General features: G+C 64.9%; 59 protein-coding genes (1 of these 59 only partly in view). 38 read left to right on the plus strand and 21 right to left on the minus strand.

What is annotated here, in order from left to right:
• Positions 1 to 38: 38 nt before the first annotated feature.
• The 6 genes from CIT40_RS04685 to CIT40_RS04710 form a co-directional block, all read right to left on the minus strand.
• Entirely contained in the window at positions 39 to 1127 is a 1089-nt protein-coding gene (locus CIT40_RS04685) for a TRAP transporter substrate-binding protein (protein WP_094895945.1), read from the minus strand.
• Between the two features lie 182 nt (positions 1128 to 1309).
• Positions 1310 to 2623, minus strand: a complete 1314-nt coding sequence (locus CIT40_RS04690) for an NAD(P)H-dependent oxidoreductase (protein ID WP_094895946.1) — start codon at positions 2621 to 2623, stop codon at positions 1310 to 1312.
• A 150-nt stretch (positions 2624 to 2773) separates the two neighbouring features.
• Entirely contained in the window at positions 2774 to 3574 is an 801-nt protein-coding gene (locus CIT40_RS04695; RefSeq protein WP_094895947.1) for a phytanoyl-CoA dioxygenase family protein, read from the minus strand.
• A gap of 150 nt (positions 3575 to 3724) precedes the next feature.
• Complete coding sequence (locus CIT40_RS04700) at positions 3725 to 4402, minus strand: GntR family transcriptional regulator (RefSeq protein ID WP_094895948.1); 678 nt, start codon at positions 4400 to 4402, stop codon at positions 3725 to 3727.
• Between the two features lie 161 nt (positions 4403 to 4563).
• A complete protein-coding gene (locus tag CIT40_RS04705; RefSeq protein ID WP_094895949.1) occupies positions 4564 to 5376 on the minus strand; it encodes an alpha/beta hydrolase in 813 nt (270 codons plus the stop codon).
• 2 nt (positions 5377 to 5378) lie between these two features.
• Complete coding sequence (locus tag CIT40_RS04710) at positions 5379 to 6197, minus strand: alpha/beta fold hydrolase (protein ID WP_094895950.1); 819 nt, start codon at positions 6195 to 6197, stop codon at positions 5379 to 5381.
• Between the two features lie 136 nt (positions 6198 to 6333).
• On the opposite strand from CIT40_RS04710, the gene CIT40_RS04715 reads away from it, so the two are divergent.
• Positions 6334 to 6876: a methylated-DNA--[protein]-cysteine S-methyltransferase gene (locus CIT40_RS04715; RefSeq protein WP_094895951.1), complete on the plus strand. Its 543-nt coding sequence runs from the start codon at positions 6334 to 6336 to the stop codon at positions 6874 to 6876.
• Positions 6877 to 6989: 113 nt separating this feature from the next.
• On the opposite strand, the gene CIT40_RS04720 is transcribed toward CIT40_RS04715, so the two are convergent.
• Positions 6990 to 8534 (minus strand): acyl-CoA synthetase, encoded by a 1545-nt coding sequence (locus CIT40_RS04720; RefSeq protein WP_094895952.1) that lies wholly within the window; start codon positions 8532 to 8534, stop codon positions 6990 to 6992.
• Positions 8535 to 8646: 112 nt separating this feature from the next.
• Positions 8647 to 9819, minus strand: a complete 1173-nt coding sequence (locus CIT40_RS04725) for an acetyl-CoA C-acetyltransferase (RefSeq protein ID WP_094895953.1) — start codon at positions 9817 to 9819, stop codon at positions 8647 to 8649.
• A gap of 208 nt (positions 9820 to 10027) precedes the next feature.
• Here CIT40_RS04725 and CIT40_RS04730 point away from each other — a divergent pair, with 208 nt between their 5' ends.
• The 8 genes from CIT40_RS04730 to CIT40_RS04765 all read left to right on the plus strand — a co-directional run bounded on the left by CIT40_RS04730 (position 10028) and on the right by CIT40_RS04765 (position 19218).
• Positions 10028 to 10630, plus strand: coding sequence for a TetR family transcriptional regulator (locus CIT40_RS04730; protein ID WP_094895954.1), 603 nt, complete (start codon positions 10028 to 10030; stop codon positions 10628 to 10630).
• Between the two features lie 56 nt (positions 10631 to 10686).
• Positions 10687 to 11445 carry an SDR family NAD(P)-dependent oxidoreductase gene (locus CIT40_RS04735; RefSeq protein ID WP_028157772.1) on the plus strand — a complete coding sequence of 253 codons (759 nt, stop codon included), beginning with the start codon at positions 10687 to 10689 and terminating at the stop codon, positions 11443 to 11445.
• Positions 11446 to 11632: 187 nt separating this feature from the next.
• Positions 11633 to 12439 (plus strand): enoyl-CoA hydratase/isomerase family protein, encoded by an 807-nt coding sequence (locus CIT40_RS04740; RefSeq protein ID WP_094895955.1) that lies wholly within the window; start codon positions 11633 to 11635, stop codon positions 12437 to 12439.
• 43 nt (positions 12440 to 12482) lie between these two features.
• Positions 12483 to 14354, plus strand: coding sequence for an AMP-binding protein (locus CIT40_RS04745; RefSeq protein ID WP_094895956.1), 1872 nt, complete (start codon positions 12483 to 12485; stop codon positions 14352 to 14354).
• Positions 14355 to 14513: 159 nt separating this feature from the next.
• Complete coding sequence (locus CIT40_RS04750) at positions 14514 to 15641, plus strand: acyl-CoA dehydrogenase family protein (protein WP_094895957.1); 1128 nt, start codon at positions 14514 to 14516, stop codon at positions 15639 to 15641.
• 142 nt (positions 15642 to 15783) lie between these two features.
• Positions 15784 to 17025 carry an acyl-CoA dehydrogenase gene (locus tag CIT40_RS04755; RefSeq protein ID WP_094895958.1) on the plus strand — a complete coding sequence of 414 codons (1242 nt, stop codon included), beginning with the start codon at positions 15784 to 15786 and terminating at the stop codon, positions 17023 to 17025.
• A 135-nt stretch (positions 17026 to 17160) separates the two neighbouring features.
• On the plus strand, positions 17161 to 18405 hold the full coding sequence (locus CIT40_RS04760) for an acyl-CoA dehydrogenase (protein WP_094895959.1): 1245 nt from the start codon (positions 17161 to 17163) through the stop codon (positions 18403 to 18405).
• 114 nt (positions 18406 to 18519) lie between these two features.
• Entirely contained in the window at positions 18520 to 19218 is a 699-nt protein-coding gene (locus tag CIT40_RS04765) for a nitroreductase (protein WP_094895960.1), read from the plus strand.
• 70 nt (positions 19219 to 19288) lie between these two features.
• Here CIT40_RS04765 and CIT40_RS04770 read toward each other — a convergent pair whose 3' ends face one another.
• Both CIT40_RS04770 and CIT40_RS04775 read right to left on the minus strand, forming a co-directional pair.
• Positions 19289 to 19837, minus strand: coding sequence for a sigma-70 family RNA polymerase sigma factor (locus CIT40_RS04770; RefSeq protein WP_094895961.1), 549 nt, complete (start codon positions 19835 to 19837; stop codon positions 19289 to 19291).
• Entirely contained in the window at positions 19837 to 20070 is a 234-nt protein-coding gene (locus CIT40_RS04775; protein WP_162307351.1) for a NepR family anti-sigma factor, read from the minus strand. The genes CIT40_RS04770 and CIT40_RS04775 overlap by 1 nt, the downstream gene beginning before the upstream one ends.
• Before the next feature lie 218 nt (positions 20071 to 20288).
• Between CIT40_RS04775 and CIT40_RS04780 the strand changes: the two genes are divergently transcribed.
• From CIT40_RS04780 to CIT40_RS04810, 7 genes are all read left to right on the plus strand, one after another.
• Positions 20289 to 21095: a response regulator gene (locus tag CIT40_RS04780; protein ID WP_162307352.1), complete on the plus strand. Its 807-nt coding sequence runs from the start codon at positions 20289 to 20291 to the stop codon at positions 21093 to 21095.
• A 140-nt stretch (positions 21096 to 21235) separates the two neighbouring features.
• The gene (locus CIT40_RS04785) at positions 21236 to 21862 is read left to right on the plus strand and encodes a nuclear transport factor 2 family protein (RefSeq protein WP_094895964.1); all 627 of its coding nucleotides are present in this window, start codon (positions 21236 to 21238) and stop codon (positions 21860 to 21862) included.
• A gap of 233 nt (positions 21863 to 22095) precedes the next feature.
• Positions 22096 to 22497 (plus strand): hypothetical protein, encoded by a 402-nt coding sequence (locus CIT40_RS04790; protein ID WP_094895965.1) that lies wholly within the window; start codon positions 22096 to 22098, stop codon positions 22495 to 22497.
• A 122-nt stretch (positions 22498 to 22619) separates the two neighbouring features.
• Positions 22620 to 24497, plus strand: coding sequence for a molecular chaperone HtpG (htpG, locus tag CIT40_RS04795; protein WP_094895966.1), 1878 nt, complete (start codon positions 22620 to 22622; stop codon positions 24495 to 24497).
• Between the two features lie 123 nt (positions 24498 to 24620).
• Entirely contained in the window at positions 24621 to 24902 is a 282-nt protein-coding gene (locus CIT40_RS04800) for a DUF3551 domain-containing protein (RefSeq protein WP_094896031.1), read from the plus strand.
• A 33-nt stretch (positions 24903 to 24935) separates the two neighbouring features.
• Positions 24936 to 25208 carry a DUF3551 domain-containing protein gene (locus tag CIT40_RS04805; protein WP_094896032.1) on the plus strand — a complete coding sequence of 91 codons (273 nt, stop codon included), beginning with the start codon at positions 24936 to 24938 and terminating at the stop codon, positions 25206 to 25208.
• A 145-nt stretch (positions 25209 to 25353) separates the two neighbouring features.
• Complete coding sequence (locus CIT40_RS04810) at positions 25354 to 25842, plus strand: hypothetical protein (protein WP_094895967.1); 489 nt, start codon at positions 25354 to 25356, stop codon at positions 25840 to 25842.
• 49 nt (positions 25843 to 25891) lie between these two features.
• On the opposite strand, the gene CIT40_RS04815 is transcribed toward CIT40_RS04810, so the two are convergent.
• Complete coding sequence (locus CIT40_RS04815; protein ID WP_094896033.1) at positions 25892 to 26872, minus strand: Bug family tripartite tricarboxylate transporter substrate binding protein; 981 nt, start codon at positions 26870 to 26872, stop codon at positions 25892 to 25894.
• 181 nt (positions 26873 to 27053) lie between these two features.
• Here CIT40_RS04815 and CIT40_RS04820 point away from each other — a divergent pair, with 181 nt between their 5' ends.
• The 5 genes from CIT40_RS04820 (at position 27054) to CIT40_RS04840 (ending at position 31677) form a co-directional block, all read left to right on the plus strand.
• A complete protein-coding gene (locus CIT40_RS04820; protein ID WP_094895968.1) occupies positions 27054 to 28868 on the plus strand; it encodes a long-chain-acyl-CoA synthetase in 1815 nt (604 codons plus the stop codon).
• Positions 28869 to 29011: 143 nt separating this feature from the next.
• Positions 29012 to 29257 (plus strand): acyl carrier protein, encoded by a 246-nt coding sequence (locus CIT40_RS04825; protein WP_008543699.1) that lies wholly within the window; start codon positions 29012 to 29014, stop codon positions 29255 to 29257.
• The gene (locus tag CIT40_RS04830) at positions 29244 to 30626 is read left to right on the plus strand and encodes a class I adenylate-forming enzyme family protein (protein WP_162307353.1); all 1383 of its coding nucleotides are present in this window, start codon (positions 29244 to 29246) and stop codon (positions 30624 to 30626) included. Before CIT40_RS04825 ends, CIT40_RS04830 begins: the two co-directional genes overlap by 14 nt.
• Positions 30619 to 31341, plus strand: coding sequence for an SDR family NAD(P)-dependent oxidoreductase (locus tag CIT40_RS04835; protein WP_094895970.1), 723 nt, complete (start codon positions 30619 to 30621; stop codon positions 31339 to 31341). The genes CIT40_RS04830 and CIT40_RS04835 overlap by 8 nt, the downstream gene beginning before the upstream one ends.
• A gap of 126 nt (positions 31342 to 31467) precedes the next feature.
• Positions 31468 to 31677, plus strand: a complete 210-nt coding sequence (locus CIT40_RS04840; RefSeq protein ID WP_094896034.1) for a hypothetical protein — start codon at positions 31468 to 31470, stop codon at positions 31675 to 31677.
• A gap of 4 nt (positions 31678 to 31681) precedes the next feature.
• On the opposite strand, the gene CIT40_RS04845 is transcribed toward CIT40_RS04840, so the two are convergent.
• Complete coding sequence (locus CIT40_RS04845; RefSeq protein WP_094896035.1) at positions 31682 to 32080, minus strand: hypothetical protein; 399 nt, start codon at positions 32078 to 32080, stop codon at positions 31682 to 31684.
• A gap of 228 nt (positions 32081 to 32308) precedes the next feature.
• On the opposite strand from CIT40_RS04845, the gene CIT40_RS04850 reads away from it, so the two are divergent.
• Positions 32309 to 33454, plus strand: coding sequence for a DUF3095 domain-containing protein (locus CIT40_RS04850; RefSeq protein ID WP_094895971.1), 1146 nt, complete (start codon positions 32309 to 32311; stop codon positions 33452 to 33454).
• Between the two features lie 130 nt (positions 33455 to 33584).
• Here CIT40_RS04850 and CIT40_RS04855 read toward each other — a convergent pair whose 3' ends face one another.
• From CIT40_RS04855 to CIT40_RS04865, 3 genes are all read right to left on the minus strand, one after another.
• Entirely contained in the window at positions 33585 to 34019 is a 435-nt protein-coding gene (locus CIT40_RS04855) for a DUF2147 domain-containing protein (RefSeq protein ID WP_094895972.1), read from the minus strand.
• A gap of 107 nt (positions 34020 to 34126) precedes the next feature.
• On the minus strand, positions 34127 to 35512 hold the full coding sequence (locus tag CIT40_RS04860) for an MATE family efflux transporter (protein ID WP_094895973.1): 1386 nt from the start codon (positions 35510 to 35512) through the stop codon (positions 34127 to 34129).
• An 81-nt stretch (positions 35513 to 35593) separates the two neighbouring features.
• Positions 35594 to 36121, minus strand: a complete 528-nt coding sequence (locus CIT40_RS04865) for a GNAT family N-acetyltransferase (RefSeq protein WP_094895974.1) — start codon at positions 36119 to 36121, stop codon at positions 35594 to 35596.
• A 237-nt stretch (positions 36122 to 36358) separates the two neighbouring features.
• Here CIT40_RS04865 and CIT40_RS04870 point away from each other — a divergent pair, with 237 nt between their 5' ends.
• The 11 genes from CIT40_RS04870 to CIT40_RS04920 all read left to right on the plus strand — a co-directional run bounded on the left by CIT40_RS04870 (position 36359) and on the right by CIT40_RS04920 (position 44443).
• Positions 36359 to 36955, plus strand: coding sequence for a superoxide dismutase (locus tag CIT40_RS04870; RefSeq protein ID WP_094895975.1), 597 nt, complete (start codon positions 36359 to 36361; stop codon positions 36953 to 36955).
• A gap of 194 nt (positions 36956 to 37149) precedes the next feature.
• Positions 37150 to 37761, plus strand: a complete 612-nt coding sequence (locus CIT40_RS04875; RefSeq protein WP_094895976.1) for a permease — start codon at positions 37150 to 37152, stop codon at positions 37759 to 37761.
• Positions 37758 to 38258 (plus strand): hypothetical protein, encoded by a 501-nt coding sequence (locus CIT40_RS04880; protein WP_094895977.1) that lies wholly within the window; start codon positions 37758 to 37760, stop codon positions 38256 to 38258. The genes CIT40_RS04875 and CIT40_RS04880 overlap by 4 nt, the downstream gene beginning before the upstream one ends.
• Positions 38259 to 38302: 44 nt before the next feature.
• Positions 38303 to 38539 (plus strand): hypothetical protein, encoded by a 237-nt coding sequence (locus CIT40_RS04885; RefSeq protein WP_094895978.1) that lies wholly within the window; start codon positions 38303 to 38305, stop codon positions 38537 to 38539.
• A gap of 2 nt (positions 38540 to 38541) precedes the next feature.
• A complete protein-coding gene (locus tag CIT40_RS04890) occupies positions 38542 to 39297 on the plus strand; it encodes a metal ABC transporter ATP-binding protein (RefSeq protein WP_162307354.1) in 756 nt (251 codons plus the stop codon).
• 6 nt (positions 39298 to 39303) lie between these two features.
• Positions 39304 to 40173 carry a metal ABC transporter permease gene (locus CIT40_RS04895; protein WP_094895980.1) on the plus strand — a complete coding sequence of 290 codons (870 nt, stop codon included), beginning with the start codon at positions 39304 to 39306 and terminating at the stop codon, positions 40171 to 40173.
• Between the two features lie 2 nt (positions 40174 to 40175).
• A complete protein-coding gene (locus CIT40_RS04900) occupies positions 40176 to 41039 on the plus strand; it encodes a metal ABC transporter solute-binding protein, Zn/Mn family (RefSeq protein WP_094895981.1) in 864 nt (287 codons plus the stop codon).
• 55 nt (positions 41040 to 41094) lie between these two features.
• The gene (locus CIT40_RS04905; RefSeq protein WP_094895982.1) at positions 41095 to 42135 is read left to right on the plus strand and encodes a CobW family GTP-binding protein; all 1041 of its coding nucleotides are present in this window, start codon (positions 41095 to 41097) and stop codon (positions 42133 to 42135) included.
• A complete protein-coding gene (locus CIT40_RS04910) occupies positions 42135 to 43154 on the plus strand; it encodes a WD40 repeat domain-containing protein (protein ID WP_162307820.1) in 1020 nt (339 codons plus the stop codon). The genes CIT40_RS04905 and CIT40_RS04910 overlap by 1 nt, the downstream gene beginning before the upstream one ends.
• Before the next feature lie 147 nt (positions 43155 to 43301).
• On the plus strand, positions 43302 to 44018 hold the full coding sequence (locus tag CIT40_RS04915) for an MgtC/SapB family protein (protein WP_094895984.1): 717 nt from the start codon (positions 43302 to 43304) through the stop codon (positions 44016 to 44018).
• Positions 44019 to 44119: 101 nt separating this feature from the next.
• The gene (locus CIT40_RS04920) at positions 44120 to 44443 is read left to right on the plus strand and encodes a hypothetical protein (RefSeq protein ID WP_162307821.1); all 324 of its coding nucleotides are present in this window, start codon (positions 44120 to 44122) and stop codon (positions 44441 to 44443) included.
• A gap of 68 nt (positions 44444 to 44511) precedes the next feature.
• Here the strand turns inward: CIT40_RS04920 and CIT40_RS04925 are convergent, their stop codons facing one another.
• The 5 genes from CIT40_RS04925 to CIT40_RS04945 form a co-directional block, all read right to left on the minus strand.
• Complete coding sequence (locus CIT40_RS04925) at positions 44512 to 45954, minus strand: homospermidine synthase (RefSeq protein WP_094895986.1); 1443 nt, start codon at positions 45952 to 45954, stop codon at positions 44512 to 44514.
• 48 nt (positions 45955 to 46002) lie between these two features.
• On the minus strand, positions 46003 to 46389 hold the full coding sequence (locus CIT40_RS04930; RefSeq protein ID WP_094895987.1) for a RidA family protein: 387 nt from the start codon (positions 46387 to 46389) through the stop codon (positions 46003 to 46005).
• A gap of 147 nt (positions 46390 to 46536) precedes the next feature.
• Positions 46537 to 47124, minus strand: a complete 588-nt coding sequence (locus CIT40_RS04935) for a GNAT family N-acetyltransferase (RefSeq protein WP_094895988.1) — start codon at positions 47122 to 47124, stop codon at positions 46537 to 46539.
• 146 nt (positions 47125 to 47270) lie between these two features.
• A complete protein-coding gene (locus tag CIT40_RS04940) occupies positions 47271 to 48413 on the minus strand; it encodes a type III PLP-dependent enzyme (protein ID WP_094895989.1) in 1143 nt (380 codons plus the stop codon).
• Between the two features lie 671 nt (positions 48414 to 49084).
• On the minus strand, positions 49085 to 49339 hold the full coding sequence (locus CIT40_RS04945) for a hypothetical protein (protein WP_094895990.1): 255 nt from the start codon (positions 49337 to 49339) through the stop codon (positions 49085 to 49087).
• A gap of 138 nt (positions 49340 to 49477) precedes the next feature.
• On the opposite strand from CIT40_RS04945, the gene CIT40_RS04950 reads away from it, so the two are divergent.
• From CIT40_RS04950 to CIT40_RS04960, 3 genes are read left to right on the plus strand one after another with little or no spacing between them, the layout of a single operon-like run.
• A complete protein-coding gene (locus CIT40_RS04950) occupies positions 49478 to 51559 on the plus strand; it encodes a M3 family metallopeptidase (protein WP_094895991.1) in 2082 nt (693 codons plus the stop codon).
• Positions 51559 to 52197: a DUF1007 family protein gene (locus tag CIT40_RS04955; RefSeq protein ID WP_094895992.1), complete on the plus strand. Its 639-nt coding sequence runs from the start codon at positions 51559 to 51561 to the stop codon at positions 52195 to 52197. Before CIT40_RS04950 ends, CIT40_RS04955 begins: the two co-directional genes overlap by 1 nt.
• Positions 52194 to 53321, plus strand: coding sequence for a nickel/cobalt transporter (locus CIT40_RS04960; protein WP_193550906.1), 1128 nt, complete (start codon positions 52194 to 52196; stop codon positions 53319 to 53321). The genes CIT40_RS04955 and CIT40_RS04960 overlap by 4 nt, the downstream gene beginning before the upstream one ends.
• 150 nt (positions 53322 to 53471) lie before the next feature.
• Here the strand turns inward: CIT40_RS04960 and CIT40_RS04965 are convergent, their stop codons facing one another.
• A complete protein-coding gene (locus CIT40_RS04965; RefSeq protein WP_094895994.1) occupies positions 53472 to 53870 on the minus strand; it encodes an MAPEG family protein in 399 nt (132 codons plus the stop codon).
• Between the two features lie 82 nt (positions 53871 to 53952).
• Between CIT40_RS04965 and hemH the strand changes: the two genes are divergently transcribed.
• Both hemH and CIT40_RS04975 read left to right on the plus strand, forming a co-directional pair.
• Positions 53953 to 54990 (plus strand): ferrochelatase, encoded by a 1038-nt coding sequence (gene hemH / locus CIT40_RS04970; protein WP_094895995.1) that lies wholly within the window; start codon positions 53953 to 53955, stop codon positions 54988 to 54990.
• Positions 54991 to 55017: 27 nt separating this feature from the next.
• Positions 55018 to 55071, plus strand: the 5' portion of a protein-coding gene (locus CIT40_RS04975) for an ABC transporter substrate-binding protein (protein ID WP_094895996.1). It continues 915 nt past the right edge of the window; 54 of the gene's 969 nt are visible here — the first part of the coding sequence; it begins with the start codon at positions 55018 to 55020; the stop codon falls past the right edge of the window.

Consider the following 55071-nt stretch of genomic DNA (forward strand, 5'->3'; position numbering starts at 1 on the left):
CTCCGGGGCTTTCGTCGTTTTGCGTCAGGTGTCGTCAGCTAGGTCCGCGTCCGCATCCGCATCATGAAGCTGTCGAAGCTGAGTTCTGCCACCTGCATCCAGGCGAGCGAATCGGCGCGGTAAGCCGTCAGGCTCGCGTACATCTTGCCGAAATGCGGATTGGTCTTGGCGAGATCGGCGTAGATCTCGTTGGCCGCGCCGTAGCAGGCTTCCAGCACCTCCTGCGGGAACGGCTTGAGGATCGCGCCGGCCGCGAGCAGCCGCTTGAGTGCGGGCGGATTGACCGAATCGTATTTGCCCGTCACCCAAGTGAAGGTATCGAGCGAGGCCGCCGAAATCGCCGCCTGATAATGTTTCGGCAGCGCATTCCATTTGTCGAGATTCATGATGTTGTGGCCCTGGCCGGTGCCCTCCCACCAGCCTGGATAGTAGTAGTACTTCGCGACCTTCACGAAGCCGAGCTTCTCGTCGTCGTAGGGGCCGACCCATTCGGCCGCATCGATCGTGCCCTTCTCCAGCGCAGGATAGATGTCGCCGGCCGCGATCTGCTGCGGCACGCCGCCGAGCTTCGCGATGATGGTGCCGGCGAATCCGCCGACCCTGAATTTCAGGCCCTTGAGATCGTCGATGGTCTTGATCTCCTTGCGGAACCAGCCGCCCATCTGGGCGCCTGTCGAGCCCGTGGGAATTCCGATCGCATTATTCTCCTTCAGCAGATTGTTGAGCAGATCCTGACCGCCGTTCCACAACAGCCAGGAAATGTGCTGGCGCGTGTTGAGTCCGAACGGCAGCGACGTGCCGAAGGTGAATGCCGGGTTCTTGCCCCAATAGTAATAGAGCGCGGTGTTGCCCATCTCGACGGTGCCGTTCGAGACGGCGTCGAGCACCTGCAGGCCCGGCACGATCTCGCCGGCGGCAAAGGGCTGGATCTGGAAACGATTGTCGGTGATCTCGGCGACGCGTTTGCAGAAATATTCGCAGCCGCCATAGAGCGTATCCAGTGATTTCGGCCAGCTCGCCGTCAGCCGCCATTTCACCTCAGGCATCGACTGCGCGATGGCAGGCGCGGCAACGGCACTCGCGGCCAGGCCCAATCCGCCGGCCGTCAGGAATTTACGACGTTCCATGCATTTCCCTCCCTGTAATGCCGAGTCCTCGACGAGGGATCGCGATCTTGTCGTCGCTTTGTCTTCGCCGGTGGCCGACGTTTTTTGGCGTCCGAAATTCTGTATTCCCGGATAGGGGGGCAGGATGACCAAAGGGGCATCGCAAAGCAAGCGCACTTTGGTTGTGCTTGCGGTGCCGCCGATCAATGCTGCGCTGCGAACGCACTCTCCATGGCCTTGCGGGTTTTCACCGTCTCGTCGCCGGCGTCGAACTCGACATCGCTCCAGCGCACCACCGCGCCGTGCGCGATGTCATGCTTCAGCTTCACGCGGTGTGCGAGGCCGATCGGCAGCGCGCCGGCCCTGAGGCTCGCGGACGCCGGTACCAGCTTGCCCCACACGGTGTAGCCGCCTTCGCCGTCCAGCATCTCGCCTGCGCGCAGATTGCGCTTGGCGACCGCCGCGACATCGCCGCGGAAGCCGTAGGGCTGGCCGGTCGGCTCGCCGCGCAGCGTGGCCGACAGCACCGAGATGTTCAGCTCGAGCCCGATCAGATGATAGGGCTTGTACATCGCGGCATAGCGTCCGCTGCCGTCGGTCTTCAGGCCATATTGCCTGAAGCAGTCGGCGGCGTAGTCGTTCGGCGCTTCCAGCACGACATAGACGCCCCAGCGCAGATCCCGAAACACCGGCCGTCCGTCGCGTTCGAGCGAGGAGACGACCTCGACCACGCCGGGCCGCTCCAGCACGCCGCCATGCGAACGCGGCCGCATGATATGCGGCAGATCGTCGACCCCGCAGGGCGGAAACAGCAGGCCGTCCGCGGGCACGTCGAGCGCGCAGGCATTGGCGATCGCCGCCATCTCGATCGCGGATTTGGTGCCGTCGAGGAAGGAGTTGAACATCTGCGGATTCATGCCGGCCGACTGTGCCTCGCCCGCGGTGAGGCCGTAATGCTGCCAGACGCCATCAGGTGTGACGTCGTGATAGGCCGGCAGATATTTCGTGCCCTTGCCGGCGGCGACGACGCGGAAGCCGGTGGCGCGGGCCCAGTCGACCATTTCGGCGGTCAGGGCCGGCTGGTCGCCATAGGCGAGCGAATAGACCACGCCCGCCTTGCGCGCCTCCTCCGCGAGCAGCGGACCTGCCAGCACGTCGGCTTCGACATTCACCATCACGATATGCTTGCCCGCCGCGATCGCGGCGCGCGCATGCCTGATGCCGACGGCGGGATTTCCGGTCGCCTCCACCACCACGTCCATCGCGCCGCCGGCAATGGCGTGTGCGCCGTCATCGGTGAAGACGGTCGCGGCGATCCGCTCCGCGCTCCAGCCGACGGTGCGGCAGGCCTCGCGGGCGCGGTCGCGGTCGATGTCCACGATGACAGGCACCTCCAGTCCGGGCGTGTGCGGCACCTGCGCCAGAAACATCGAGCCGAACTTGCCGGCGCCGATCAGCGCGACACGGACAGGCTTGCCGGCGGACGCGCGGGCCTGGAGGAGGCGGAAGAGGTTCATGGAATTGTCCTAGGATGATCGTGTCCCGGACGCGCTGCAACGCGTAGCGTTGCTGCGCAGAGCCGGGACCCAGAGAAACTATCCGTGTGGCATGGGCCCCGGCTCTGCAGCGCATCACTTCGTGCTGCGCTGCGTCCGGGGCACCAGACCTTACTCCGCCGCCTGCCGCGGTGCACGGGCAAGCCGCAGCAGCGCATCGTCGTCCACCGTCCTGATCGGCGAGAAATCGCGGTGCGCGATGTACTCCGGCCGCGTGGGGGTGCGGATGTAGTTCGAGACCGCGTTCAGCGTCAGGTACACGATCTTGCGCGGGTAGGGCGTGATGTTTCCGGCCGAGCCGTGCACCAGATTGCCGTGGAACATCAGCATGCCGCCGGGCTTTCCGGTTGGCGCCACGATGCCGCCCTGCGCAACCAGCCGCGTCACGGTGGCCTCGTCCAGCGTCCACAGCGGATAGGAGGTGGTAGCGAGATCGTGTGAGGCCTCGAGATCGCCGGCGTTCTGGCTGCGCGGCACCAGCATCAGGGGGCCGTTGATCGGCATGACTTCGTCGAGGAAGATCGCGATGTTCATCGCGCGCGGCTCCGGCATGCCGTCGTCGCGTTTCCAGGTGCCGTAATCCTGGTGCCACTGCCAGACGTCGCCGGTGAAGGCCGATTTCGCGTTGATCTTGAATTGATGCATGTAGACCGGCTCGCCGAACAGCTGCTCGACCGGGTCGATCATGCGCGGATGGGCGCCCAGCAGGCCGAACGCCTCGTTGTAGAGATGTGCGGCAAACGCCGTGCGCGGCGCGCCGCTCTTCTCGCGCCAGACTTCGGGCCGGTTGGCGTCGTAGATTCCGACCGCCTCGCGCGCGAGGAAATCGACCTCTTCCGGACTGAACAGCTCGGGCAGGAACAGCCAGCCCTCGCGGTGGAAGAACTCCAATTGCTCCTGAGACAGTCTCATGGGTCGTCCTCCTGTTTTGTCTTTGTTGTCGTATTTTCTCTGCGGTCATGGCCGGGCTTGACCCGGCCATCCACGTCTTTCGTTCCACGTCCAGGAAGAACGTGGTTGCCCGGGACAAGCCCGGGCATGACGGCGACGGAGATCGTGGGGTTACGCCGCCGCCTCGTCCGTCGCCCTCAATCTCTCCTCTGTCATCCGTCCCGCCGTCTGCGCATGCGCCAGCGCGGCGGCTTCGGCCGCCTTCACGTCGCCCGCGAGAATGTGTCCGGCAATCGTCGCATGCTCCGCCCAGGCGCTGCCGCGATAGTCGAGCTCCGACAGCACCGTCGCCATCGAGCGCCGCATATGCGGCCATTGCGGCGCGATGGTTTCCTCGATCGCGGGATTTCCGGCGAGCTGATAGATCGCGCGGTGAAAATCGACGTCGAGCACGATCAGCTCTGCGAGTGTGGTGTTGCGGTCGATGCGGCGGCCCGCGGCGAGTGCCGCCTCCAGCCGCGCGCGGCCGGCTGCGTCGTATCCCGCGCGTGCAGCCGCGAGCCGGGCGGCGAGCGCGTCGATCGCGCCGCGGACCTCGTAGAGTTGGCGGATGCGCGCGGGATCGAGCTGGGTGACCTCGAAGCCGCGCTTGCCGCTCTCGGCGACCAGACCCTGGCGGTGAAGCAGATGCAGCGCATGCGAGACAGGCTGGCGCGATACGCCGAGCTTGTCGGCCAGCTCGTTCTGCCGGATGCGCTGGCCGGGCTGAAGCGTGCGATCGGAGATCGCCTCCAGGATCCGGGCATAGACCTGGTCGATCAGGTTCGGGAGCGGGTCGAGGGGGATCACGCTGGCTCCTGCGAGAGAATACGGAATTCCGTATTCACGGTATTGCAGGAGGGAGAAGGGCGTCAAGGCAGTCGGTTTTAGCTCTGATAAGTCGTTGATTTCATTGGCCTGGTCTACTGTGCATGGGGTTGTTTTCGCGAAAAAGGTCTGGGAGGGAGGGCCTACTCCGCCAGAAACACGTTCACTCGCTCGCCGAATTCCAGCGGGGCCTGCTCGAACATCCAGTGCCCGGCGTTCGGAATCACCGCCGTCTTGCTGCCCGTGATGTGCTCGGCCAGCACGCGCCACATCACCGACAGGCTGCCGGTGGTGGCGCCGCCGCCGATCAGCAGCGTCGGGGTACGGATCGCCTGCGCGTCCGCGAGCGTGTAGGGCCGGCGCTGCTCGTTGATCTGGCCGAGCAACGTCAGCGCGTTGTCGCGCAGTTGCTGCTTGGCCGCCGCGGGCACGCGCCGCCACGCGCCGTCGCCCTCGATGCCCTCGTAGAAATTCTGCAGCGCGCCCTCGATGTCGCCGGCGCGGATCATCTCGACCGATCGCGCGGTGCGCGCCGCCAGCGGCGGATGCGAGGGCGTGCCGTCCGGCACCGGCAGGGATGCATCGAGATCGCCGCCCGGCTCGGCCAGCACCAGCTTCCGCACCAGATCCGGCCGGGCCTGCGCCACGCGAAACGCGATGTGCCCGCCGCGCGAATGCCCCATCAGGTCGACCGGTCCGGGTTCGACCTGCTCGCTGAAGGCGATCACGTCGGAGACGTGCTGCGCCATCTTGTAGTCGTCGCCGACGGCGTCCCAATGCTCCGGAAAGAAATGCCGCAGGCTGACCGAGATCACGCGATGGCGCTTCGACAGCGGGCCGAGCACCGAATACCAGGTGCGGAAGTCGCCGAGCGTGCCGTGCACGCAGACCAGCGGATGGCCGTCGCCGACTTCGAGATAGGCCATGTCGTAATCGTTGACGCGAAAGCTCTGCATGATCAGCTCGCCAGAAAATCCAGGACGACTTCGGAGTACTTCTGCGGCGCCTGCTCGAACATCGGATGCGTCGCGTTCGGGATGGTCGCCGTCTTGGAGTAAGGCACATGGGCTGCGAGCGCATGCAGCACCTTCGGCAGCAGGCCCTTGGTCCGCGCCCCCAGGATGAACAGCGTCGGCATCCTGATCGCCTCCGCATCCGCCTTCGAGAACGGCGGGCGGTTGTCGCGGACCTGGCCGATCAGAGTATAGGCATTGTCGCGCAAATTCTGCTTCACCAGCGCCGGCAGCCGCGGCCAGGTGCCGGCGCCTTCCAGCGTGTCGACGAACACGGCGAGGCCGCCGTCGACGTCGCCGGCCGCGATCTTCTCGGCCGAGGCGGTGAAGCGCGCCAGCAAGGGCGAGGGACCGCCGGCATAGTCAGGATCGAGACTCGCGTCGAGCTCACCGCCGGGCTCGGCCAGGATCAGCCGCCGCAGCAGGTCCGGCCGCTGCTGTGCCACGCGGAAGCAGATGTGGCCGCCGCGGGAATGACCCATCAGGTCGACCGGGCCGAGGTCGAGCTTCTCGATGAAGGCGATGACGTCGCTGACATGCTGGGCGATCGAGTAGGTATCGCCCATGCCGTCCCATTGTGCCGGGAAGAAGTGCCGCAAGCTCGGAACGATCATCCGGTGCCGCTGCGACAGCGGCCCGAGCACGCAGCCCCAGACGCGGAAGTCGTTGAGCGAGCCGTGCACGCAGACCAGTGGCGGCCGGCCGCTGTCTTCGCCCACGTCGAGATAGGGCATGTCGTAACCGTTGACGTGGAGGCTTTGCATTCGGGACTCGCGAGGCGGGCGGAACTCCTGTGCAAGATTCCCGGAAACCGGGTGGATCGCAACTATTTCCAAGCCTAGATTTAACCCGAGATCACATTGGGGGCATGCGCGGCAACGCAAGCTCAGGAACCAGGCCATGACCGACCAGCATTTTGCCCTGTTCGACACCAGGATCGGCCTTTGCGCCATCGCCTGGGGCCCGCGCGGCATCAACGGCACGCAATTGCCGATGGGCGGCGAGCAGAAGATCCGCACCCGCATCAGCCAGCGTCATGCTGACGCCGTCGAGGCCGAGCCGACCACCGAAGTGCGACAGGCGATCGACCGCATCGTCAAGCTGCTCGCGGGCGAGCCCGACGACCTCGCCGATATCGAGCTCGATCTCGACGGCGTGCCCGCGTTCAACCGCGGCGTCTACGAGATCGCCCGCGCGATCCCGCCCGGCAAGACCATCACCTATGGCGACATCGCCAAGCAACTCGGCGGCGTCCAGCTGTCGCGCGACGTCGGCCAGGCGCTCGGCCACAATCCTTGCCCGATCGTGGTGCCGTGCCACCGCGTGCTCGCCGCCGGCAACAAGCCAGGCGGCTTCTCGGCCAATGGCGGCGTGGTCACGAAGCTGAAGATGCTGGAAATCGAAGGCGCGCTGGTGAACCACACGCCGAGCCTGTTTGATTGAGGCGGCTTGCGCCGGCTTCGTAGGGTGGATTAGCCGAAGGCGTAATCCACCTCTTCTCGTGCTGCGACAAAAGTGGTGGATTACGCTTCGCTAATCCACCCTACGGACCTCTCCTAGATCTTCGCCGCCGTCTTCGGCCAGTACTTGTCGCGCAGATGCCGCTTCACCAGCTTGCCCGTGGGCGTGCGCGGCAGCTCAGGCTCGAAATCGATCGAGCGCGGGCACTTGATCGCCGACAGCCGCGTCTTGCAGTAGGCGATCAAATCGGCCTCGAGCGCCTTGCCGGCACGAGCCATGTCGTGTGGCTGCACCACCGCCTTCACCTCTTCGCCCATCTCCTCGTTCGGCACGCCGAACACGGCGACATCGGCGACCTCGGGGTGGGTGATCAGCACGTCCTCGGTCTCCTGCGGGTAGATGTTCACGCCGCCGGAGATGATCATGTAGGACTTGCGGTCGGTCAGGAACAGGAAGCCATCCTTGTCGAGATAGCCGACATCGCCGAGCGTGGACCAGCCCTTGGCGTTGTAGGCCTTCTTCGTCTTCTCGGGGTCGTTGTGATAGGTGAAGGCGGGTGCGTCGGCGAAATAGACCGTGCCGATCTCGCCGGCAGGCTGCTCCTCGTCGTTCTCGTCCAGGATCTTGATCTTGCCGACCACGGCGCGGCCGACGCTGCCGCGATGCTCCAGCCATTGCTGCGAGTTGCAGACGGTGACGCCGTTGCCTTCCGAGCCTGCGTAATACTCGATCAGGATCGGTCCCCACCATTCGATCATCTTGGCCTTGACGTCGACCGGACAGGGGGCGGCGGCATGGATCGCGCCCCTGAGCGTGGAGACGTTGTAACTGTTGCGGACCTCGTCCGGCAGCTTCAGCATGCGCACGAACATGGTCGGCACGAGCTGTGATTGCGTGACCTTGTACTTTTCGACCAGCTTCAGGAACTCTTCTGCGTCGAAGTGCTCCATGATGATCGACGTGCCGCCGAGCACGATCGCCATCATGTTGAAGCGCAAGGGAGCCGCGTGATAGAGCGGCGCCGGCGAGAGATAAATGCTGTCGGCGTTCATGCCGCACATGTCGGCGCAGAGCACGCGCAGGAAGGCGTTCGGCGCGTCGATGGCGTTGCCCTCGAACGTCTTCTTGATGCCCTTCGGGCGGCCGGTCGTGCCCGACGAATACAGCATGTCGTAGCCGGCGACCTCGTCGGCGATCGGCGTGGTCGGTTGCGCGGCGGCTTCCTTGTCGTAGGAGCGGAAGCCGGACAGCGGATCGTCCATCATGTAGAACAGCGGCTCGCCGGCGGCGCCCTTGACGAGATCCTTGATCTGATCGGCGCATTTCGGCGTGGTGATCACGATTTTGGCGCCGCAATCGGCGATGATGTAGTCGATCTCGTCCTGCTTCAGATAGCGGCTGATCGCGGTGTAATAGAGTCCGCTGCGCTGCGCGGCCCAGCACAGCTCCATGAAGGCGAGGCGATTCTCCATCAGCAGCGCGATGTGGTCACCGGCCTTGAGGCCGAGCGAGCGGAACAGCTGCGCGCCCTGGTTCGAGAGCTCGTCGAGCTCGCGATAGGTGATCGCCTTGCCGGTCCCGGCCATCCGGTAGGCGATCTTGTCGGGCGTGGTGCGGGCGTGGATGGAGGGGTGGGTCATGGCGTTTCCTCAAACGCGAATGGCGAGCAGCGAATGGCGAATAGGGAAGGGCAAACCGCTCTTCGCCTACTCACCATTCGCTGCTCGCCATTCACTGCTCGCTTTTGTTGTCTTACAGCCGCTCGACGATCGTGACGTTGGCCATGCCGCCGCCTTCGCACATGGTCTGCAGGCCGTAGCGCTTGCCGCGCTGGTGCAGGGCGTGCACCAGCGTCGTCATCAGCTTGGTGCCGGAGCCGCCGAGCGGATGGCCGAGCGCGATGGCGCCGCCGTTGACGTTGAGGCGGGCCGGATCGGCGCCGGTGGTCTTGAGCCAGCCGGTCGGCACCGAGGCGAAAGCCTCGTTGACCTCGAACAGGTCGATGTCGTCGATCGTCATGCCGGCCTTTTCCAGCGCCTTCTTGGTGGCGTGCAGGGGAGCGTCGAGCATGATGACGGGGTCGCCGCCGGTCATGGTCATGTGGTGGATCCGTGCGAGCGGCTTGACCCCGAGCTGCTTCAGGCCCTTCTCGTTCACCACCATCACGCCGGAAGCGCCGTCGCAGATCTGGCTGGCGCTGGCCGCGGTGAGCTTGCCGTTCTCCGCGATCAGCTTGACGCCCTTGATGCCTTCGAGCGTGGCATCGAAGCGGATGCCTTCGTCGATGTGATGGGTGTCCTTGCTGCCGTCGGCGCGGGTGATCTCGAGCGGCACGATCTCCTTCTTGAAGTGGCCGGCCTGCGTCGCCGCGATCGCGCGCTGATGGCTGTTATAGGAATATTGGTCCAGATCATCCTTCGACAGGCCGTACTTCTCGGCCATCATCTCGGCGCCTGTGAACTGGCTGAACACGATGTTCGGATATCTCGCCTCGATGCCCGGGCTCTTGTAATTGCCGAAGCCGTTCTTGGCCGGAAGCTGTGAGGACAGGCCCATCGGCACGCGCGTCATCGATTCCACGCCGGCGGCGATCACGACGTCCATCGCGCCGGACATCACGGCCTGCGCGGCGAAATGCAGCGCCTGCTGCGAGGAGCCGCACTGGCGGTCGATCGAGGTGCCCGGCACGCTCTCCGGCAGCTTCGAGGCCATGATGGCGTTGCGCGCGACGTTGTTGGACTGCTCGCCGACCTGCATGACGCAGCCCATGATCACGTCCTCGACCATGGCGGGATCGGCCTTGGTGCGGTCGACCAGTTCGTCCAGCACTTTTGCGGCAAGATCGGCCGGATGCCAGCCGGCGAGGCGGCCCCCCTTGCGCCCGCCCGCGGTACGCGCAGCGGCGACGATGTATGCCTCGGCCATGTCGGTCTCTCCCTGAATTGCTCTGAATAGGCTGGTTGTCGCGGCGGATTAAACGGGCGCGACGTGGTTTAGTCAATCGATCAATTAACTCTTGTGATGAGACGCTGCTTGCGCTTATCTGCGCCCTCTCGACGCAGATCTAGGGATTTCCGTGGCTACCAGCGTACCGAACAGGCTCCCGAGCGGAAAAAATTCCACGGCAGAGAAATTGCTCGTGGCCGCGAGCGAGCTGATGATCGAACGCTCCTCGATCGAGATATCGCTGTCCGACATTGCGCAGAAGTCGGGCGCCAATGCCGCGCTGGTCAAATATCATTTCGGCAACAAGGACGGCCTGCTGCTGGCGCTGCTCGCGCGGGACGCGGCGACCGAGATGTCCAATCTCGAATATCTGCTGGCGCAGCCGATCACGGCGACGGCGAAGCTCAAGCTGCATATCGCCGGCATCATCCGGGCCTATCACCGGTTCCCCTACATGAATCGGCTGATCCATTATCTCCTGCACGAGAGCGTCGCCGACTCCGCCGACGAAGTCTCAAAGTTCTTCGTCGCGCCGCTGCTCGACTTTCACCGCCGCCTGCTCGCCGAGGGCGTCAGCCGCGGCGAATTCCGCGCCACCGATCCGGTGCTGTTCTACACCAGCCTGATCGGCGCCTGCGATCACCTGTTCTTCGGCCGGCACGCGATGTCTCGCGCGACCGGCGTCGGCCCGGTCACCGACGACGTCTGCCGGCAATATATCAAGCACATGGAAACGCTGATCTGCGGCGGCATCCTCACGCAAGTCGAGGAAGCTGCCGCGGCCGGGTGATCCGGCCGCGACTCTCAAAGTCTAGAGAAGAAACGTCCAAGGAAAGGTAGCCTGTCATGGAATTGAAAGACGTAGCCGTTCTCATCACCGGCGGCGGTTCGGGTCTCGGTGAAGCCACCGCGCGCGCCATGGCGGCCAAGGGCGCCAGGATCGGCGTCATCGACCAGAACAAGGAGAATGCCGAGAAGGTCGCGGCCGAGGTGAAGGGCGTCGCGCTGCATGCCGACGTCACCAGCGAAGAGCAGATCAAGGCGGCGATCGCCAAGGCGGAAGCTGCCCATGGCGTTGCCCGCGTGCTGATGAACTGCGCCGGCATCGGCGGCTCGCAGCGCATCGTCGGCCGCGACGGCGTCTATCCGCTGGAAAAATTCGCCCGCATCATCAATGTCAATCTGATCGGCACCTTCAACTGCCTGCGGCTGTTCGCCGAGCGGCTCGTCACGATCGAGCCGGTCGGTGAAGAGCGCGGCGTCATCATCAACACGGCCTCGGTTGCCGCTTACGAAGGCCAGATCGGCCAGATCGCCTATTCGGCCTCGAAGGGCGGCGTCGTCGGCCTGACGCTTCCGGCCGCACGCGACCTCGCCAGCCAGAAGATCCGCGTCAACACCATCGCGCCCGGGCTGTTCTTCACGCCGCTGCTGATGGGTCTGAACGAGGAAGCCCGCAAGAGCCTGGGCGCGCAGGTGCCGCATCCCTCGCGCCTCGGCGACGCCAAGGAATACGGCGCACTCGCCGTGCATATCGTCGAGAACGCGATGCTGAACGGCGAGACCATCCGTCTCGACGGCGCCATCCGCATGGCGCCGCGGTAGGGCTCTTCTTCCCTTCTCCCCTTGTGGGAGAAGGTGGCGCGAAGCGCCGGATGAGGGGTCTCTATCCGCGGAGACAGACCCCTCACCCAAGCGAGTTCTTAGCTAGCGATGTGCATGCCCTCTCCCACAGGGGGAGAGGGCGAAGCAATTGACACCGCGCAATCCGCGGTACGCAGGAACGCCACCCATGTCCCAACCGTTGCTGATCGAGCATGACGACGGCGTCGATCGGGTGACGCTCAATCGGCCCGACAGTCTCAACGCTCTCGATCCGGCGCTGATCGACGCGCTTAACGTTTATTTCCAGGGCCTGCAGCGCAACCGCGATACGCGCGTGGTCGTGCTCCGCGGTGCCGGCAAGAATTTCTGCGCAGGCCTTGATCTCAAGGCGGCGATGGCCCGCCGGGCCGGGCAACAGGAGCCGCCCGGCGTCACGGAGTCACTCGATTCGCAGCGGCGTATCGCCGACATCGTGATGCTGATGCGGCGTTGTCCGCAACCCATCATCTCTCTCGTGCAGGGCGCGGCGGCCGGCGGCGGCTTTGCGCTGGCGCTGGCCTCCGACATCCGCATCGCGACGAAATCGGCGCGGATGAACTGCGCCTTCATCAAGCTTGGCCTCGGCGGCTGTGACATCGGCACCAGCTATTTCCTGCCGCGGCTGGTCGGGGTGTCCGTGGCGTCGGAGCTGATCCTCACGGGCCGGTTCATCGGCGCCGAGCGCGCGCTGGCGGTTGGGCTGGTCTCGGAAGTCGTGGACGACGATAATCTCGATGCGGCGGCCGAGCCTTATGTCGACGCGATGATGACGGCTTCGCCCGTGGGCCTGCGTCTCTCCAAGGAATGCCTCAACATGAGCGTCGATGCCGGATCGCTGGAAGCGGTGATCGCCATGGAGGATCGCAACCAGGTCCTGTGCAGCCGCTCCGAGGAATTTTCCGAAGGCATCAGGGCCTTCCTTGAGAAGCGAAAGCCTGTCTATATCAAACGCTGAACGAGAACGATCCGCAAAGGACGATAATTCCGGGAGACGCAAAATGAGTGGAAGCGCGGCGGCCGTGATGACGAAGCCCGCCTTTCGCAAGATCGAGTGGCTGGCGCGCGACATCGACGTCGAACGCCGCGCTGACGGCACGGTGGTGCTGAAGTCGCGCATTCCGCTGCAAGCTTACGAGACGCACATTCCGGCCTCGCTGGCGAAATGGGCGAAGGAAGCGCCGGAGCGCATCTGGCTGGCGCAGCGCAGCGGCGCCAATCGCGAATGGCGCAAGGTGTCCTATGGCGAGGCCAAGCGCACCGTGGATGCGCTGACGCAAGGCCTGCTCAATCTCGGACTCGACGGTCGTCCCGTTGCGATCCTCTCCGGCAATTCGATCGAGCACGCGCTGATGACGCAGGCCGCGATGCAGGCGCGTTCGCCCGCGGCGCCGGTGTCGCCGGCCTATTCCCTGATGAGCCACGATCACGTCAAGCTGAAGTACCTGTTCGATCTGATCAAGCCGGCCGTGGTGATGGTGCAGGACGGCCCGACCTTCGAGAAGGCCCTGAAAGCGATCGATCTCACCGGCGTCACCGTGGTTCACGTCATGCGGCCCTGCGACGGCATCACAAGCGTCAGCTTCGCGGAGCTTGCGGCAACGCCTGTTACTGCCGATGTCGAGGCGTCGATCGCAAAGATCACACCGCAGACCGTCGGCAAGCTGCTGTTCACCTCCGGCTCGACCGGCATGCCCAAGGCCGTCATCAACACACAGGCGATGATGTGCGCCAATGCGGCGATGATGATGCAGGTACGGCCGCGCAATCCCAGCGGTCCGACCACGACCATGCTGGACTGGATGCCGTGGAATCATACGATGGGCGGCAATGCGGCTTTCCATCCGGTGCTGGTCGACGGCGGCACGCTCTATATCGACGACGGCCGGCCGATGCCGGGCCAGTTCGAGGAAACGCTGCGGAACCTGCGCGAGATCTCGCCGACCTATTACGCCAACGTGCCGGCTGGTTACGCGGCGCTTGCGGCTGCGATGGAAAAGGACGACGCGCTATGTCGTTCCTTCTTCAAGAATCTCTCGATCATGGCCTATGGCGGCGCGCGGTTGCCGGATGATCTCTACGACCGCATGCAGGCCCTGGCCGTGAAGACCACCGGCGAGCGCATCGTGTTCTACACCGGCTGGGGTTCGACCGAGACCGCGCCGACCTCGACCGGCACCTATTGGGATACCGAACGCGTCGGGCTGATCGGCCTGCCGTTCCCCGGCGTCGAATTGAAGATGGTGCCATGCGGCTCGAAATACGAGCTGCGGCTGCGCGGCGTCAACGTCACGCCTGGCTATTTCGGCCAGCCGGAACTGACCAGGAAGATGTTCGACGAGGAAGGATTCTACTGCATCGGCGATGCCGGCATCTTCGTCGACGATGCCGATCCGGTGAAGGGGATCATCTTCGCGGGCCGCGTGGTCGAGGATTTCAAGCTCACCACCGGTACGTTCGTGCATGTCGGCTCGCTCCGCACCGATGCGATCGCAGCCGCGACGCCTGTCGTGCATGACGCGCTGGTCGCGGGCCAGGACCGCCCGTTCATCGGCCTGCTGGCCTGGCCCAATTTGCACGCCTGCCGCCAGCTCGTCGGCAACGCCGATCTCAGCTTCGAGGACGCCGTGAGGCATCCCGAGGTGATCGCATGTTTCAGGCGCGGGCTGGAAGCGCATAACCGGGAATGTGAAGGCGCCAGCAGCCGCATCATCGCGCGCGCGATGCTGATGGCCGAGCCGCCCTCGATCGACGGCAACGAGCTCACCGACAAGGGCTACATCAACCAGCGCGCAGGCCTTGAGCGCCGCGTCGCGCTGGTGGAGCGGCTTTATGCAGACAAGCCGGACCAGGATGTGATCGTGCTGCGATGAGTGCGCCAATCTATCACCTCGTCATTCCGGGATGGCCCGAAGGGCCAGGCCCAGAATCCATAACCTCGGCTGGTGCTTATGGATTCCGGGCTCGCCGCTCCGCGGCGCCCCGGAATGACGGCATCAATGAATACAACGAATAAACAAAGGTAGCCCGCCATGAACTTCGACTTCTCCGACGACCAGAAGCAGCTCCGTGATCAGGCGCGCAAATTCCTCGCCGAAAAATGCTCGCCCAAGGCCGTGCGCGTCGTGCTCGACGGCAAGGCGCCCTACGACAAGGAGCTCTGGAAGGGCCTCGCCGAGATGGGCTTTCTCGGCGTTGCGATTCCCGAGGAGTTCGGTGGTGCGGGCGCGGGGCATCTCGAACTCTGCGTCATCGCCGAAGAGATGGGCCGGGCCAATGCGCCGGTGCCCTTCTCCTCGACCGTGTATCTTGCTGCCGAGGCGCTGCTGATCGCGGGCAGCGACGCGCAGAAGAAGAAATGGCTGCCGGCGATTGCCTCGGGCGAGGCGATCGGCACGCTGGCGCTGTTCGAGGGCAAGGGCAATCCGGCGCCGAAGAACGTCAAGCTCGCGGCTGCGAACGGCGTCTTGAACGGGGTCAAGAAGCCGGTCCCCGATGGTGCGATTGCCGATTTCGCGGTGGTCGCAGCGCGGACGGGATCGAGCGGGCGCGACGGCGACGTCTCGCTGTTCCTGGTCGATCTCAAGGGCGCCGGCGTCGCAGTGAAGAGTCTCACCAATCTCGATCCAACCCGTGGACAGGCCGAGATCACCTTTAGCGATTGCAAGGCCGAGCCGCTCGGCGCTGCCAGCGAAGGCTGGAGCACCCTCACCCAGGTGCTCGATCGCGCCGCCGTACTCTGTGCGTTCGAGCAGGTCGGTGGCTCCGACCGCGCGCTGGAAATGGGCCGCGACTACGCGCTCGACCGTATCGCCTTCGGCCGCCAGATCGGTTCGTTCCAGGCGGTCAAGCACATGCTGGCCGACATGTATGTGTCGGCGACGCTGGCGCGCTCCAACAGCTATTACGGCGCCTGGGCGCTCTCGACCAACGCGGCCGAATTGCCGGAAGCCGCCGCCGCCGCCCGCATCAGCGCGACGCAGGCGTTCCAGCATTGCGCCAAGAACAACATTCAGGTTCACGGCGGCATGGGTTTCACCTGGGAATTCGACTGCCACATGTACTATCGCCGCGCCAACGCGATGGCGCTCGGGCTCGGCAGCCTGTCTTATTGGGAAGACCAGTTGATCGAGCGGATGCGGAAGAAGAACGCGGCGTGATGACAGGTGCGTAGGGTGGGTTAGCCGAGCGGCTTGCGCGAAGCGCAAGTCGCTTGGCGTAACCCACCTCTTCTCCCGATGGAAACCAAAGAGGTGGATTACGCCTTCGGCTAATCCACCCTACGAAGACAGAGACGAGACCATGAACTTCGACGACACGCCGCAGGAAGCCGAATTCCGTGCCACCGCCCGCGCCTGGATCGGTGCCAATGCGCCCAAGCAATACGAGACCGAGCTACGCAAATCCTCGCTCGGGCGCACGGTCCTCAAGAACGCCAATATTCTGGAAGTCGCAAAGGCCTGGCAAAAGAAGAAGGCGGATGCCGGCTGGGCCTGCCTGCACTGGCCGAAGGAATATGGCGGCCGCGGCTCGTCGCCGATCGAGCGGGTGATCTGGTCGCAGGAAGAAGGGCCGTTCGGCCAGCTCTCCCGCATGTTCATCATCGGACACGGCATGTGCGGGCCGACCATGATGGCGTTCGCGCGCGAGGAGCATAAGCGCACTTATCTGCCACCGCTCGCCTCCGGCGAGAAGGTGTGGTGCCAGCTGTTCTCCGAGCCGGCCGGCGGCTCGGACGTCGCGGGCCTGCGCACGCGCGCGGAGAAGGACGGCGACGACTGGGTCATCAACGGCCAGAAGATCTGGACCTCGGGGGCGCATTATTCCGACTACGGCATTCTGCTCACGCGCACCGATCCTGATGTGCCCAAGCACAAGGGCCTCACCATGTTCTTCCTGGACATGAAGAGCCCCGGCGTCGAGGTGCGGCCGATCAAGCAGGCGAGCGGCGCCTCGGACTTCAACGAAGTCTATTTCACCAATGTCAGGATTCCCGACCATCAGCGCCTCGGCGAGGTCGGCGATGGCTGGAATGTCTCGCTGACCACGCTGATGAACGAGCGCAGCGCGATCGGTGCGGCCGTCTCGACTGGATTTCCTGAATTGTTCGAATACTGCTCCAGCTTGATGCTTGACGACGGCCCGGCGATCGAGGATCGCGCGGTGCGCTCGAAGCTGGCGAACTGGGCGGTGAAGGCGAGCGGGCTGAAATACACCAGCATGCGCGCGATCTCGGCGCTGTCGAAGGGCGAGCGGCCGGGCCCGGAGAATTCCATCGGCAAGCTGGTGGCGGGCTCGATGATCCAGGACGTCGCGACCTACGCGCTGGATTTGCAGGGTGCGAGCGGCGTGGTCAGCGGCGAGGACGCCGAGCTCGCCGGTCGTTTCCAGGCGATGCTGCTGCGCGCGCCCGGCACCCGCGTCGAAGGCGGCACCGACGAGATCATGCGCAACATCATCGCCGAGCGGGTGCTGGGCCTGCCCGGCGATATCAGGGTCGACAAGGACGTGCCGTTCAACAAGATCCCCACCAAGGGAAGATGAGTCCATGTCCCGGACGCGATGCGGCATGTCATGCCGCGTCGCAGAGCCGGGACCCAGAGAGCTACGATGGGCCCCGGCTCTGCAGCGCACCGCTTCGCGCTGTGCAGCGTCCGGGCACGAGAGGAGAGTTCAAAGATGAATTTCGACGACACCCCGCAGGAAGCCGAATTCCGCCTGACCGCGCGCCAATGGATCGCCGCCAACGCGCCCAAGGAGTTCGAGCAGGAGCTGTCCAAATCCTCGCTCGGCCGCATCCGGCTGGCGAAGCACGACATGGTCGATGTCGGCAAGGCCTGGCAGAAGAAGAAGTTCGAAGGCAATTGGGCCTGCCTGCACTGGCCTAAGGAGTATGGCGGTCGAGGTGCGACGCCGATCGAGAAGGTGATCTGGCAGCAGGAGGAGGGCGTCTACGGCAAGCTGACGCAGCCGTTCCAGATCGGCGAGGGCATGTGCGGTCCGACCGTGATGGCGTTCGGCAGCGAGGATGCCAAGCGCAGGTACCTGCCGAAGCTCGCTTCGGGCGAGGAGATCTGGTGCCAGCTGTTTTCCGAGCCGTCCGCCGGCTCCGATGTCGCTGGCCTGCGCACGCGCGCGGAGAAGAAGGGCGACAATTGGATCGTCAACGGCCAGAAGATCTGGACCTCCGGCGCGCATTACTCCGACTACGGCCTCCTGATCGCGCGCACCGATCCGAACGTGCCCAAGCACAAGGGTCTCACCATGTTCTTCCTGGACATGAAGAGCCCCGGCGTCGAGGTCCGGCCGATCAGGCAGGCCAATGGCATGCAGGAGTTCAACGAGGTCTATTTCACCGACGTCGTGATCCCCGACAGCCAGCGGCTAGGCGCCGTCGGCGAGGGTTGGAGCGTGTCGTTGACCACGCTGATGAACGAGCGCATGTCGATCGGCTCGCGCCTTGCGACCGGCGTGCCTGAGATGTTCGAGTTCTGCTCCAATCTGATGCTGGAGGACGGTCTCGCCATCGACGATCCTGCGGTGCGTTCGAAACTCGCGAACTGGGCGGCGAAGTCGAATGGGCTGAAATTTACCAGCTATCGCACCATCTCGGCGCTGTCGAAAGGCGAGCGGCCGGGCCCGGAGAATTCGATCGGCAAGCTGGTGTCGGGCATGATGCTGCAGGATATCGCGACCTACGCCATGGACCTGCAAGGCGCGACCGGTGTTCTCACCGGCACCGACGAGGAGACGGTGCAGGGCCAGTTCCAGCAGATGCTGCTGTCCTCGCCCTCGATGCGCATCGCCGGCGGCACCGACGAGATCCTGCGCAACATCATCGCCGAGCGGGTGCTGGGCCTGCCCGGCGACATCCGAGTCGACAAGGACGTGCCGTACAACAAGATCCCGACCAAGGGCAGATGAAAGACTCTCGTGTCCCGGACGCGCGAAGCGCGAGCCGGGACCCAGGAGCCATGGGCCCCGCCTCTGCGCCGCATCGTGCTGCGTCGCGTCCGGGGCACGAAAGCGAGCTAGGCAATGGACGCAAAAGTGAAACAAAACGACCGCATCGGCGTGCTCGAAGAGCTGCTCAACGAGCGCTACTCCGTCCGCGCCTTCCTGCCGAAAGAGGTCGACCGCGCGACCATCGAACATGTGCTGACGACCGCACAGCGCACGGCGTCCTGGTGCAACAGTCAGCCCTGGCAGGTGATCATCGCCAGTGGCGAAGCCAAGGAGCGTTTCCGCCAGGCGATCTACAAGGAAGCTTCAGGGGGGCTCGGCGACGATTACGACTTCACCCCGCCGCGCGAATATGTCGGCGTCTATCTCGATCGCCGCCGCGAAAGCGGTTTTCAGCTCTACAACACGCTCGGAATCGCCCGTGGTGACAGGAGCGCCTACGCCAGGCAGGCGCTGGAGAACTACAATTTCTTCGGCGCGCCTCATGTCGCCATCATTCACACCAACGAGCCGCTCGGCATCTACGGTGCGATCGATTGCGGCGCCTATGTCTCCAACTTCATGCTGGCTGCGCAGGCGCTCGGGCTCGGCACGATTCCGCAGGCGGCGCTTGCACGGCATTCCGGCCTGATCCGCCGCCACTTCAATCTGCCCGACGATCGCCGCATCGTCTGCGGCATCTCGTTCGGCTACGCTGACAATGCGCACAAGGTCAACAGCTACCGCACCTCGCGCGCGAGCGTCGCTGAAACGGTAACTTTCGCCGACGAGTGATCGAGACGCGTAAGGGCGGCCGCGAGAACGGCCGCCTCTCCGTCGGTTTCGGATCGATTGACGCCGGCCGCTATCCGCCGCTGCCGCCGATCACGGCGCGGATGGTCTCGTCGGGCCCGAAGTCTTCGGCGCCGTCGACATAGAGCAGGGCGGCGAGCTTCGAGCGCGCGCGGTTGACGCGGCTCTTGATCGTGCCGACCGCACAACCGCAGATCGAGGCCGCGTCTTCGTAGGAGAAGCCGGAGGCGCCGACCAGGATCAGCGCTTCACGCTGGTCCTGCGGAAGCTTCTCGAGCGCCGTGCGGAATTCCTCGAATTCGAGATGCGCGTTCTGCGACGGCTGTGTCTTCAGCGTCTTGGCGTAGTTGCCTTCGGCATCCTCGACCTCGCGCCGCCGCTTGCGATAGTCGGAGCGGAAGAGGTTGCGCAGGATCGTGAACAGCCACGCCGGCAGATTGGAGCCGGGCTGGAACGAGTCGATATTGGCGAGGGCGCGGAGCAGCGTCTCCTGGACCAAATCGTCGGCGCGGTCCGCATTGCCGCTAAGTGAAATGGCAAACGCGCGTAAGCTCGGCACGCTCGCGAGGATGTCGTTGCGCAGGGAGTCCGTGAGAGGCATTAATCCCTCCCATTGTTGTTGTCGTTGGATCCGCCCTCTTCGCCCAATTGGGGTGTGGCCCCTGGCGCATCAAGCTTCTTGATCAGTTCGGCGAACCGATCTGGAACCCCCTGTCGCACGACATCGTCGTACATGGCGCGCAATTGATGCCCTATCCGGGATTGTATCTCCGGAGTGAGGCCTCCCTTGCCGGGGGTCGTGCTTCTGCTGGCTTGAGACTTGAGATCTTTCATGACCTGTTCCACGTTTCCCCGAGTTAAGTGACTGTAAAATCGAGAAGTTTTCTCAACCGGGAGCCGTTCCCTGGATAGGCTCAATTCCAGGTTCGATAAAAAGTTCCCGCTCGGGGGGAACTTTTGTTGGGGTGAGGCGTAAACAGTCCAGCAGGGGAACCTGGGCCCCCCTCGATTGACTGGACGTCAAGGTTGGTCCGAATATGAATGGAGTGGGGATGTCCCGTTCACAGCTTGTTGCTGAGCACTTGCCGTTGTTGCGCCGGTACGCGCGCGCCCTGACGGGCAGCCAGGCTTCCGGTGACGCTTATGTCGCAGCCATGTTGGAAGCCATGCTGGGAGATCCGGCAGTGCTCGACGAGAGCCACGGACCGCGCGTCGGCCTGTTCCGGTTGTTCACCCAGATCTGGAATTCGGTCTCCGTCAACGACGATTCCGAGGTGGCGACCCTGCCAATGCCGCCGGAGCGGCGGCTGTCGAACATCACACCGCTGCCGCGGCAGGCCTTCCTGCTGCTCTCGCTGGAGGGATTTTCGGAAGAGGAAGTCGGCTACATCCTCGGTACCGACGTCGCCGAGACCCGGCGGCTTGCGGATGCGGCCGGCCGCGAGATGGCCGCCGAGATTGCCACCGACGTGCTGATCATCGAGGACGAGACCTTCATCGCCATGGACCTCGAGAGCCTGGTGAAGAATCTCGGCCACAATGTCGTCGGCGTCGCGCGCACCCATGCCGATGCGGTCGCACTGGCCAAGAACAAGCGGCCCGGCCTGATCCTCGCCGACATCCAGCTCGCCGACGGCTCGTCGGGCCTCGACGCGGTCAACGAATTGCTCCGCACCTTCGAAGTGCCGGTGGTGTTCATCACCGCGTACCCGGAGCGCTTCCTCACCGGCGAGCGCCCCGAGCCGGCATTCCTGATCTCAAAGCCGTTCCAGCCCGCGATGGTGTCGGCGGTGGCGAGCCAGGCGCTGTTCTTCCAGCGCAACTCGCGCAACCGCGCGCCGAAGGCACCGGCGGCTTAATCGCGCCGGCCATTTGGCGAAACGATCCGATCCGGCGTGCTGCAAGGCACGCCGGATTTTTCATGCCCGACTGCCGTGCTTGACGCGCGCCGGCTTCGCCGCTCATACGTCCTGCAGGGATCCCAGCCGGAGATGTGCCCATGGACCAGCAGTTGCTCGATCGTCTCGCCATCCGCGACCTCGTCGAGAACTGGGCGGTGTGGCGCGATGCCGGTGATTGGGAGCGCTTCGCCACGGTCTGGCACGACGAGGGCTGGATGTCCGCCACCTGGTTTCAGGGGCCGGCGCGGGATTTCATGCGCGTCAGCCAGGAGGGGTTCGCCAGGGGCGTCCGCATCCTGCATTTCCTCGGCGGCACCAGCATCGATCTCGCAGGTGCGCGTGCCATCGCCCAGACCAAGATGACGATCTCGCAGCGCGCCCCGGTGCACGACGTGGTCTGCGATGTCGTCTGTACCGGCCGCTTCTACGATTTCCTGGAAAAACGACAGGACCAATCAGGAATCGGGCGGTGGGGCATCGTCCGTCGCCAGCCGATCTACGAGAAGGACCGGATCGACCCGGTCGATCCCGCAGCAGAGCTCCGCCTCGACCAGAAAGCGCTCGCCGCGCTGCCTGAAGGCTATCGCCACCTCGCCTACATGCAGGAGCTGATCGGCTACAGGGTCAAGCGCGACATGCCGGGCCTGATCGGTCCCGAGGTCGAGAAGCTCTATGGCGAAGGGCGGGCGTGGCTGGCGGGGAAAGCGCACGCCGCAAAAAAGTAAGGCGCGACTGGCATCACCACAGTCGCGCCCTACGTCGCCGGCTTATGGGGCAGGGGGGAATAGCCGGCTGTCAGGATGACTCCCACCCCCGCGAGACGTTCCCCCCTGTGCGAAATATTTTGCGCACGCCGTCGCGCGTATTGCACACGGTTAAGTGATCGTATCTGCCGAGAACCCCTGATCCTCCCCCGACGTTGTTCCCGCGATCGCCATGGGGCGAGGGATCGACAGCCATGTCACAGATTTACAAAGCATTTTTCGGTGCCGCCGCGATCACATTCGCGCTCGGCGCTGCGCAGTTGGCCTCCGGCCACGATCTGGCCGACCGTTGGCAGAGTGTCGCCGACAAAGCCGATCAGCCCGGCCACAACATCAACCGCTCCGGAAAGTCAGACCGGCTCGCTGAGATCAAGCAGGGAGTTCCCACCCGCACCGTCTCCATGCGGCTGAACGACCTTCCAGCGACGTCGGTGCTGCTCCGGGTCCCCGCAGTGATCGAGTCCGGCAGCGCCAAGCCGCCGGCGCTGCTCCAGACCCCCAAGGCACGCAACCGCCCGACGGTCGCCTGCGAGCCGATGGTCAGCTCGCTGACCGAGGTAGCAAAGCTGCTCCAGCCTGGCCGTTGCGTGACCTGATCCGCCGGGCCACCGGGTAGATTGCTCTCCCCGCCCGAGGACGATTGTTCACGTCCACTTGATCCCCCGTACGCTCGCGTTATATCCCGGGTTTCTTCCCTTCGTTTTGACCGGGTAAACGCATGACGACGTCAGATACGGCTGTGCATACACAGCCTTTCCAGGCCGAGGTTTCCGAGCTGCTACACCTGATGGTGCACTCCGTCTATTCGGAGACCGATATCTTCCTGCGCGAGCTCGTCTCCAACGCCTCGGACGCCTGCGACAAGCTGCGCTACGAGGCGATCGCAACCCCGGCGCTGCTGGGTGAGGGCGACGCGCTCAAGATCCGCATCATCCCGAACAAGGCGGCCAATACGCTCACGATCGCCGACAACGGCATCGGCATGGAGCGGCAGGAGCTGATCGACCATCTCGGCACCATCGCCCGCTCCGGCACCAAGGCGTTCGTGTCGAAGCTGAAGGAGGCCAAGGACGGTCTCGGCCTGATCGGCCAGTTCGGTGTCGGCTTCTATTCCGCCTTCATGGTCGCCGACAGGATCGTCGTGGTCAGCCGCCGCGCCGGCGAGAGCGACGTCTGGACCTGGACGTCCTCCGGCGGCTCGGGCTTCGAGATCGCCCGTGCCAGCGACGAGGACGCGGCGCGCGTGACGCGTGGCACCGAGATCGTCCTGCATCTGAAAGACGACGCCAGGAAATATCTCGAGGCCTTCGAGATCGAACGCATCATCGGTGCCTATTCCGACAACATCCTGTTCCCGATCGAGCTGGTGCCGGAAGAAGGTGAGCCCCGCCAGATCAATTCGGCCAGCGCGCTGTGGCAACGCTCGAAATCCGAGCTGACGGCGGACGACTACAAGAAGGCCTATCAGCAGATCGCATCCGCCTTCGACGATCCCGCGATGACGCTGCATTACCGCGCCGAGGGCCGCTACTCTTACGCCGTGTTGCTGTTCGCGCCCTCGACGAAGCCGTTCGACCTGTTCGAGCCGAACCGCAAGGGGCGGGTGAAGCTCTACGTCCGCCGCGTCTTCATCACCGATGATGCCGACCTGCTGCCGGGCTATTTGCGCTTCATCCGCGGCGTCGTCGACAGTGAGGATCTGCCGCTCAACATCTCCCGCGAGATGCTGCAGAACAATCCGCAGCTGGCGCAGATCCGCAAGGCCGTGGCGACCCGGGTCGTGTCGGAGCTCGAAAGCCTGGCCGAGAAGGATCCGGAGAATTTTGCCAGGATCTGGGACGCCTTCGGTGCGGTGCTGAAGGAGGGCATTTACGAGGATTTCGAGCGCCGCGAAAAGCTGCTGGCACTGTCGCGCTTCACAACGACCGCAGGCGAGAAGCGGTCGCTGAAGCAAGTCATCGCCGATTTCAAGCCGAACCAGACCGAGATCTATTATCTCGTCGGCGACAGCATCGAGCGGCTGAAATCCAATCCGCGGCTGGAGGCTGCGACCGCGCGGGGCATCGAGGTGCTGCTGCTGTCCGATCCCGTCGATGCGTTCTGGACCTCGATGCCGTCGGATTTCGACGGCAAGCCGCTGAAGTCGCTGAGCCAGGGCGATCTCAATCTCGACCTGATTCCACGCGTCGACAACAGCGATGAGGCAAAGAAGGACGAGCCGGAGGCCGATGAAGCGGCCACCATCGCCGTCATCAAGGCCGCGCTCGGCGAGCGCGTCAGCGACGTCAAGGCCTCGACGCGCCTCACCAGCTCGGCGTCCTGCCTCGTTGCCGACAGCCAGGGCCCGAGCCGCGAGCTCGAGCGCATCCTGTCGCAGCAGAACCGCGGCATGAAGACCAGGCCGATCCTGGAGATCAATCTGCGCCATCCGATGGTGGGCGCGATCACCAAGGCGCAAGCCGGCTCGAAGGCGGTCGACGATCTCAGCCTGCTGCTGCTCGAGCAGGCGCAGATCCTGGACGGTGAGTTGCCGGAGGATCCGGCCGCGTTTGCGGCGAGGCTTAACCGGCTGGTGTTGCAGGGGCTCGGCGCCTAGCGCCGCGGTCCCCGGCACTCACCTTGCCGTCACCTGCTCCCAGGAACAGTCGCCGCCGGCCTCGTGTTATGCCATAGCAGGCCATCGGCATCAGCCGATGCCGTCGATTCGAGGATGAAGTCCATGCGCTTGCCGATTCTGACTCTCACCGCGATTGCCACGCTGTTCGTCGCGGCGGATGCCAGCGCCCAGACCTATGATCCGCGCTACCCGGTGTGCATGCACGTCTATACGCCCGGCGGCTTCGGCGGTGGCGGCGGCGACTATTTCGACTGCTCCTTCACCTCGCTTCCGCAGTGCCGTGCGACTGCGTCGGGCCGCTCGGCCAGCTGCGACGTCAACCCCTACTACCGCTTCGACCAGCCGCCGCAGCAGCCGCGCCGGCGTCACAAGAAACAGCATTGACGATCCACGATGCAGGGTATCGGAACACAGTTCATGCGCTTCTCGTTCGGCCTGATCATGATCGCCGGCTCGCTGCTCACGCCGACGTCCTCGCATGCGCAGACCTTTGATCCGCGGTACCCCGTCTGCATGCACGTTTATTCAGGTGCGAACGGGGGAGGTGGGGAGTGGTACGACTGCTCCTTCACCTCGTTGCCGCAGTGCCGCGCCACGGCGTCGGGCCGCTCCGCAACCTGCGATCTCAACCCGTATTATCCGGTCCACGCGCCGGCATCGTACCATTCCCGCAAGCCGCGCGTCCGTTAGCCTTTGGGCTCCCGTCGGCGACGATGGTTGAGCCAGGTCAACGTTTGCATCTGCGTCCTCGGGCACTCTCGGCGCGCAGTCCGACGTCAGGAGTCCGGCATCATGCCGGCCCCTCAGATCGGGCGGATGACGCGAGGAGATTTCCATGAACAGGTGCACCCTTACGGCGCTCGTCGGCTCGACCCTTGTCATGATCGCCGTCCAGCCGGCCCGCGCAGACGTGATCGCGCGCTACGAATGCAGCCTTGCGGGCTTCTTCACCCAGGAACCGATTGGCGACCGTCCCGATCATAATCTGGTGGCGCAGGACTATGTCTGCGTCGGCGTCGAGGGATTGCTGAAAGGCGCGGTCTATTCCGCCTCGAATGTCGTCGAGTGGGACGGCCCCAAGGCGACCATGGTGATGGGTGGCGGCGTGCACCGCATTCCCGGCGGACGCCTGGTGACGCAGCTGACCCAAGGCTCCGCCCAGGCCGTGATGAAGGACGGCAAGGCCGTTGGGGTCGAATCCTCGGGCAAGGGAATCGTCAAATTCGCATCCGGCCCGTTAGCCGGCTTGAACGGCAAGACGGTCGGATTCGTCACGAAGCCGATCAATCCGATCCGGTTCAATCTCGAATTCACGGCGGAGTGAGGCCGCGCGATGCGCTGCGATCGCGCGTGGTCTGCGCTACGGGGATGCGCTATTCCTTCCTGATCCCCGACAGCTCGACCACCTTGCGCCAGCGGTCGGTCTCGTCGGTCAGCATGCCGCCGAACTCACTGGCGTTGCCGTGCAACGGGATGGCGCCGAGCTCGGCGATACGGGCCTTGATCGCGGGATCGGACAGCGCAGCATCGATCTCGCGATTGAGCAGGTCGACGATCTCGCGCGGCGTGTCGTGCGGGGCGCCGACGCCGTAGAACGAGCTCGTCTCATAGCCGGGCAGCGTGTCGGCGATGGGAGGCACGTCGGGCAGGATCTCGGAGCGCTCGCGCGTGGTGATGCCGAGCGCGCGCAATTTGCCGGCGCGCACCAGCTCGAAGGACGAGGTGACGTTGTCGAACATGCCCTGGATCTGGCCGCTCATCACGTCAGTCAGGCCCGGTGCCGAGCCGCGATAGGGGACGTGAGTGAACTGCACGCCGGCCATCGACTTGAACAATTCGCCCGAGAGGTGCAGCGAGGTGCCGATGCCCGAGGAGGCGATCGATATCTTGCCGGGATTGGCCTTGGCGTAGGCGATGAAGTCGGCGACGGTCTTGACCGGCAGGTCGTTGTTGACGACCAGCACCAGCGGAATTCGCGCGACGCCGGCGACCGGCGCGATGCTCTTGGCGAAATCATACGGCAGTGCCGGATCGAACGAGGCATTGATCGCGTTCGCGGTCGAGGTCAGCAGCAGGGTGTAGCCGTCGGGTGCCGAGGTGATCACGGCCTGTGTCCCGATATTGCTGCCGGCACCCGGCTTGTTCTCGACCACGAAGGTCTGGCCGAGCCGGTCGGACAGACGCTGGCAAAGCAGTCGCGACAGCACGTCGGTGGCGCCGCCCGGCGCATAAGGCACCACCCACTTCACGCTGTGCGAGGGATAGGAGGGGTTGCCGAGGGCAAAAGCGCGCGGCGCGGCGAGCGCGGCTGCGGCACAGGCGGCGGTCTGAAGGAAATGTCGTCTGGTGATCATGGTCTGCATCCCATTCTCGCTTTGCTATCGCAAGAATCGTGCAACCGCGCACGCCGATCCCATCGGCTTGGTAAAGGATCGCTAGAGTTAATCGCGTCCTAACCGGGTTTTACCTTGTCTCTTAACACCTGGGCAGGGCGCGCGGGCTAAGCTTGGGAGAAAAGCAGACAGCCCCGAAGGCATGGACGGTATGACGACCGGTATCATCGAGCGCCCGAAAGCCGCGCGTGCGCCTTCGGCTTCAAGGATCTGGCTGAAGGCCATCGAGCTCACCGCACGGGTCGAAGCGCTGCCGGGACGTCTGTTCGCCGACGTCATCGACGATTGGGCGCAGCGCCAGCCCGACCGCGTCGCGCTGATCACGGACGACGCAAGTCTCGACTACGAAGGCCTGTCGAAGCGCATCAACCGCTACGCGCGCTGGGCACGCTCGGCCGGCGTGGCCAAGGGTGATACGGTCGCCTTGATCATGCCGAACGGCATCGACTATGTCGCGGCCTGGCTCGGCATCAGCCGGATCGGCGGCGTGGCGGCGCTGCTCAACACCAAGCTGGTGGGACCCTCGCTCGCGCATTGCCTCGACGTCGCAAGGCCCTCGCATATCATCCTTGCGCATGAGCTGACGGCGATGCTGGAGAGCGCAACGCCGCATCTGAAGACGCAGGCCAAAGTCTGGACCCATGGAGATGCCCGCAGCGAGCGCGCCATCGACGTTGCGCTTGCGGCTATGGACGACGCGCCCCTGTCGCCTGAGGAGCGCGGTGAGATCACCATCGATGATCGTGCGCTGCTGATCTACACCTCGGGCACGACAGGCCTGCCGAAGGCCGCCAGCATCAGTCACCGCCGCATTCTCAATTGGGGCTTCTGGTTCGCCGGCCTCACCGGTGCGGACCCGCATGACCGGCTCTACGATTGCCTGCCGCTATTCCACTCGGTCGGCGGCATCGTCGCGCCGTGCAGCATGCTCGCCGCCGGCGGCTCGGTGGTGATCGCGGAGAAATTCTCGGCCTCGCATTTCTGGTCCGATATCGTGCGGCATGATTGCACGCTGTTTCAATATATCGGCGAGCTCTGCCGTTATCTGCTCAAGGCGGCGCCCTCGGAATATGAGAACCGGCATCGTCTTCGCCTCGTCTGCGGCAATGGCCTGCGCGGCGATATCTGGGAAGACTTTCAGGCGCGTTTTGCCATTCCGCGCATCCTCGAATTCTATGCGGCAACGGAAGGCAATTTCTCGCTGTTCAACGTCGAGGGACAGCCGGGCGCCATCGGGCGCATCCCGCCGCTGCTGGCGCATCGCTTTCCTGCCAATCTCGTCAAGCTCGACCCCGACAGCGGCGCGCCGCTGCGCAACGAAGAGGGCTTTTGCATCGCCTGCGCCCGCGGTGAGGCCGGCGAGGCCGTAGGCCGCATCGGCACCGCCGATGAAGGCGGCGGCCGCTTCGAGGGCTACACCGATGCAGGCGAGACCGAGAAGAAGGTTCTTCGCGATGTCTTTGCCAGGGGCGATGCCTGGTTTCGCACGGGCGATCTGATGCGGATCGACGACAAGGGCTTCTTTCATTTCGTCGATCGGATCGGGGACACGTTCCGCTGGAAAGGCGAGAACGTGGCGACCTCGGAGGTGAACGACGCGATGCGCGACTTTGCCGGCGTGGTCGACGCCACCACTTACGGCGTCAGCATCCCCGGCGCCGACGGCCGCGCCGGCATGAGCGCGATCGTCGTCAACGAGGGCTTCGACATCGAGGCGTTGCCCGCACATCTGGCCCAGCGCTTGCCTGCCTATGCGCACCCCGTCTTCATCCGCATCTCCAGCGAGATCGATGCGACCGAGACATTCAAGCAGAAGAAGGGCGATCTGGCACGGGAAGGCTTCGATCCCGGCGCGATCTCCGATCCGCTGTTCATGGCAGACCCGAAGTCCGGGACCTATGTGGCGCTCGATACGGAGGCCCATGCGCGGATCGTGGACGGCTCGATCAGGCTGTGAATCCTGCCAAAATCCGCAGATAGGTCCAATTTTATCTGAATTGTCCAAGAAGCCATTTACTTCTGTCGGGTAAACAAGCGGCCATGGGGAGGCGGCCAGCAAGAGCCGCCGCAACACCAACGATAACGAAGAGCGAGCCAGCCATGTCGGTAAGGTCTAAGGTCATCGACGCGATCCAGCAGATCGCCAAAGAGCAGCACGTCACGCTTCCCGCACTCTCGGACGATCTGTCGTTGCACGAGACGGGCTTCGACTCGCTCGCCTTCGCCATTCTGGTTGCGCGCCTCGAGGACGAGACCGGCGTCGACCCCTTCACCATTTCCGAGGACGCAGCATTTCCCGCGACGGTGGGTGATTTCGTGCGGGCCTACGAAAATGTCCCCGCGTGAGATCTTTGCGCTTCGCGACCATCTCGGCGCGGAGCTGACCGGCCGTACGCTGTCCGACGCGCGCACCTGCGTGTCGCTGACCGATGTCCTGTCGCAGACGGTCCTGGGCGGCCGTCTGCGCGAATTGTCCGGCCGCTCCGTGCTGCTCAAATTGTCCGATCAACTGCGGTCGGGCCTTGCGATGATCGAGCTCGACGGCATCGCCCGTCGTATGCTGCTGTGCCCGCCCGATCTCAATCCGGCGCATCTGGAGGCCTTGATCGCCGATGCCGGAATAGATGCCGTCGTGACCGACGAGCCCGATCGCTGGGCCGGCACAGGCGTCCCGCTCATCGTCACCGCGCAATTGCCGCTCGAAGCCGCCGCGCCGGTCAAGACCGAACGCGCGACGGAATGGCTGATGCTGACGTCGGGCACCTCCGGCGTGCAGAAGATCGTCGGCCACACGCTGGATGCACTGACCGGTGCGATCGTTGCCGAAGGCCCTGCGCGGGGACCTGCGCCGGTCTGGGCAACCTTCTACGATATCCGCCGCTATGGCGGCCTGCAGATATTCCTCCGCGCCGTCCTCTCGGGCGGCTCGATGGTGCTGTCGGACCCGCACGAGGCGCTCGGCGATCACGTCGCGCGGCTGAAGGCACGCGGGGTCTCGCACATCTCCGGCACTCCCTCGCACTGGCGCAAGCTCCTGATGAGCGGCTCGGCCGCGCAGTTCACACCGGGTTACGTCCGCCTCTCCGGCGAAATCGCCGACCAGGCGGTGCTCGACGGGTTGAAGGCGGCGTTCCCCAATTCCTCCGTCGGTCATGCCTATGCCTCCACCGAAGCCGGCGTCGGCTTTGCCGTCAATGACGGTCTGGAAGGCTTTCCGGCCGACTATCTCGGCAATCGCAATGGCGTCGAGATGAAAGTGGTCGACGGTTCGCTCCGTATCCGTTCGACGCGTACCGCGCATGCCTATGTCGGCCGCAATGCCGCCGCGCTCACCGATGACGATGGATTCGTCGACAGCGGCGACATCGTCGAGCTGCGCGGTGAGCGCTACTATTTCGTCGGCCGCCGCGGCGGCATCATCAATATCGGTGGGCTGAAGGTCCACCCCGAAGAGATCGAGGCGGTCATCAACGGCCATCCCGGTGTGCGGATGTCGCAGGCCAAATCGCGCAAGAGCCCGATCACCGGCGGCATCGTCGTCGCCGATGTGATCCTCACTGAGGGCACCGATCCCGCCCGCGCGAAGGAGATCCGCGACCAGATCCTGGAGCGGTGCCGCGCGCAGCTTGCGTCTCACAAGGTGCCGGCGGTGATTCGCTTCGTCGACGCACTCGACGTCACTCCTGCCGGAAAACTGGCGCGCACCGATGCATAACGTTCTGGTCACCGGCGGCAGCCGCGGCATCGGTCTTGCGATCGGCAGACGCCTCGTCGGCGCCGGCTACAACGTGATCGCGGCGGCGCGGCGCGAGAGCGACGAGCTCAAGGCGGCGATTGCCGAGTCGGGTGGGCGCCTGCATTTCCGCGCCTGTGATCTCGCCGTGATCGACGCCATTCCGGCTTTTGCAAAACTCGTGCGCGATGAATTCGGCCCGACCTATGGTCTCGTCAACAATGCCGGCCTCGGCACCGAAGGCCTGCTCGCCACCATGCACAATTCCGAGATCGAGGCGCTGGTGCAGCTCAACGTGCTGTCGCCGATCATCCTCACCAAATACGTCGCGCGGCAGATGATGGCCGACGGCGCCGGCCGCATCATCAACATCTCCTCGATCATTGCGACCACCGGCTACAACGGCTTGTCCGTCTATGGCGCGACCAAGGCGGCGGCCACCGGCTTCACCCGCTCGCTGGCGCGCGAGGTCGGCAAGCTCGGCATCACTGTGAACGCGATCGCGCCGGGCTTCATCGACACCGAGCTCACGCACAACCTGTCCGACGAGGCGCGCAAGCGCATCGCCAGCCGCAGCGCGCTGCGCCGCCTGCCGGAAACGGACGACGTCGCGCGCATGGTGGAATATCTGCTCGGGGAGGGCGGCCGCAACGTGACAGGGACCGTGTTCACCATCGATGCGGGAAACACGGCGTAAGCGGAACTCCGCAGCCACAATTGAATTGATCCGGCACAATGACATTCAACCGGATTTGGTCGTAAGATGCCCCGCAATCGATTGGGTTACGTCAATCGATCTGCCCTTATCGACAGGGAGCAGTCCATGACCATGCCCAGCGTAACCGCTTCAGGTCAGGGCCGGACGGAGCAATCTCGCGGCAAGCCGGGCGACGTCCGTTGCCCGCCGATGACGCATCAGAATTCCGGTGATCACGGCCACGAGATGTATCCGCAGCAATTCGTACGTCTGGTCGGTTGCCACGATACGTCTCTCGATAGCTTACGCAAGCGCCAGGACGAGAAGCTGCACTAGCGTCTCACGTCCGGTGTTTCGGCGGGTCCTTCAGCAGGTCGATTCGCTCGTGTGAAAATTCCGGCGGCCCTTCGGTAAGGCGGCGGATGCGACGCTCGCGTTCCTCGGCCGGCAATGCCGGATCGAGCAGCGTCTCGATCTCGTGGACTGCGATCTCTTCGATCCTGGTGGCGTCCGATGCGATCGGGTGCACCAAGGAGAGGACCGGGGGCGCCATCTTCAAGCCCAGCTCGATCAGCTTGCAGATCGCATCCGAGCGGGGCAGCTGATGTGCCTCAGCCCAGGCATCGACGGCTGCCGTCAGTCTTTCGGGCATCTTCACCGCGCTGATCGGGTCGATGCCCGTGCGCCGGCGGACCGGAGAGGCGGAGTCCTTGCTGTCGAAGTCGGACACTTCGATCATCCCATGCAACCGATTAAGTTGAGAACGATAGCCGCTCTTCCCGGCCAGCCGCTTGATGCCGATCAATGACACGCTGCGGCATTGCAACGCGGCCTCATTCCTGTTGGTGCCGTATCTTGTTGTTGTCCTGACCCGTTTCGGCCAATGATTGCAAGGGGCCGCCGGCCGGCGAACCCGGATCGATCTCGCACCGTATTTGTTTCGCATTCCAACCATCCGGCATCCCCGATGACCTCAGGCGAATCCTTCTATTCCGGCATTCCGGTCTTCCGGGGCTTTACCAGCCTGATGGACCCGGCGCTCTATGCGCCGCTCCCGGACGATTGGAGCATCGGCGTTGCCGACATCGTCGATTCCACCAAGGCGATCGCGGCGCAGCGCTACAAGGCGGTGAACATGGCCGGCGCCGCCGTGATTGCGGCGGTGACGAACGCATTGGAAGGACGCGAATTCCCCTTCGCGTTCGGCGGCGACGGTGCCAGCTTTGCGGTTGCGCCGGGCGATCTCGAACCCGCCCGGGCGGCGCTGGCGGCAACCGCGACCTGGGTGCGGGAAGATCTCGATCTGACGATGCGCGTCGCGCTGGTGCCGGTCACCGCCATCCGCGCGCAGGGCCTCGACGTGCGCGTTGCGCGCTTCGGTCCGTCGGCGAACCTGTCCTATGCGATGTTCTCGGGCGGCGGGCTCGCCTTCGCCGACGCCGCGATGAAGCGCGGCGAGTTTGCCGTGCCGGAAGCTCCGGCGGGCACGCAGCCCGATCTTTCGGGCCTGTCCTGCCGCTTCGAGGTGATACCGGCCTCGCGTGGGCTGATCCTGTCGGTGCTGGTGATGCCGGGGCGCAGCGCCGATCCGCACGCCTTCCGCAAGGTGATCGAGGACATCATCCACCTCGTCGAACGCAGCCCGGACGGTGCGCGTCCGGTGCCGGCGCAAGGGCCGCCGCTGAAATGGCCGCCGCAGGGGCTGGAATACGAGGCCCGCACCAGGCGCGGTGGTCCGCTGCTTGCGCGACGTGCCACCGTGCTGGCCTACACCTTGTTCATCTATCTGGTCATGCGCTTCGACCTCAACGTCGGCGGCTTCGTGCCGAAGGCCTACAAGCGCCAGGTGGTCGAGAACTCGGACTTCAGGAAATATGACGACGGCCTTCGCATGATCCTCGACTGCACGCCGCAGCTCGAACGCGCGCTGAGCGATCGTCTGGCGGCGGCTGCGCGCGAGGGCATCGTGCGCTACGGTCTCCATCAGCAGGACGCCGCCATGATGACCTGCTTCACGCCGTCGGCGCTGCGCAGCGATCATGTCCATTTCATCGACGGAGCACGAGGCGGCTACGCCTCGGCGGCGACGGCGTTGAAGGCGATGATGGCGTGACAACCACGTTCGTGCCCCGGACGCAGCGCAGCGTGAAACGGTGCGCTGCAGAGCCGGGGCCCATCGCAGTTTGGGTCCCGGCTCTGCGCAGCAGCGCAAGCGCCGCAGCGCGTCCGGGACACGAGACCTGTTACCGCCCCGCCCGCGTCCAGGTCTCGCCGCCGCAGAGTGCGCCGACGCAGCCTTCGACCCGCAGCGAATCCGCTCCGGTCACGGTGACGTTGCTGGCATAGGTGCTGCCGTCGTCGGCATTGTAAATCTGGCCGGACCATTTGCTAGGACCGGACGGCTGCATGCCGCTGAACAGCGGCAAGCCGATCATCGGGCGCCGGGCGAGTTCGCGATTGGGATTCTTGCTGTCGGTGGCGGGCTGGCCGGTCGCGGTGTCGTAGGGCTCGCGCAGCCAGACGACGTGGCCGCAAATGCCGCCGCCACACTTGCCGATCTTGACGCGCGCATCGCCTGCCTGGGTGAGCCATGTCCCGTCGGCGCTCTGCGCATACGCGGCCGGCGCCCCGAGCAGCGCGGCGAGAAGGACGATGAGAGCGGCGAATCTGGAAGTCATGGAAGAGGCCCCGAAAATGGAGCGCCTCAATAGCAGCCCGGCGGGATACTGCAACGCCGGCAAGAATCACATTCTTGCGTTCACTTGCCTGCGTTCATGACCTGCGATCATTTGTCCCAGCGGGCGAAGGTGACCGAGGCCGCAGTCGACAGGCCGAACACCGCCATGGCGCCGCCGACCAGCGCGAACAAGGTCCAGGCCGGCGCCTGCGCCGTCATCAGGCCTACGCCGCCGATGGCGACGATCAGGAGCCGCGCGGTGGAAGCGAGCACGGGGCCGCCGACGCGCGCGGCGCCTTGCGAGGAGAAGTAGAGCGACACGCCGATGCCGAAGAACACGAAGGTCGGGCCGGCCCAGTGGAAATAGCTGTGCGCGGCGGCGGTGACGCCGGCATCCCGCGTGAACAGTGCGACCCACAGCGATGGAGCGAGCGCCACAGCGAGCCCGATGAGGCCGACCGCCAATCCGGAAGCTGCAGCGGCGGTCCAGGCCACACGCCGGGCGCGCTTCACCTGTCCGGCGCCCATCGCCATGCCGACCATCGGCACCGAGGCGATGCCGAAGGCAAAGGTGATCGGGATCAGCAGAAATTCCAGCCGCGAGCCGATGCCGTAGCCGGCCAGCATCTCGGTGCCGAACGTCGCCAGGATCTTGGTGAAGATCAAAATGGTGAGCACGGTCTGGAGCGGCGACAGGCATGCCACCGCACCAACCTTGAGGATGTCCAGGAACATCGCGCGCTCGAAATGAAACGCGCGAAGATTCAGCGGCAGCCGGCTGCGGCCGGACGCGAGATACCACAGGAAGAAGATCGCGGCGCAGGTGAACGCAATCAACTGGCCGCTGGCGACGCCCGGCATGCCGAAGGCCTTCACGCCGAACAGGCCGAGCCCCAACGTGCCGCCGAGCGCGATCTGCAGCACGCTCGCCCCGATCAGAGTCATCGAGGGCAGGCGCATGTCGCCGGTGCCGCGGATCACCGAGGCGAGCGTATTGACGAGCCAGATCGCGACCGCGCCGGAGAACAGCACCTGCGAATAGCCGCTGGCTTCCTCGAGCACGCGATCGCGGCCGCCGAGCAGGGTGAAGAACGAGCGGCCGAAGACGAGCATCATCACCGTGAAGAACAGCCCGCCGCAGAGGCCGATGATGGCGGCATGCAGCGCCAGCGTCGCGGCGCGGTCGCGATCCCCGGCGCCGAGCGCGCGGCTGATCGCGGACGAAACGCCGCCGCCCATCGCGCCCGCGCTCATCATCTGCGTCAGCATCGCGAACGGAAACACCAGCGCGATCGCGGCGAGCGGAATGGTGCCGAGCCGGCCGATATAGGAGGTCTCGGCAATCGCAACCAGCGTGCTGCCGACCATCGCGATCATGTTGGGGATCGCGAGCCGAAGCAGCGTCGGCAGGATCGGCGCGGTCAGCAGGCTGGCGATCGGGGAGGCGACCGGCGCAAGCGGCGGAACGGCGTCTAGGGGGGCGTCGATCGTCATCTGTCACCGGGCGGAATATTGGATGATGACCGACATACTAATGGGTGCGCGATATCTCCACCACCCCTTACCGTGCAGGGCTCACCAGGGCAGGCCGCAGAGGTCGATGGTGCCCAGCGTCGGCGCGCGGACAATGTTGAAGACGTAGGGCGCCATGTCGGTGAAACGGATCCGCCCCTCCGGCTGCTCGCAATAGACCTCGCCCTTGAAGGGCAGCCAGCTGCGGGTCTCGTAGAACGAGAAATTGTGCGGTTCGCAGAACAGCAGCGCGAAGCGGACGGCCTCGTTGGCGCGCATGGTATGAACCGCCGCGTCGATCGCCACGGTCGCATAGCCGCGGCCGCGCCGGTCCTCGCGGGTGCAGACCCCGCCGATGCCTCCGATATGGACCTTCTGCCCATTCCAGATGACCGTGCGGAAATAGATGCCGACATGACAGACGAGGCCGTCCTCGGGCGTCTCGATCAGTACGCGCAGATCGGCATTGGCCCATTTGACGTGAGCCCAGGGCTTGTCTGCGACCTGTTCCGGCCCCCAGACCGCCTGATGCAGCGGCTCCGCGATTTTCCACGAGGCGTCGCCGTTCAAAATGTCGATCTCGATGCTCATGGCTCTGTCTCTCGCAACGCGGCTGTGCGGTCCATTCGTTCTGTCATAACCGCTTCAAAGGCAATGAGATTTTGCGGCCGCCGAGCGGGTCTGACGTCCCTCGGTGCGGCGAAGTTGTGCAATCCGGCCAAGCCGCCGCGTCGCGCGTTTTAGCAATTCTGAGGTATTTAACGGCCGGGGAACCTTCTATAAGAGTCCCCGTTAATCCAGTTCCCCATCAGTCGCGGACAACATCCCATGACCTTCACGCTGCCCCCCCTCCCTTACGCCTATGACGCCCTCGGCCAGTTCATGTCGAAGGAGACGCTGGAATTCCACCACGACAAGCATCATCAGGCCTACGTCACCAACGGCAACAACGCGCTCAAGGGCACCGAATGGGAAGGCAAGCCCCTTGAAGAGATCGTCAAGGGCTCGTTCGGCAAGAACCCCGCGGTGTTCAACAATGCCGGCCAGCACTACAACCACATCCACTTCTGGAGCTGGATGAAGCCCAATGGCGGCGGCACCAAGCTGCCGGGCAAGATCGAGAAGAAGATCAACGAAGACCTCGGCGGCTTCGAGAAGTTCAAGACCGACTTCCAGGCGGCCGGCGTCGGCCAGTTCGGCTCCGGCTGGTGCTGGCTCCAGGTCAAGAACGGCAAGCTCGAGATCTCCAAGACCCCGAACGGCGAGAATCCGCTGGTGCACGGCGCCACCCCGATCCTCGGCTGCGACGTCTGGGAGCACTCCTACTACATCGACTACCGCAACCGCCGCCCGGATTATCTCAAGGCGTTCGTCGAGAACCTCGTGAACTGGGAATACGTCGAGTCGCTGTTCGAGAAGGCCTGATGATGTCATTCCGGGGCTCGGTGCTGACGCGCCGCCCCGGAATGACGAAACAAGGGCGGTCGCTCGCGCGGCCGCCTTTTTGCTGTGCGGAATGCCCTGCGTGTTGCGCGCATAGGTCTGTCATCACACCGTTTGCATCGGGGGAACACCGCCCTTAATCAGGACGGCGTCACCCTCGAGCCTCTCCACACCATTTGTCAGAACCTTCACCGAAGAACCCGGCGCCTGTCGAGGACGCGGAGTCCGAGCCGCGGCCGGGGCGGGTGCGTAAGCCGATCGGCTGGTCGACGATCATCATTGCCGCGCTGGTGGCGGTGAGCGCGGCGCTGGTCTGGCGGCGCGACGGCACCGACGGCGTCCTCGACATTCTGACCCACGACCTCTCGCTGTTCTCAGGCATCCTGCCGCGCGTGCTCGCCGGCTGCCTGCTTGGCGCTTTCATCTCGGAGATCCTCCCGCACGAAAAGGTCTCGCGCTCACTCGGGCCGAAGTCCGGGCTGACGGGCCTTCTGATCGGCACCGCCTTCGGCGCGATCCTGCCGGGCGGCCCCTTCACCGCCTATCCGGTGGCGAGCGCGCTGCTCGCGGTTGGCGCCGATTTCGGCGCCACCATTGCCATGGTCGTGAGCTGGACCCTGATCGGCTATGGCCGGGCGGTGGCCTGGGAAATCCCGATCATGGGCACCGATTTCACGCTGTGGCGGATTCTGATCTCGCTGCCGCTGCCGATCCTCGCGGGGGCCCTCGGCCGCTTCGTCTATGTCCGGCTCTATCCGCATCCCGGGCCGAAGGACTACGAGACTTGAGCGCCGCGCTTTTCATCGACATCCTGTTGTGGGGCTCGGTGTTCGGCGTCGGCCTGATCGCCTTTCGCCGCGGTCCGCCGGTGTTCAAGGCCTCGCTGCGCGAAGGTTCGATGGACTTCATCAACATCGTGCCGCGGATCGCGTTGGGGGTGATCGGCTCCGGCTACATCGCCGCCATCATCCCGCAGGAGGTGATCACCGGCTGGCTCGGCCCGGACAGTGGCTGGCTGGGTGTCGCAACCGCCGTGATCGCCGGCGCGGCCACGCCCGGCGGCCCGGTGATCGGCTTCTCCATCGGCACGGTGGCCCTGAAGTCGGGTGGCGGGGTGCCGCAGGTCGTCGCTTATGTCGTCGCCTGGGCCCTGTTTGCCTTCCAGCGGGTGATCCTGTGGGAAATCCCGTTCATGCCGGCCCGTTTCGTCTGGTTCCGCTGCGCGGTCTCGGTGCCATTTCCGTTCGTGGCAGCCGCCATCGCGATGGTGATCGGCAAGCCCTGAGCACGGCGTGGACAGAGGTAATGTTATAATATAACGTCTCTGGTATGGTTCCCGCCGCGTCTCACGCCCATCATCACGACCATGCCGACGGCCACTCCCACGGCCCCGGGCATGCACACGGGCACGACCATAGCCACGCGCATGTCCACGACGCTGCCTCCCCGCATCCCGCCCAGGCGGCGCACTGGTCGATCCTGCGCATGACCATGGCTGCACGCCTTCTGGCCGCACTGGCCGTCTGTGCCGTGCTCTGGGGCGTGGTCTTCCTAGCGATGAGGTGACCATGGCGGCCGTGCACTTCGACAATGTCACGCTCGGCTATGACCGGCACCCGGCCGTCCACCATCTCAACGGCGAGGTCGCGCGGGGCGCGCTGGTGGCCGTGATCGGCCCGAATGGCGCCGGCAAGTCGACCCTGCTGCGCGGCATCGTCGGCATCCTCCGGCCGCTCGACGGCAGCATCCATCTCGGCGGGCTCGATAGCCGCGATATCGCCTATCTGCCGCAGAGCGCGGAGATCGACCGCAGCTTTCCGATCTCGGTGTTCGATTTCGTCGGCACCGGGCTGTGGCGCGGGACCGGCCTGTTCGGCGGGATCGGCAAGGCCGCGCGCGGCAAGATCCTGGGTGCGATCGGCGCCGTTGGCCTCAACGGTTTCGAGAACCGTCCGATCGGTACGCTCTCCGGCGGCCAGATGCAGCGCGTGCTGTTCGCGCGCGTGCTGCTCCAGGACGCCTCGCTCATCGTGCTCGACGAGCCCTTCAACGCCATCGACAGCAAGACCACGACCGACCTGCTCGCGCTGGTCGAGCGCTGGCACCGCGAGGGCCGTACCGTGCTGGCCGCGCTGCACGACATGGAGATGGTGCGCAACCATTTCAGCGAGACGCTGGTGCTGGCGCGCGGCCCCGTCGCGTGGGGGCCGACGGCGGAGGTGCTGACGCCGGAAAACCTGCTGGTGGCGATGCGGATGTGCGAGGCGTTCGACGACAGCGCCGCAGCCTGCGCCGGCGACGATATCAGCTCGCGGGCGGCATGATCACCGATGCTCTATGACGCGCTGATCGGCCCGTTCACTGAATTCGAGTTCATGCGGCGCGCGCTGGCCGCCGTGATCGCGCTGTCGCTGGCCGGCGCGCCGATCGGCGTCTTCCTGATGCTGCGGCGGATGAGCCTCGTTGGCGATGCCATGGCGCATGCGATCCTGCCGGGCGCCGCTGTCGGCTTCCTGCTCTCCGGTCTCAATCTGTTCGCGATGACCGCGGGCGGCCTGATCGCCGGCTTTGCCGTCGCCATCCTCGCCGGCGTGGTCGCGCGCTCGACCGGGCTGAAGGAGGACGCCTCGCTCGCGACCTTCTATCTGGCCTCGCTGGCGCTCGGCGTCACCATCGTCTCGATCAAGGGCACCAATATCGACCTGCTCCACGTCTTGTTCGGCAACATCCTCGCGATGGACGACCAGACGCTGCTGGTGGTGGCCTTCAACGCCACGGTGACGCTGCTGGTGCTCGCCGTGATCTACCGCCCGCTGGTGATCGAGAGCGTCGATCCCTTGTTTTTGCGCACTGTCAGCCGCGCCGGCGGTCCCGCGCATCTCGCCTTCCTTGCGCTGGTTGTGGTCAACCTCGTCAACGGCTTTCAGGCGCTCGGCACGCTGCTTGCGGTCGGCCTGATGATCCTGCCGGCTGGTATCGCGCGGTTCTGGTCTCGCGATCTCACCGTCATGATCTGCATCGCGGTGGTCGCAGCCGCGATCTCGGGCTATGCCGGCCTCGTGCTGTCGTTCCAGACCCGCGTGCCGTCGGGCCCGGCGATCATCCTGGTGGCGACCGTGCTCTACATCGTCTCGGTCCTGTTCGGCAGTGTCGGTGGTCTGGTCCGCCAGATGTTTCCCGGCCGGCATCTGGAAGCCTGACGATGCAGCGTCTCCTGTTGTGCGTGCTCTTGCTGATCGCTTCGCCGCTTCATGCCGCCGAGAGGCTCAACGTCGTCGCGAGCTTCTCGATTCTCGGCGATTTCGTCCGCACCATCGGCGGCGACCGCGTCAACGTCACGACGCTGGTCGGCCCCGACAGCGACGTCCACGTCTACACGCCGGCGCCGAGCGACGCGAAGCGGATCGCTGATGCAAAGCTTGTCGTCATCAACGGGCTCGGCCTCGAAGGCTGGCTGCCGCGCCTCGTGCAATCCTCCGGCAGCAAGGCAACAATCGTCACCGCGAGCGCCGGTATCGTGCCGCTGAAACTCGGCTCGGCTGCCGATCCCCACGCCTGGCAGTCCGTCCCCAACGCCAAGGTCTACGCGACCGATATCGCCAATGCGCTGGCCGTGGCCGCCCCGGATGATGCGGAATTCTTCCGGACCCAGGCAAAAGCCTATCTGGAAAAGCTCGAAACGCTTGACCGCGAGGTCCGCGAGGCCGTCGCGAAAATCCCGCCGGACCGGCGCAAGGTGATCTCGACCCATGACGCCTTCGGCTATTTCGCCGCCGAATACGGTATCCGGTTCATCGCCCCCCTGGGCGTCTCCACCGAAACCGAGCCGAGCGCGCGGGACATCGCGGCCATCATCGGCCAGATCAAGGCCCAGAAAATACCGGCCGTCTTCCTGGAAAATATCAGCGATGACCGGCTGATCCGGCGGATTGCGGCGGAGACCGGCTCAAAAGTCGGGGGGACCCTGATTTCGGACGGTTTGACCGGCGAAAAGGGGCTCGCACCCACTTACATTGATATGGTCAGGCACAATATAAAGGCCCTGACCAGCGCGCTTGACCACTAGGGCAGGGGGCCACCCCGCCTCGCGTCGCGCGAAAAAGCCCGATGTCGGAGTTGTTATGTCTGAAGCGTCCCAGAAAATTCCCGTGACCGTCCTGACCGGCTATCTCGGCGCCGGCAAGACCACGCTGTTGAACCGCATCCTGTCGGAGAACCACGGCAAGAAATACGCCGTCATCGTCAACGAATTCGGCGAGATCGGCATCGACAACGACCTCATCATCGGCGCCGATGAGGAAGTGTTCGAGATGAACAACGGCTGCATCTGCTGCACCGTGCGCGGCGATCTCGTCCGCATCATGGACGGCCTGATGAAGCGCAAGGGCAAGTTCGACGCCATCATCGTCGAGACCACCGGCCTTGCCGATCCGGCGCCGGTCGCCCAGACCTTCTTCGTCGACGAGGACGTGCAGAAGAATGCGCGGCTCGACGCCGTGGTCACGGTCGCCGACGCCAAATGGCTGTCCGACCGGCTCAAGGACGCGCCCGAGGCCAAGAACCAGATCGCCTTCGCCGACGTCATCGTGCTGAACAAGACCGATCTCGTCAGCAAGGGCGAGCTTGCCGAGGTCGAAGCCCGCATCCGCGCCATTAACCCCTATGCCAAGCTGCATCGCACCGAGCGCTGCTCGGTGGCCCTGGCCGACGTGCTCGACCGCGGCGCGTTCGATCTCGACCGCATCCTCGAAGTCGAGCCGGACTTTCTGAATGCCGACGATCATGACCACGATCATGATCACCACCACCACGGCCACGACCATCATCATGATCATGGCCACGGCCTGAAGCACTATCACGACGAGGACATGCAGTCGCTGTCGCTCAAGACCGACAAGCCGCTCGATCCCAACGTGTTCATGCCCTGGCTGCAGAACCTGGTGCAGGTCGAGGGCGGCAAGATCCTGCGCTCCAAGGGCATCCTCGCTTTCCACGACGACGACGACCGCTACGTCTTCCAGGGCGTTCACATGATGTTGGAGGGTGACCACCAGCGGAAGTGGAAGGAGGGCGAGAAGCGCGAGAGCCGCCTCGTCTTCATCGGCCGCGAATTGCCGGAAAAGGCCATCCGCGAGGGTTTCGAGAGCTGCATCGTCTCGTGATGAAAGAGTTTACGCCGGCCCCCGATTCCGCCTCGATCGTCTCCGTCACCGATCGCGTCAAACCTGTCACGCTCGGCATGGGCGTGACCTCGGTGCATTTCCTCAGGGATCGCGCTGCCTTCGTCGGCGGCGAGGAGAACGTCGCGTTCGTCGATGACAAGGGCGAGATCACCACCGTCGCCGTGCATAGCGGCGGTATTCTCTCCACCGCCTGCGACGGCAAGCGCCTCGTGATGGGCGGCGACGACGGCAAGGTCGTCGCGCTCGACGCCAAGGGCGAGGTGACGCTGCTCGCCACCGACCCGAAGCGGCGCTGGATCGACGCGGTGGCGCTGCATCCCGACGGCGCCTACGCCTGGTCGGCCGGCAAGGTCGCGACCGTCAAGAGCGGCAAGTCCGAGGAGAAGTCGCTCGAGGTGCCCTCGACCGTCGGCGGGCTTGCGTTCGCGCCGAAGGGCCTGCGGCTCGCGATCGCCCATTACAACGGCGCGACGCTGTGGTTTCCGAACATGGAGGGCTCGGCCGAATTCCTGCCCTGGGCCGGCTCGCATCTCGGCGTCACCTTCAGTCCGGACAACAAATTCCTGGTCACGACGATGCACGAGGCGGCGCTGCACGGCTGGCGGCTTGCCGACAACAGGCATATGCGCATGACCGGCTATCCCGGCCGCGTCCGCTCGATGTCCTGGAGCGCCGGCGGCAAGGGGCTGGCGACCTCCGGCGCCGACACCGTCATCATCTGGCCGTTCGGCAGCAAGGACGGGCCGATGGGCAAGGAGCCCGCGATGCTGGCGCCGCTGCAGGCGCGCGTGTCGGCCGTCGCCTGCCATCCCAAGAACGACATCCTCGCCGCCGGCTACAGCGACGGCACCGTGCTGATGGTGCGGCTGGAGGACGGCGCGGAAATCCTGGTCCGCCGCAACGGCACCCCGCCGGTCGCCGCGCTTGCCTGGAATGCCAAGGGCAAGCTGCTGGCGTTTGCGGATGAAAACGGGGACGGCGGAATGCTGGAGCTTTAAATTGTCATTGGTCCAGCCGTAGGGTGGGCAAAGGCGCAACGCGCCGTGCCCACGATCTTTCTCCACGACGCAAAAGGGGTGGGCACGTCGCGCAAGAGCGCGCCTTTGCCCACCCTACCGCATCTCTCCAATGGCGGCGCGAAACACATGCGGTTTCTGACGACCTTCCAGCTTGCCGACTTCTTCGACACGTTGATCAGCCTGTTTACGGCCTTCGTGCTGGGCACGCTGATCGGCGCCGAGCGGCAATATCGCCAGCGCACCGCGGGCCTGCGCACCAATGTGCTGGTCGCGGTCGGCGCGGCCGCCTTCGTCGATCTCGCCATGCAGCTGGACGGCGCCGACGGTGCGGTGCGGGTGATCGCCTATGTCGTCTCGGGCATCGGCTTCCTCGGCGCCGGCGTGATCATGAAGCAAGGCATGGACGTGCGCGGGCTCAACACCGCAGCGACGCTGTGGGCCTCGGCCGCGGTCGGCTCCTGTGCCGGTGCCGACATGATCGCGCAGGCGGCCGCGCTCACCGTGTTCGTCATCGCCGGCAACACCATGCTGCGCCCGCTGGTCAACGCCATCAACCGCATCCCGCTGAACGAGAAGGCCTCCGAGGCAACCTATTACTTCAAGCTCGCCGTCGCCACCGACGCGCTCCCCGATATGCGTGATCGTCTCGTCGAAAAGCTGGAGGCTGCGAAATATCCTGTGGCCGATATCGAGGTGGTCGAGATCGGCGAAGACAATCTGGAGATCGTGGCCAAGCTGGTCGCGACGGCTGTCGATCCGAACGAGCTGAACGCGGTTGCGACCGCTCTCCAGCACCTGCCGGGCGTACGCCACGCCACTTGGGAGGTCAGCACTTCGGACTGAGCGTGGCGTTTTGGCGCGCGAACGGGCGGTTCCCACTCGAGCGGCTACGGAACCGCGGCCCGGCGACTTCGTTGATATCGCGGACAAAGGCGGTGATCGACATGATCGGCAATGACAAGCGCAGACTGAAACTCGACTTCATGATCGCCTGCTCGATGCTTGCGGCCGGCATCGTGATATCAGGGGTATCGATCGCGCAAATCCGTGCTGAGGGTCGCGTGCAACTGGCGCAGGCGACGCCGCCGCTCCAGGGTACGCCGTCCGACGATCAGAACAAGCCCGCCGAAGCCAAGCCCGGCGGCGATCGGCCGACCACACCGGCGCCAGAGCCGGCGCGCCCCGATCCGCAGACGCAGGGTGCCGCCAAGCCGGCACTGCCCCCGGCTCCGGCCGAGAAGATCGCGCCGCCGATCGAGAAGAAGTAGCTTTCCGCCGTCATTCCGGGCTCGCGCCAAGTGGCGCTCCCCGGAATGACCACGGAGGGAGGCCCTCCTCACCGCACCAGGATGTTCCTGAACTGCCACGGATCAGACGTGTCGATGTCTTCCGGGAACAGGCCCGGGCGATCCGTCAGCGGCGTCCAGTCGGTGTAGAAGCCCTTGACTGGGCCCAGATATGGCAGCTGGATTTCCAGCAGGCGGTCGAAATCCATCTCGTCGGCTTCGACGATGCCTTCGTTCGGGTTCTCCAGCGCCCAGACCATGCCGCCGAGCACGGCGGAGGTCACTTGCAGGCCGGTGGCGTTCTGATAGGGCGCGAGCTTGCGGGTCTCTTCGATGGAGAGCTGCGAGCCGTACCAATAGGCGTTGTTGTCGTGGCCGAACAGCAGCACGCCGAGCTCGTCGATGCCGTCCACGATCTCGTTCTCGTCGAGGATGTGGTGCTTCTCCTGCATCTTGGCGGCGCGGCCGAACATCTCGTGCAGCGACAGCACCGCATCGTCGGCCGGATGGTAGGCATAGTGGCAGGTCGGCCGGTAGACCGCCTTGCCCGAGGCGTCGCGCACCGTGAAGTAGTCGGCGATCGAGATCGATTCGTTGTGGGTGACGAGGAAGCCGTATTGCGCGCCGCGGGTCGGGCACCAGGTGCGCACGCGCGTGTTGGCGCCGGGCTGCATCAGATAGATGGCAGCGCCGCAGCCGGACTCGTGGGTCCGCGCATTCTCCGGCATCCACTTCTCATGGGTGCCCCAGCCGAGCTCGGACGGCTGCACGCCTTCCGACAGGAAACCTTCCACCGACCAGGTGTTGACGAACACATCAGGCTCTTTCGGCGTCTTGGAGCGCTGGGTGTCGCGTTCAGCGATGTGGATGCCCTTGATGCCGGCCTGCCGCATCAGATCCGCCCACTCGGCCTTGGTCTTCGGCTTGGGGGCGTTGAGCTTGAGATCGGCGGCGACATTGAGCAGCGCCTGCTTGACGAAGAAGGAGACCATGCCGGGATTGGCGCCGCAGCAGGAGACGGCCGTCGTCGAGCCCGCCGGGCGCGCCCTCTTGGCGGCCAGCGTCGCCTCCCGAAGCGCGTAGTTGGAACGCGCTTCGGGGCCCTTGGAGGCATCGAAATAGAAGCCGAGCCAGGGCTCGTTGACGGTGTCGATATAGAGCGCGCCGAGCTCGTTGCAGAGCTCCATGATGTCGGTGGAGCCGGTGTCGACAGAGAGATTCACGCAAAAGCCCTGGCCGCCGCCTTCGGTGAGCAGCGGCGTCAGCAACTCGCGATAATTGTCTTTTGTCACGGCCTTCTGGATGAAGCGCACTTTCTGCTTCTCACAATGCGCCTTGCGGCCCTCGTCCTTGGGATCGATCACGGTAACGCGCGACTTGTCGTAGTCGAGGTGCCGCTCGATCAGCGGCAGCGTGCCTTTGCCGATGGAGCCGAAGCCGACCATGACGATGGGACCGGTGATCTTCGCGTAGATCTGCGAGGCGGGGCTCATGGGATGGTTTCTCCGGAACGTGCTGGCGGGCAAAGGGGCAGGGGTGAATCAGGTGCGGCGCTTGGCGGTGGCTTCGATCTCGACCTTCATCTCGGGCTTGTAGAGCGCCGAGACGACGAGAAGCGTTGCTGCCGGGCGGATGTCGCCGAGGACCTCGCCGCAGACGGCGAAATGCGAGTCTGCGTCCTTGATGTCGGTGAGATAGTAGGTCACGCGCACGATGTCGGCCATCTCGAATCCGCCCTCCTTCAGGGCAGCCGCGATGGTCTTGAAGCAGTTGCGTGACTGGCTCGTGACGTCGGCCGGCATCGTCATCGTGGTGTAGTCATAGCCCGTGGTTCCCGCGACGAAGGCGAAATCGCCGTCGATCACGGCGCGGCTGTAGCCGGCGGTCTTCTCGAAGGGGGAGCCGGTGGAGATCAGGCGGCGGGACATCGATTTGGGCCTCGAGTGAAAGCGGTGTTTGGCGGGTTTAAAGGGCGTTTCCGGGGCTCACGCAACCCCGAAAAGACGGGCGTCAGTGGGGCGCAGCCCGGCGTTGCCGCGTTACGCGGCTTCGGTCGTCGCCATCATGGCAATCCCTCAGGCCGCGTGCGCCTGGAGCGGACGAACCGACCTCCGTTTGGAAAGCGGCGCGCCGGTCGGGACGATCATCCCCTCGGCGCCGTCGAGCGCACCGCCGGTGAATTCGATCGCGAGCAGGCGATCGCGTTCGAACGGACCGGGCAGCGACAGCGCGCCGGTCTTCTGGCCCGAGAAGCCGAAGCGGGCATAATAGGGGGCGTCGCCGAGCAGGATCACGGCGTCATGCCCGCGCGCCCGGGCGGCGGCCAGCGCTTGTTGCATCAGCGCGGCGCCGATCCCGAGCTCGCGGCAGGCAGGATCCACCGCCAGTGGTCCGAGGACCAAAGCGGGCCTGCCTCCGGCGCTGACGTGCCACAGCCGCACGGTTCCCACGAGGTTGCCCTCGCGCACCGCCGACAGGGCAAGCCCCGCGGCAGGCGCGCGTCCGTCGCGCAGGCGCTGGCAGGTGCGGCCGTGGCGGTTCTCGCCAAAGCAGGCATCGAGCAGCGTTTCACGCACAGCGACGTCGGCAGCACGTTCCGCGCGGATCACGAACGGAGCGGCTTTCGATGTGAGGGCGAACTGTGGCTTCCGAGGAGCAGTCATGGCGCGTCAGTCCCCGCTTGAACCCACGTGCGCCAGCGGCACGCGAGCTCAAGCGTCATCAGAATGGCAATGTCAGGGAAGGAGCCGGCAAGCCGGCTCCCGGGTTCGTCAGGCCTCGGAGAGAGAGGCGGATCGGATGTGGCAAATCAGATGTGGTACGTCCTCAGCGGCGGGATGCCGTTGAACGCCACCGCCGAGTAGGTCGACGTATAGGCCCCGGTGCCTTCGATCAGCACCTTGTCGCCGATCTCGAGCGTGACGGGGAGCGGATACGGGCTCTTCTCGTACAGCACGTCGGCGCTGTCACAGGTCGGGCCTGCGAGCACGCACGGCGTCATGTCCGCGCCGTCGTGACGGGTGCGGATGGCGTAGCGGATCGACTCGTCCATCGTCTCGGCGAGACCGCCGAACTTGCCGATGTCGAGATACACCCAGCGCACCTCGTCCTCGTCGCTCTTCTTCGAGATGAGCACGACCTCGGATTCGATGATGCCGGCGTTGCCCACCATGCCGCGGCCCGGCTCGATGATGGTCTCCGGAATCTGGTTGCCGAAGTGCTTGCGCAGCGCGCGGAAGATCGAGCGGCCGTAAGTCACGACCGGGGGCACGTCCTTCAGGTACTTGGTCGGGAAGCCGCCGCCCATGTTGACCATGGTCAGGTTGATGCCGCGCTCGGCGCAGTCACGGAACACCTGCGAGGCCATCGCCAGCGCCCGGTCCCACGCCTTCACCTTGCGCTGCTGCGAGCCGACATGGAACGAGATGCCGCACGGTTCCAGGCCCAGGCGCTTGGCAGCGTCGAGCACCTCGACGGCCATCTCCGGGTCGCAGCCGAACTTGCGCGACAGCGGCCACTCGGCGCCGGCGCAGTCATAGAGGATACGGCAGAACACCTTCGCGCCGGGAGCGGCACGGGCGATCTTCTCGATTTCGGCGGTGCAATCGACAGCGAACAGGCGAATGCCGAGCGCGAAGGCGCGCGCGATGTCGCGCTCCTTCTTGATCGTGTTGCCGAAGGAGATGCGGTCGGGCGTCGCACCCGCGGCCAGCGCCATCTCGATCTCGGCGACCGTCGCGGTGTCGAAGCAGGAGCCCATGGACGCGAGCAGCGACAGCACTTCCGGCGCCGGGTTCGCCTTGACGGCATAGAACACACGGCTGTCGGGCAGCGCCTTGGCAAAGGTCTGGTAATTGTCGCGCACGACTTCGAGGTCGACCACGAGGCAAGGCTCGGTGTCCTGGCCCTCGCTGCGGCGGTTGCGCAGGAATTCCTGAATACGTTCGGTCATAGCACTCTCCCAAACGGCCCAGCGACGGGGATCCGTTCAAAAAATGTCGTCGGATAAGCGCCCCGGCCAGATCGCGCGATGGAGGCGCGACGAGCCAAAGACTCAAATCAGACTGTGCTGCCGTGGATTGGTTGGGAATTTCCCGCCCGCACACCTGGCAATGAAGGACAAGCCTTTTCAGTAGCCCGCGCCGGCGTTGGAATGCCGGTAGAGACCAAAAAAGCCCGATCCGTCGTTGCTTTAAGTCGCGTCCCCCGTTGAGAGCGGGGTGCGCCGGTTCGCCTCCGGCTGCCAGTCACGGTTGCAAAGAGCGAAGTCACCTTCGACAAGGCATCTCTTTGAGAGAGATGCTGGACGCTCCGGGTTTGCCGTCGTCGTCACGCCTTGCGGCTTCCGACTTCTGCACTTCCGAAGAGCCCCTCGGCTTCTTCACCCCTTGGCGGCTGTCCGGCCTCTTGTCCGGATACCTACCGACTGACACACGACCACAGGCACGTGCGAAATTGGGCAAGAGCGCACATAAGCGTTTTGACTCTGCTTCGCAAGAATTTTTTTAGGCTGAGAACAGAATTGCCTAACATCTGCTTGCGCAGTGTTGCGTGAGCGACGCGGAAGATGAACGGGCGTTAAGTTTTTGAGCCGAGTAGCGCGCGTCATTCGCGCGCGCAGCGTCAGCCGCGCTTCGTGAAGGGCTCGATGCGCTGAGCTGCGCGGATGAACGCGGTCATCACGAGCACGCCGAGCGCGAACAGCACGGCCTGCAGGATGTGCGTGCCCTGATCGCCGAGCCCGAACAGGATTGCGAGCGCCCAGCCGCCGGCGAACGCCGCGCCAAACACCTCGGCGCCGATCAGGATGGCGGCGCTGATGACGGTGATGACGCTTGGCCAGGCGATCTGACGGGACGAGGAGGAAGGCGCGTTCATGAGCTCAGGGGTCCGGGGTCTGTCGAGGGCCGCAATCTCCTCGAAAAGGCGGCCGGGGGCAAGGGCAAATGGCCCAAAAAAGCCCCATCGCGTGCTATAGCTGGCCGCAACAATTGAGCCATGAAATTGGGACTTGTGATGTCAGAACCCCGCCAAATTACGGACTCCGAGACCAACCCGCTGCTGAAGGCCTGGATGACGCCGTTCGCGACCCCGCCCTTCGACGAGATCGAGCCGGAGCACTTCCTGCCGGCCTTCGAGCAGGCCTTCGCCGACCATTCCGCCGAGATCGCGGCGATCACCAACGATCCGGGTGCGCCCGACTTCGCCAACACCGTCACGGCGCTGGAGCGCTCGGGCAAGCTGCTGAGCAAGGTGGCGTCCGTGTTCTACGACCTCGTGTCGGCGCATTCCAACCCGGCCATCCTGGAGATCGACAAGGAGGTCTCGCTGCGGATGGCAAGGCACTGGAATCCGATCATGATGAACGCCGTGCTGTTCGGTCGCATCGCCCAGCTGCACGAGAACCGCGCCAATCTGGATCTTTCTTCAGAGCAGCTTCGCCTGCTCGAGCGCACCTATACCCGTTTCCACCGCGCCGGCGCCGGCCTCTCCGACGAGGCCAAGACGCGGATGGCGGAGATCAACGAGCGGCTCGCCCAGCTCGGCACCAGTTTCAGCCATCATCTGCTCGGCGACGAGCAGGACTGGGTCATGGAGCTCGGGGAGGCCGACCGCCAGGGCCTGCAGGAGAGCTTCGTCGCCAGCGCCAAGGCTGCGGCAGAAGAGCGCGGCATGGCAGGCAAGGCCATCGTCACGCTGTCGCGCTCCTCGGTCGAACAGTTCCTGAAGAGCTCCGCCCGGCGTGATCTGCGCGAGAAGGTCTACAAGGCTTTCACCGCGCGAGGCGACAACGGCAATCCCAACGACAACAATGGAACCATCGTTGAGGTCCTGAAGCTGCGCGAAGAGAGCGCCAAGCTCCTCGGCTATCCGACCTTCGCCGCTTACCGGCTGGAGGATTCCATGGCCAAGACGCCGGACGCGGTGCGGAGCCTCTTGGAGCGGGTTTGGAAGCCGGCGCGAGCGCGGGCGCTTGCCGACCGCGACGATATGCAGGCTCTGATCACGGAAGAGGGCGGCAACTTCAAGCTTGCCCCGTGGGACTGGCGCTTCTACGCCGAAAAGCTGCGCCTTCAGCGCGCCAATTTCGACGATTCCGCGATCAAGCCGTATCTTTCGCTCGACAACATGATCGCGGCCGCCTTCGACTGCGCCACGCGCCTGTTCGGCGTCACTTTCGATGAGCGCAAGGACGTTCCGGTCTGGCATCCCGACGTCCGGGTCTGGGAGATGAAGGGGCCGGACGGCAAGCACAAGGCGCTGTTCTACGGCGACTACTTCGCCCGGCCGTCGAAGCGCTCCGGCGCCTGGATGACCTCGCTGCGCGACCAGCAGAAGCTCGACGGCGAGGTCGCGCCGCTGGTTCTCAACATCTGCAATTTCGCCAAGGGCGCTGGCGGCGAGCCTTCGCTGCTGTCGCCCGACGATGCCCGCACCCTGTTCCACGAGTTCGGCCATGGCCTACACGGCATGCTCTCCAACGTGACCTATCCGTCGCTGTCGGGGACCTCCGTGTTCACCGATTTCGTCGAGCTGCCCTCGCAGCTCTACGAGCATTGGCAGGAGCGGCCCGAGGTGCTGCAGAAGTTTGCCCGTCACTACCAGACCGGCGAGCCGTTGCCGGACGAGCTGTTGCAACGGTTCCTGGCGGCGCGAAAATTCAACCAGGGCTTTGCCACGGTCGAATTCGTCTCCTCGGCGCTGATCGACCTCGAATTCCACACCCAGCCGGCCGCCGCCGCGCAGGATGTCCGCGCCTTCGAGAGACGCGAGCTTGAGAAGATCGGCATGCCCGAGGAGATCGCGCTGCGTCACCGTCCGACCCAGTTCGGGCACATCTTCACCGGCGATCATTATGCCGCCGGCTATTACAGCTACATGTGGTCGGAGGTCATGGACGCCGACGCCTTCGGCGCGTTCGAGGAGGCCGGTAATATCTTCGATCCCACTGTGGCCAAGCGCCTGCATGACGACATCTATTCGAGCGGCGGATCGCTCGATCCGGAAGCCGCCTATGAGGCTTTCCGCGGTCGTCCTCCGGAACCCGACGCGCTGCTTCGCCGCCGCGGCCTGCTCGACGACGCCAAGGCGGCGTGATGGGCATGCGCGCCCTGTTTGGATGGCTGCTCGCCGCCGGCCTGCTACTTGCGGCGGGCACGGCGCACGCGCATCCGCATGTCTGGATCACCGCGACCAGCGAGCTGCTCTACGCCGCCGACGGCTCGATCACCGGCGTCCGTCACGCCTGGAAGTTCGACGACATGTTCTCGGCCTATGCGGTGCAGGGGCTCGAGAGCAAGACCAAGGGCGCGTATACGCGCGAGGAGCTTGGGGCGCTGGCGCAGACCAATGTCGAGTCGCTCAAGGAATACGCCTACTTCACCTTCGCGCGAGCCGACGGCAAGAAGGAGCGATTTAACGAGCCGGTCGACTACTTCCTCGACTACAAGGACACGGTGCTGACCCTGCACTTCACGCTGCCGCTGAAGAACCCGGTCAAGCCCAAGCAGCTGGTGCTCGAAGTGTTCGACCGCTCCTACTTCATCGACTTCCAGATGGCCAAGGACAATCCGGTCAAGCTGGTCGGCGCGCCCGCCGGCTGCCAGATGAAGCTCGATCGGCCCAGCGACGGCTCGGCCACGGCCCAGAAGCTCAATGAGCAGACGTTCCTGAACGGCGAAAACAGCAATTTCGGCATGATGTTCGCCAACAAGATCACGGTGGATTGCCCTTGAAGCCAAAGCTCTCCCCGCTTGCCCGCGGGCTTGTTGCATGCGCCGCACTTGCCGCCGTGCTGGTGGTGGCCGATGCCGCGCTTCACGATGTCCTCGCGCAGAATCCGTTCGGCGCGCCGAAGCCGCCGCAGGCGGCCCAGCCCGAGGCCAGCGGGATCATCGGCTGGCTGCTGGCAAAACAGTCGGAATTCTATCGCCAGATGTCGTCGACCATCCGCGCCGCCAAGTCCGACGGCTCGGCGGTGTGGACGCTGCTCTTCATCTCCTTTGCCTACGGCATCTTCCACGCCGCCGGCCCTGGCCACGGCAAGGCGGTGATCGCTTCCTACCTCGTCGCCAACCGCGAGACCGCGCGGCGCGGCATCGCGCTGTCGTTCGCTTCGGCGCTGATGCAGTCGCTGGTGGCGATCCTGATCGTCGGTATTTCGGCCTGGGTGCTGAATGCGACCGCCAAGACCATGTGCAAGGCGGAAGGCGCGATCGAGATCGCGAGCTATGGCCTGATTGCGCTGTTCGGCCTGCGGCTGGTGTGGGTCAAGGGCCGCACGTTCATCAGGGCGCTGCAGGCCGCCCAGCCGGTGCCGGCGCTTGCCGGCGTGCCGCACGATCATGGTCACGGTCATCACCATCATCACGATGCCCACGATCATCACCATCACGGACATGATCATCACCGGCACGATCATGATCATGCGCACGCCCAAGCCCATCACGGGCATGACCACGTCCATGACGAACATTGCGGCCATTCCCATGGCCCCACGCCGAGCGAGCTCGCCGGCCCCGGCGGCTGGCGGCGCGGCTTCGCCGCGATCCTCACCGTCGGCATCCGTCCCTGCTCTGGCGCGATCCTGGTGCTGGTGTTCGCGCTGGCGCAGGGCCTGTTCTGGGCCGGCATCGCCGCGACGTTGCTGATGGGGCTCGGCACCGCGATCACGGTCGCGGCCATCGCGGTCGTCGCCGTCTCCGCCAAGGACATCGCCACCCGCCTCAGCGCCGGCCGCGACGGCGGCGGTGCATTGTTCATGCGCGGCATCGAATTCGCGGCTGCAGGCGTCGTGCTGCTGTTCGGCACGGGCCTCTTGCTGGGCTACATCGCGGCCGAACGGACGACGTGTTTCTAGGAACATTCGTGCCCCGGACGCAGCGCAGCGTCCCTTCGTCGATGCGCTGCAGAGCCGGGGTCCATCTCTCCGTACGGTGGCCTGTAGCTTTCTGGGTCCCGGCTCTGCGGAGCAGCGCAAGCGCGCTGCCCCGCGTCCGGGACGCGGGGCTCAGACCGGCAAGAACCGCTTCAAGGCCGGCATGAAGAATATCCCGAAATTGATCGCAAAGCCGATGCTCCAGAGGATCGAGCGTAGCGTCGGGCGGTTGCCGAGATAGGTCAGCACATAGGCGAGGCGCACGATGAGGAAAAGTGCCGCGAGCTCGTCGATCAGCCGCTGCGGCGAGTCCCGGTATTCGGCGAGAAGTACCGCGAAGGCGAAGAACGGGAAGGTCTCGATGCCGTTCTGGTGCGCGCCGAGCGCGCGCTGCGAGAGTGCGTCCTCGTAGAAGGCGGGGTCGCGCGGCCGGGCATTGTCGAAGCGCCGAAAATTGATCCATTTGATCGCGGCGATCGTAGACAGATAGAGCAGCAGCGCTCCAAAGACGCACCATTCCGCGAGTGTCATCTTTCCTCCCCCGCCTGGGTGCGACCCTAGCGAAACCGGCCTCATCTTGACAAGTTCGGACCAACGCGCGACCCACAGAACCATGACCAGTGTCGTTCCCATCGAGGCCGCGAGACCGGCCGCCCAATCCGCCTTGCCGCGCGTCGGCGTGCTGTTGGTCAATCTCGGCACGCCCGATACGGCCAATGCCCAGGGCGTGCGGGTCTATCTCAAGGAGTTCCTCTCGGACGCCCGGGTGATCGAGGACCAAGGGCTGATCTGGAAGCTGGTGCTCAATGGGATCATCCTGAACACCCGGCCGCGGGCCAAGGCGCGCGACTATCTGAAGATATGGAACACCGAAAAGAACGAATCCCCGCTCAAGACCATCACGCGCTCGCAGGGCGACAAGCTCGCCGCGGCGCTGTCGAGCCATGCGCATGTCGTGGTCGATTGGGCGATGCGCTACGGCAATCCGTCGATCAAAGCCGGCATCGACGGATTGATCGCCAAGGGCTGCGAACGCATCCTCACCGTTCCCCTGTATCCGCAATATTCGGCCTCGACCTCGGCGACGGTTTGCGACGAGGTCTTCCGCGTGCTTGCCAGCCTGCGGAACCAGCCAACGCTCCGTGTCACCCCGCCTTATTACGAGGACGAGGCCTATATCGACGCGCTCGCGATCTCGATTGAAACGCATCTTTCGACGCTTTCCTTCGCACCGGAGCTGATCGTCGCGTCCTTCCACGGCATGCCGAAATCCTATGTCGAAAAGGGCGATCCCTATCAGAGCCACTGCATCGCCACCACGGCGGCCCTGCGCCGCCGGCTCGGCATGGACGAGACGAAATTGCTGCTGACCTTCCAGTCCCGCTTCGGATTCGACGAGTGGCTCCAGCCCTACACCGACAAGACCATGGAGCGGCTCGCGAAGGAGGGCGTGCGTCGCCTTGCGGTGGTGACGCCGGGCTTTTCCGCCGACTGCCTGGAGACGCTGGAGGAGATCGCGCAGGAGAATGCCGAGATCTTCACGCACAATGGCGGTGAGGAGTTTTCCGCGATCCCCTGCCTCAACGACAGCGACCCCGGCATGGACGTGATCCGTACCCTCGTGCTGCGCGAGCTTCAGGGCTGGATCTGATGGAGGGCTGGCTCTGATGGGCGCCCCATGAACCGCCGTGAGTGTCTGGCGCTTCTTGGGACGATCGCAGCGCTGCCGGTC

This window comes from Bradyrhizobium amphicarpaeae (assembly GCF_002266435.3).
GTDB lineage: Bacteria > Pseudomonadota > Alphaproteobacteria > Rhizobiales > Xanthobacteraceae > Bradyrhizobium > Bradyrhizobium amphicarpaeae.

What these genes read in the sequence shown, in the direction of transcription:
- CIT40_RS04815 (WP_094896033.1), bottom strand. Translation starts at nt 26,872, where the DNA reads ATGATCACCAGACGACATTTCCTTCAGACCGCCGCCTGTGCCGCAGCC.
- CIT40_RS04950 (WP_094895991.1), top strand. Translation starts at nt 49,478, where the DNA reads ATGTCAGAACCCCGCCAAATTACGGACTCCGAGACCAACCCGCTGCTG.
- CIT40_RS04765 (WP_094895960.1), top strand. Translation starts at nt 18,520, where the DNA reads ATGGACGCAAAAGTGAAACAAAACGACCGCATCGGCGTGCTCGAAGAG.
- CIT40_RS04935 (WP_094895988.1), bottom strand. Translation starts at nt 47,124, where the DNA reads ATGACTGCTCCTCGGAAGCCACAGTTCGCCCTCACATCGAAAGCCGCT.
- CIT40_RS04735 (WP_028157772.1), top strand. Translation starts at nt 10,687, where the DNA reads ATGGAATTGAAAGACGTAGCCGTTCTCATCACCGGCGGCGGTTCGGGT.
- CIT40_RS04790 (WP_094895965.1), top strand. Translation starts at nt 22,096, where the DNA reads ATGTCACAGATTTACAAAGCATTTTTCGGTGCCGCCGCGATCACATTC.
- CIT40_RS04750 (WP_094895957.1), top strand. Translation starts at nt 14,514, where the DNA reads ATGAACTTCGACTTCTCCGACGACCAGAAGCAGCTCCGTGATCAGGCG.
- CIT40_RS04890 (WP_162307354.1), top strand. Translation starts at nt 38,542, where the DNA reads ATGGCGGCCGTGCACTTCGACAATGTCACGCTCGGCTATGACCGGCAC.
- CIT40_RS04865 (WP_094895974.1), bottom strand. Translation starts at nt 36,121, where the DNA reads ATGAGCATCGAGATCGACATTTTGAACGGCGACGCCTCGTGGAAAATC.
- CIT40_RS04925 (WP_094895986.1), bottom strand. Translation starts at nt 45,954, where the DNA reads ATGAGCCCCGCCTCGCAGATCTACGCGAAGATCACCGGTCCCATCGTC.
- CIT40_RS04720 (WP_094895952.1), bottom strand. Translation starts at nt 8,534, where the DNA reads ATGACCCACCCCTCCATCCACGCCCGCACCACGCCCGACAAGATCGCC.
- CIT40_RS04845 (WP_094896035.1), bottom strand. Translation starts at nt 32,080, where the DNA reads ATGATCGAAGTGTCCGACTTCGACAGCAAGGACTCCGCCTCTCCGGTC.
- CIT40_RS04725 (WP_094895953.1), bottom strand. Translation starts at nt 9,819, where the DNA reads ATGGCCGAGGCATACATCGTCGCCGCTGCGCGTACCGCGGGCGGGCGC.
- CIT40_RS04780 (WP_162307352.1), top strand. Translation starts at nt 20,289, where the DNA reads ATGTCCCGTTCACAGCTTGTTGCTGAGCACTTGCCGTTGTTGCGCCGG.
- htpG (WP_094895966.1), top strand. Translation starts at nt 22,620, where the DNA reads ATGACGACGTCAGATACGGCTGTGCATACACAGCCTTTCCAGGCCGAG.
- CIT40_RS04745 (WP_094895956.1), top strand. Translation starts at nt 12,483, where the DNA reads ATGAGTGGAAGCGCGGCGGCCGTGATGACGAAGCCCGCCTTTCGCAAG.
- CIT40_RS04900 (WP_094895981.1), top strand. Translation starts at nt 40,176, where the DNA reads ATGCAGCGTCTCCTGTTGTGCGTGCTCTTGCTGATCGCTTCGCCGCTT.
- CIT40_RS04740 (WP_094895955.1), top strand. Translation starts at nt 11,633, where the DNA reads ATGTCCCAACCGTTGCTGATCGAGCATGACGACGGCGTCGATCGGGTG.
- CIT40_RS04930 (WP_094895987.1), bottom strand. Translation starts at nt 46,389, where the DNA reads ATGTCCCGCCGCCTGATCTCCACCGGCTCCCCCTTCGAGAAGACCGCC.
- CIT40_RS04945 (WP_094895990.1), bottom strand. Translation starts at nt 49,339, where the DNA reads ATGAACGCGCCTTCCTCCTCGTCCCGTCAGATCGCCTGGCCAAGCGTC.
- CIT40_RS04955 (WP_094895992.1), top strand. Translation starts at nt 51,559, where the DNA reads ATGGGCATGCGCGCCCTGTTTGGATGGCTGCTCGCCGCCGGCCTGCTA.
- CIT40_RS04835 (WP_094895970.1), top strand. Translation starts at nt 30,619, where the DNA reads ATGCATAACGTTCTGGTCACCGGCGGCAGCCGCGGCATCGGTCTTGCG.
- CIT40_RS04805 (WP_094896032.1), top strand. Translation starts at nt 24,936, where the DNA reads ATGCGCTTCTCGTTCGGCCTGATCATGATCGCCGGCTCGCTGCTCACG.
- CIT40_RS04910 (WP_162307820.1), top strand. Translation starts at nt 42,135, where the DNA reads ATGAAAGAGTTTACGCCGGCCCCCGATTCCGCCTCGATCGTCTCCGTC.
- CIT40_RS04685 (WP_094895945.1), bottom strand. Translation starts at nt 1,127, where the DNA reads ATGGAACGTCGTAAATTCCTGACGGCCGGCGGATTGGGCCTGGCCGCG.
- CIT40_RS04770 (WP_094895961.1), bottom strand. Translation starts at nt 19,837, where the DNA reads ATGCCTCTCACGGACTCCCTGCGCAACGACATCCTCGCGAGCGTGCCG.
- CIT40_RS04830 (WP_162307353.1), top strand. Translation starts at nt 29,244, where the DNA reads ATGTCCCCGCGTGAGATCTTTGCGCTTCGCGACCATCTCGGCGCGGAG.
- CIT40_RS04855 (WP_094895972.1), bottom strand. Translation starts at nt 34,019, where the DNA reads ATGACTTCCAGATTCGCCGCTCTCATCGTCCTTCTCGCCGCGCTGCTC.
- CIT40_RS04870 (WP_094895975.1), top strand. Translation starts at nt 36,359, where the DNA reads ATGACCTTCACGCTGCCCCCCCTCCCTTACGCCTATGACGCCCTCGGC.
- CIT40_RS04840 (WP_094896034.1), top strand. Translation starts at nt 31,468, where the DNA reads ATGACCATGCCCAGCGTAACCGCTTCAGGTCAGGGCCGGACGGAGCAA.
- CIT40_RS04895 (WP_094895980.1), top strand. Translation starts at nt 39,304, where the DNA reads ATGCTCTATGACGCGCTGATCGGCCCGTTCACTGAATTCGAGTTCATG.
- CIT40_RS04920 (WP_162307821.1), top strand. Translation starts at nt 44,120, where the DNA reads ATGATCGGCAATGACAAGCGCAGACTGAAACTCGACTTCATGATCGCC.
- CIT40_RS04695 (WP_094895947.1), bottom strand. Translation starts at nt 3,574, where the DNA reads ATGAGACTGTCTCAGGAGCAATTGGAGTTCTTCCACCGCGAGGGCTGG.
- CIT40_RS04715 (WP_094895951.1), top strand. Translation starts at nt 6,334, where the DNA reads ATGACCGACCAGCATTTTGCCCTGTTCGACACCAGGATCGGCCTTTGC.
- CIT40_RS04820 (WP_094895968.1), top strand. Translation starts at nt 27,054, where the DNA reads ATGGACGGTATGACGACCGGTATCATCGAGCGCCCGAAAGCCGCGCGT.
- CIT40_RS04825 (WP_008543699.1), top strand. Translation starts at nt 29,012, where the DNA reads ATGTCGGTAAGGTCTAAGGTCATCGACGCGATCCAGCAGATCGCCAAA.
- CIT40_RS04755 (WP_094895958.1), top strand. Translation starts at nt 15,784, where the DNA reads ATGAACTTCGACGACACGCCGCAGGAAGCCGAATTCCGTGCCACCGCC.
- CIT40_RS04785 (WP_094895964.1), top strand. Translation starts at nt 21,236, where the DNA reads ATGGACCAGCAGTTGCTCGATCGTCTCGCCATCCGCGACCTCGTCGAG.
- CIT40_RS04775 (WP_162307351.1), bottom strand. Translation starts at nt 20,070, where the DNA reads ATGAAAGATCTCAAGTCTCAAGCCAGCAGAAGCACGACCCCCGGCAAG.
- CIT40_RS04885 (WP_094895978.1), top strand. Translation starts at nt 38,303, where the DNA reads ATGGTTCCCGCCGCGTCTCACGCCCATCATCACGACCATGCCGACGGC.
- CIT40_RS04800 (WP_094896031.1), top strand. Translation starts at nt 24,621, where the DNA reads ATGCGCTTGCCGATTCTGACTCTCACCGCGATTGCCACGCTGTTCGTC.
- CIT40_RS04915 (WP_094895984.1), top strand. Translation starts at nt 43,302, where the DNA reads ATGCGGTTTCTGACGACCTTCCAGCTTGCCGACTTCTTCGACACGTTG.
- CIT40_RS04810 (WP_094895967.1), top strand. Translation starts at nt 25,354, where the DNA reads ATGAACAGGTGCACCCTTACGGCGCTCGTCGGCTCGACCCTTGTCATG.
- CIT40_RS04705 (WP_094895949.1), bottom strand. Translation starts at nt 5,376, where the DNA reads ATGCAGAGCTTTCGCGTCAACGATTACGACATGGCCTATCTCGAAGTC.
- CIT40_RS04760 (WP_094895959.1), top strand. Translation starts at nt 17,161, where the DNA reads ATGAATTTCGACGACACCCCGCAGGAAGCCGAATTCCGCCTGACCGCG.
- CIT40_RS04940 (WP_094895989.1), bottom strand. Translation starts at nt 48,413, where the DNA reads ATGACCGAACGTATTCAGGAATTCCTGCGCAACCGCCGCAGCGAGGGC.
- hemH (WP_094895995.1), top strand. Translation starts at nt 53,953, where the DNA reads ATGACCAGTGTCGTTCCCATCGAGGCCGCGAGACCGGCCGCCCAATCC.
- CIT40_RS04850 (WP_094895971.1), top strand. Translation starts at nt 32,309, where the DNA reads ATGACCTCAGGCGAATCCTTCTATTCCGGCATTCCGGTCTTCCGGGGC.
- CIT40_RS04710 (WP_094895950.1), bottom strand. Translation starts at nt 6,197, where the DNA reads ATGCAAAGCCTCCACGTCAACGGTTACGACATGCCCTATCTCGACGTG.
- CIT40_RS04905 (WP_094895982.1), top strand. Translation starts at nt 41,095, where the DNA reads ATGTCTGAAGCGTCCCAGAAAATTCCCGTGACCGTCCTGACCGGCTAT.
- CIT40_RS04690 (WP_094895946.1), bottom strand. Translation starts at nt 2,623, where the DNA reads ATGAACCTCTTCCGCCTCCTCCAGGCCCGCGCGTCCGCCGGCAAGCCT.
- CIT40_RS04965 (WP_094895994.1), bottom strand. Translation starts at nt 53,870, where the DNA reads ATGACACTCGCGGAATGGTGCGTCTTTGGAGCGCTGCTGCTCTATCTG.
- CIT40_RS04860 (WP_094895973.1), bottom strand. Translation starts at nt 35,512, where the DNA reads ATGACGATCGACGCCCCCCTAGACGCCGTTCCGCCGCTTGCGCCGGTC.